Raw genomic sequence first — 55,738 nt, 5'->3', positions numbered from 1 at the left:
CGGCCAGCCGCCCTTCTCCGCCTATTGGCAAAAAGATGGCCCTGGCGCTGAGCGCCAGGGCCATCTCAATCCATCACCGTGCAGGCTGGTCGTCAGCTCCCGGAGTCCGGGTACAGGTACAGGTCGAAGTACAACTTCTGGTGGTCAAGCTCGAACTGCTGGCTGCTGCCATAGAGGCTGGGCGGGCCAGCGTAGGTGCCGACGAGGTTGTACAGGCCCGGGTCGACAGCGAACCGGAAGACACCATCAGGGCCAGTCAGAACCTCGATCCCAGCTGGCTCCAGTCGAATTGTCGCCCCCTCCAACGGCAGCCAGGTGGTCATGTCGAGCGCCTGACCCTCAAGGTTCCAGGTGGCGGACACCGTAAAGCTTCCCTGCGTCATGGGACTCAGCCGGCCGCGGCGGTCGACCGCCACCGCGTATATCGGCCGCTCGCCCATCACGCTGCCGACGTCGATCGTCACACTGGCCGTACCGTCCGAAGCCGCGCGGACCGCGCTGCCCAGGTGCGTGTTGTCGACGCTGTACCGGAACTTGGTCACCCTGGTGTCGCCGTTCGCATCGAACCTGACGACAATCTGGCCACCTTCGGCGACACCGTCCCCGTCCGGGAAGCTGATTGCTGGCTGAAGAGCCGCCTTCGTCCCAGACGGTCCTCGGACGGCCGCCGATGCAGGCGGTGCCACCAGCATCGAACCGGCGGCCAGCGCCAGCGACGCGACCAGCGCGGCAGCACCACGGCGAGTGAGACGGGTGCGCGCACCCAAGGTTGATCCGACGAACATTCCAGCCCCCGTCATCAGGACATCACAGGGCGCCTAACCTAGCCAGCAAAATGATCTCGGTCAACGTCTTTCGATGCGGCGCGGATGGGACTGTGACTTGGCGGTATCGGCCGAACTTTGGGGCTCGAAACCTGAACCCCTCGGCAGCGCCCCATCGTCGACGGCTGGCAGGTCGAGATAGACCAGTAGTCGTAGGTCACCGGCGAGGTGTTGCAGGTTCGACTGGCACGGTCGCTGTACATCGCTGCTGTACTGGTGGCAGGGCTTGGTCGGCCTCCCTGGTCCATCCGAGGAAGCGGCGGTGCAGCACGCCAGCCGGTATCCAGAGCATGTCCTCAACCATCCGGACGTACGTCGCTTCCTCGACTTCGACCGGCCGATCGGGCTGTTGCTCTTCGCGATCCTGCACCACCTCGGCGACGACGAGGACCCGAAGGCAGTGGCAGCGGCGTTGATCGACCAGCTGCCCTCCGGCAGCTACGTGGCGATCTCGCACTTCCGCGACCCGGCTGAGCGAGACCCCGAGGGCTCCCGCAAGGCCCGCGAGGTCGAGCGGATCTTCAACGAGTCGCTGGGCACCGGCCGCTGGCGTACCGACGAGGAGATCCTCTCGTTCACCGAAGGGCTGACGCTGCTGGAGCCGGGGCTGGTGCCGCTGGCCGAGTGGCGCCCGGAGCCGGACGCACCGGCCACTGTGCAGACCGACACCTATCACACATTCGTCGGGCTCCTCGCCCGCAAACCGTAGGCGCCGTCATGCGGTGAGGTCCGTCGACGGGAGCGCCCGTCGACGGACCCACTCGTCAGTACGCGGTCCTGCCGGACGCCTCCCGCCGGCTGACTCCTTACGACGCAGGTTCCAGTACGACGACTGGGATCTGGCGGGTGGTCTTCCGCTCGTAGTCGGCGAAACCTGGATACGCGGCCTTCTGCGCGCTCCAGATCCTTTCCCGTTCGTCGCCGGCGGCAACTCTGGCGACCAGCTCGACCTTGTCCGTGCCGATCTCCGCCTGGGCCTGTGGGTTGGCGAGCAGGTTGTGGTACCAGTCGGGATTGGTGGGCGCACCGGCCTTGGACGCGAACACGGCGTAGCCGCCATCCACCTTCTGGTACATCATCGGGTTCACGCGGGGCTGGCCGCTCTTGGCCCCGACCGTGTGCAACAGCAGCAGCGGCGCGCCAGCGAACTGACCGCCGACCTGCCCACCGTTGGCGCGAAACTCAGCGATTATCTTGTCGTTCCAGTCACTCATGCCTTCTCCTCGCCCCGCGCACCGGCTCCGTCAACACGATTCTGACAGTCTCGGGCGCCCACTGCTTGCTTGGGAAGGCAGCAGCCGCTCACTTGGGTTCGATCTCCCTCGCCGCTTGAGGAACGCTAGCGGCGGTCAGCTGTGCCGGATGCTTGCCGGTGGATCATGGGCGCGGCTGGCTCCGCATTCGTTTGCTCGATCGGGCCGAGTTGCTCGGCGTCGTCGTACTCCTGCGCACGGAGGGCCTCGTCACGCCCTGGCGGCGATCGGCCGAACTGCGCGCTTCCGCCTCTGGGGCGAGTTCGGCAGCGCGTTCTGGGTAGCGGAATGGGGCTAAGAATGCGGTTGTGGGGATTGCTCCTCTTCAACCCGCGGCGAGGGGGATGGGGAGGAGGACTGGCCCGGAACCGCAGACGCTACGCCGTCTCCTTTCTGCCAGAGCTTCCCCATAGGGGCAGCTGGTCAACAGCGAGTGCAGGGGGAGTCTTTTCTGACCCTCCAGCTGAAGGTGGTACTGCCCTGTCCGCCTCCATCGGCCGTGACCGTGACGGTGTAGCTGCCTATGGTGCTGAGTGTGCCGCTGATCCGGCCGGTCGAGGGGTTGATGGCCAGCCCAGGAGGCAAGCCGGTCGCCGACCAGGTGTACGACCCGCTCCCGCCGGTGGCCTGCATCTGCAGCGCCACGGTGTCCGGCTTGAGCGAGCTCTGGGTGCCCGGGTTGGTGACCGTCACCGCCCCGCTCGGCGGGGGTACGGGGATATCCGGTGGCGGGCACGTCAGCGACACCGGCTGAGACTCCGCTGTTCTGGTGATGAACTCCGGAGTCCCCGAAAGGAATTGGACGGTGGCGGTCGCTCGACCCGAGTAGTAGCCCGACTCGCAGAGCGTGCCCGGGCTGTTGACGCCAAGACCGAACAGGGTTCCGTTGGTGTTCTGCCAAACCTCTGTACGGCCGTTCACTGTTTGGCCAGGGCCGGGGACCAGCCCGTGGTAGAGCAACTCCACGGTGAGGTCGACGCGTCGCACTGGACCGTCGCACAGGACAGATGCGGAGAAGTTGATGATCTTGGGATTTTCAGTCTTGCCCGGTGGGCTGTCCGGCGAGATCCAACCACAGTAGTGACCGTCGGAAGCCGCGGCGGACGCCGGTGCGGCGAAACCCAGGGATGCGATGACGATGACAGTCGCTGCCATGGTCATCAGTAGGCGGGATCTGTTGCGACGCAAGAGTTTTACATCCATCGATGGATGGTCGCATGGAGGCGTCGGCGTCAGCAATGGCCGAGCCATCGGGGCTCGACCGGCGCCGCTCCCTCGGCGAGGACCAACGTGGCCGTGCGGCGCTTCGTCGGCCCGGACCGGGTACGCGGGGCGGCGCCGGTGCCCGTCCCGGCTCAGCCCCGCCTGCCGGGAAAGTTGACTGTGAACGGCGAGGTGCCCACCCGGATGGCGGACGCGTCGACCTGCCGGACGTAGTCCGGGTGGCAGCGGTCGGCGTGCAGGCAGAAGCGGACCCGCTGGCCAGGCAGGAGCCGGGCGTCGTACCGGCCGTCCTCGACGTTCTCGTCGACCGCGACGATGTCGCCGGTGTCGGCGTTGTAGACGTAGACGGGGTAGCTGTAGCCGTACACCGGAAGGCCGTTGGCTTGGCCGGAGACGGGGGTACCGGCGCGCATCCGCTCGTTCGCCACGGTGGTGCCGCCGGCGACGACCTTGATCCGGGTCGATTTGACGCTGTTCGGCGCCCCACCGGACCACTGGGTGGCGTAGACGCTGTTGGCGCCGCCGTTGCCCGGTGGGATGAACGCCAGCGACCACTCGTACGGGCCGAGCCCGTTGAAGGTGTACGAGCCGTTGCCGGAAACCTTCCAGGTGGTCTCGTACCAGAACGGGTCGTAGGTCGTCAGCGCGACGGTCACCGACACCGGCTGGCCGGTGACCGCGTCGGTGATCGACCCGGTGATCGACCCCGCCCGGTCCAGCAGGATGTCGGGCAGCGTGGTGATCCCGGCCCCCGGCTCGACCACCACTGCCTTGGCCCGGTCGCCGGTGCCACCGTTCGGGCCGACCCACTGCGCGCCGTGCCCGTTGGCCGAGCCGCCGGCCCAGATGTTGTACCGGTCCGGGTAGAGGCTCCGGAACCGCACCACCCCGTTCTCGTCGGAGATCTCGTTGGCGTCATAGATGTCGGGGAACCGCTTGTCCACCGAGATGGCGATGATTCCCGTGTTGGGCACCGGCGCGCCGGTCGCCCGGTCCCGCAGCGTCACACGCAGTTCGTTGCCGGGCGGCTGGACCGGCAGCGTCGCGTGGGTCACCCGCCCGGCGACCGCGGTCGCCTCGACCATCCCGCCCTCGTGTACGCCGTCGTTCGCGTTGCCGGTGAACCGGTAGCGGCCGGGCGGCACCTCCAGGTCGAGGTACCCGTTCGGGAAGATTCCGGCGGCGTTGGTGCAGATGAAGCCGAGCTCCAGCGGGTCCTGCACACAGAAGTCCCGCACCTCGGCGCCGGTGGCCGCGTCGGCCGCGACGAACCGGATCCGGCCGGCCGGAGGTAGCACGTCGTTGACGACGAGCCGCCCACGGGCCGGGACGGTGACAGCTCCCCAGGGGAACCCGAGCCGACTCGGGTAGTAGCGGGGCCGGAACACGCCGGGCAACTGGTTGGTGATCCGGTAGCGCCCAGCCGACACCCCGGACACCCGCCACCGGCCGGCCCGGTCGGTGGTGGTCGAGTAGGTCGGATGCTCGGCTCCGGAGTCCGGCGCGAGGGTGACCCTGACCTGGCCGGCCGGTCGGCCGGACCGTTCGGTCAGGGTGCCGCTGACGGTCGCGGCGGCGCCACCGGCCCGGACCGGCGCGACCGGACCCAGCACCGCGTCGACCCCGAGCAGCAACAGCGCGCTCAGCGCCGCCAACAGGAGAGTTCCGGTAGATCTGGTGGGACGTGCTACTCGACTGTCCATCGTGGTGGCACCTCCGGAATCGGCAAGCCCGGCTCGCTCGCGCACGTCAGGGCAGCCTAGCCACGATTTCCACCACTACAAGTCAGGTGATAAACACGGACAGTGTCGATTTTGGGGACAACTGCGGGCCGCTCCGGACGGTCCGGGTGTAACCACGAACAGCATGATCCACAGTGGGCCTTCCGGCGTTGACTCGGAGCCACGAACGCGCAACGCTGTGGAAGCGCTCCCATTGACGGGCTCCTATCCGAAAGGAATGCTCGTGCGTCCCACCACAGCTCTACTCCCGGTCGTGCTCGCCACGGCCCTCGGCGGTCTGGCCCTGCCGGAGCCCGCCCTGGCTGCGGCCGGCCCGGCGCTGGCCGTGGACACCACCGCCGCCCGCCACCAGATCAGCCCGTACGTCTACGGCATGAACTTCGCCGACCAGGCCCTCGCCCGCGACCTGCGGCTGCCGGTGCACCGCTACGGCGGCAACGCCACCACCCGCTACAACTTCCGTGCCGACACCACCAACCGCGCGTCGGACTGGTTCTTCGAGAACATCCCCAACGACAACCCGAGTCCGGAGGACCTCCCGGAGGGCTCGGAGACCGACCGGTTCGTGCAGCAGAACAAGGCCACCGGCGCCGCCACGGTCATGACGATTCCGATGCTCGGCTGGATCGCCAAGGACCGGTCGCGGGCGTGTGGCTTCAGTGTCGCCAAGTACGGCCCGCAGCAGTCCACCGACACCTGGGCACCGGACTGCGGCAACGGCATAAAGCCGGACGGGTCACCGGTCACCGGCAACGATCCGGAGGACACCAGCGTCGCCGTCGGTCCGGAGTACGCCACCGACTTCGTCAATCACCTCAAGGGGCAGTTCGGCGCCGCCGCCGACGGTGGGGTCCAGTTCTACAACCTGGACAACGAGCCGGACCTGTGGCACGCCACCCACCGCGACGTCCGTCCGACCGGGTTGGGCTACGACGAGCTACGCGACCGCACCTACGAGTACGCCGCCGCGATCAAGGCTGCCGACCCCGGCGCGAAGACGCTCGGACCCGTCGGCTGGGGCCTGAACTCGATCATCTATTCGGGTCTCGACCAGGACACCTGCTCGCGCACCGGCTGCTGGTCGAACCCACCGGACAAGGCCGCGCACGGCGGCCAGGACCTCGGCCCGTGGTACCTGGACCGGATGCGCGAGTACGAGCAGCAGCACGGCACACGCATCCTCGACTACTTCGACGTCCACCTCTACCCGCAGCAGTCCGGCGTGTTGGGCGAGGCCGCTGGCGACGCCAACACCCAGGCGCTGCGACTGCGCTCGACCCGCCAGCTCTGGGACCCGACCTACGTGGACGAGAGCTGGATCAACAGTCCGGTCCGGTACATCCCGCGCCTGCGCGAGCTGGTCGACCAGCACTACCCGGGCACGAAGATCGCGATGACCGAGTACAACTGGGGCGGCCACGGGTCGCTCAACGGCGCGCTCGCCCAGGCTGACGTCCTCGGCATCTTCGGCCGCGAAGGGCTCGACCTGGCCACCCTCTGGACCGCACCCACGGCCGACCAGCCGGTGGCAAACGCCTTCCGCGTCTACCGCAACTACGACGGCAAGGGCGGCGCGTTCGGCGAGACCTCCGTCCAGGCGACCAGCGCCGACCAGGGCCGGCTGGCCGTGTACGCCGCCGAGCGGAGCGCCGACAAGGCACTCACAGTGGTCGTGGTCAACAAGACCGGCGACGATCTGACCAGCCCGGTCGCCCTCACCGGCGCCTCCGCCAGCACCGCTCAGGTCTACCGGTACAGCGGGGCGGACCTGGCCGGTGTGGCCCGGGAGGCCGACCTGCCGGTGACCTCCGGCGGCCTCACGGCCACCTTCCCGGCCAACTCGATCACCCACCTGGTGCTGCCGCGCGACACCACGCCCGGCGACACCCAGGCCCCGACCGCCCCGGGCAAGCCGACCGCCGGCACGATCACCGGCGACAGCGTCGCGCTGGCCTGGACGCCGTCCACCGACGACACCGCCGTCACCGGCTACGACGTGCACCGGATCGACACCACCGGCACCGTGAAGGTGGGCAACGCCACCGGCACCACGTACACCGTGACCGGCCTGACACCGGACACTCCGTACACCTTCGTGGTGACCGCCCGCGACGCGGCGGGCAACGTCTCGGCGGCCTCGCCCGGCCTGACCGTGCGGACCGCGCCCACCGCCCCGACCGTCGGCTGCACGGTCGGCTACACGGCGAACAGTTGGCCGGGCGGCTTCACCGCGTCCGTGACGATCAAGAACACCGGCACCACCGCGATCGACGGCTGGAAACTCGCCTTCGACTTCCCCACCACCGGCCAGAAGGTCGGCCAAGGATGGTCGGCCACCTGGAAACAGAACGGAACGAGCGTCACCGCGGACAGCATGAGTTGGAACGGCAGACTCGCCCCCGGCGCGTCCACCAGCACCGGCTTCAACGGCACGTGGAGCGGCACCAACCCGGCACCGACCGCCTTCAAACTCAACGGCCAACGCTGCGGGTGATCTGAGAGACCCCTGCTCCGTGCCACACCGGCGGAGCAGGGCGGAGGGGTCCGGGGCGCAACGGCACCCCGGCCCCCTCGCTCTCGAACGGCCAGGTCCCGCACGTCAGCTGGCCGAGACTCCGGAGGGGGTCTTGTCCCCCGTGCGAGCTACCCGCAAGTGTCCACTGCACGGTGACGATTACGGCGGCGGAAAACCATAGGTTTCTTCGTGTCCGCGGCGCTCTGGTCGCGGTCTGCGAAGGAGTCATCATGCGATTCGTCAAACAGCTTCTCGCCGTCGCCGCCGTCGCCTTCGTCGGCGGGCAGGGCGTCGCCGTCGTCGAGGGCAGCTTCTTCCTCACCTTGGTGATCGGCGCTGCGACGGCGGTGCTGGGCGCGGTCGTCTACCGGTGGGTCGTGCGGCGCACCGAGCGCCGTGAGCCGACCGAGCTCGGCCTGGACGGCTGGGGCGCAAGGCTGGGCCGCGGGACGCTGCTCGGCTTCGCCATGTTCGCGGTCGTCATCGCCAACATCGCTTTCCTCGGCGGTTACCACGTCGAGGGCTGGGGTTCGCCGACGGGAGCGCTGGGTCTGCTCGGCTTCATGGCGGCCGCCGCGGTCACCGAGGAGCTGCTGTTCCGGGGGGTGCTGTTCCGCATCATCGAGGAGCGTACGGGCACCTGGATCGCTCTCGCCCTGACCGGCGTGGTGTTCGGCGCCATCCACCTGGCGAACCCGGACGCCACCGTGTGGGGGGCGACAGCGATCGCCATCGAGGCCGGGTTCATGCTGGCCGCCTGCTACGCCGCCACCCGGAACCTGTGGGTCCCCATCGGCCTGCACTTCGGCTGGAACCTCGCCGCCGGCGGCATCTTCAGCGTGGTGGTCTCGGGCAACGGCGAGTCGAAGGGGCTGCTCGATGCGTCGACGTCGGGGCCGGTCGCCCTGAGCGGTGGCGACTTCGGGCCGGAGGGCAGCCTGTACGCGGTGCTGGCCGGCGTGGTGCTGACCGTGGTGTTCCTGTGGCTGGCCAAGCGCCGCGGGCACATCATCCCGCGCCGCCGTCGCACAGCGCAGGCTCCGGCGACCGCTACAGTCACCCAGTGATCAAGCTCCGGAGGCTCCCGGATCTGTGGCGGCAGTGGCCGATCACGCTCCGGGATCTCCCGTTCGCCCTGGCCCTGGCCCTCGCGGCGGTGGTCCCCGCCCTGGAGCGGCAGGGTACGCAGCTCGGCAACCTCCCGGACCGCCCGTACGACGCGCTGACCATCGGTGTCGTCGCCCTGGAGTGCCTGCCGCTGGCCGTACGGCGTCGGTGGCCGGCCGCCTGCCTTGCGCTGGTTTCGCTCGGCTTCGTGATCGACCAGCTCCGCGGCTACCACACCATCGCGGGTACGGGACTGGCCATCGCGCTCATCAGCGCCGGCGCCCACCTGGAACGGCGCCGGTGGGCCGTCGCGGGTCTCGCCTCGGCGGCGTACGTGCCCCTGGCGATCTCCCTCGACCGGCTCGGATCGAGTGAGGGCGTCGCGGGGTTCACCACCTTCTACCTGATGCTGGCGCTCGCCTGGGGCATCGGGGCGTGGCTGCGCCAGAACCGGGCCGCCGAGGCGGAACACCGCCGCCATGTCGAGGAGGTCACCCGTACTGCGGAGCGCACACGCATCGCCCGGGAGCTGCACGACGTCGTCACCCACCACGTGACGGCGATGGTCGTGCAGGCCGAGGCGGCGCGGTACCTGACGGGCGCCCCGGACAAGCTGGACCAGACCCTGACCGCGATCACCGGCACCGGCCGCAGGGCCGTCGGCGACCTGCGGCAACTGCTCGACCTACTCAACCCCGATCACAGCACAGGCGATCCGCGTACGCCCTCCGTCGGCGACCTGGACGCCCTCGTCGACCATTCCCGGCAGGCCGGGCAGCCTGTCGAGTTCGTCCGGGAGGGCACGCCGGCGGCGGCCACCGGCAGCGCCGAGGTGGTGGCGTACCGGGTGGTGCAGGAGGCGTTGACGAACGCGCTGAAGTACGCGCACGGCAGCCGGACCAGGGTTCGCGTACACCATGGGGAAGGGGAGACGACCGTGGAGATCAGCACCGACGGCTCCGGATCTGACAGCGCGTCCCCGGGCGGCAGTGGGCGCGGCCTCGCCGGGCTCCGCGAGCGGGTCACCGCCCTCGGTGGCGACTTCAGCGCGGGCGCGCAGGCTGGCGACGGCTTCCTCGTGCGGGCCCGGATCCCGGCGGGAAACCCGTCGTGACCGCGCCGGTCCGGGTGCTGGTCTGCGACGATCAGGAGCTGATCCGCACCGGATTCGCGACGATCATCGACGCCCAGCCCGACATGACGATCGTCGGCGAGTGCGGCGACGGGCGCGCGGCGGTCGACCTGGCCGTTCGGCTCCGGCCGGACGTGGTGGTGATGGACATCCGGATGCCGGTGCTCGACGGCATCGAGGCGACCCGCCTGCTGGCCGGCGCTGCGGTCCCCGTGCCGGTGAAGATCCTCGTGGTGACGACGTTCAACCTCGACGAGTACGTCTACGAGGCGCTGCGCGCGGGCGCCAGCGGCTTCCTGCTCAAGGACGCCCCACCGGCGCAGCTGCTCCACGGCATCCGCACGGTAGCGACAGGCGCCGCGCTGCTGGCCCCGGAGGTGACCCGGCAGCTGGTGGGCAGGTACGCGGCCCGCATCCGCCCGGCCGAGGGTGGCCCGGACGGCGGCGCGTTGACCCGGCGCGAGCTGGAGGTGCTCCGGCTCATCGCGGAGGGCCTCTCCAACAGCGAGATCGCCGCGGCCCTGGTGATCAGCCAGGAGACGGTCAAGACGTACGTGTCCCGCATCCTCACCAAGCTCGACCTGCGCGACCGGGTGCAGGCCGTGGTGTACGCGTACCGCCGGGGCCTGGTGACCTGAGCGGCCCGCTACCTCCTCAGTATGCTTTTGTCCCTATCGTTCATCGCGAACGAGGCGGAGCGTGTCCGCCGTGATGATTGTGGCCTGGCCGGGGAACCGCCGGGTGGCGACGATGATGCCGACGATCTCGTCGAGGTCGTTGCGCACCGGCCGCCCGGTGAACGATCCGTCGATGCCGTCGAGGCTGGCCTGGATCGTGGCGGGGCGTTCGCCGGTCGTCGACGTGAACTGCTCGACGAGCGCGGGCGTCCAGACGTACCGGCCGGCCGCCGTGACCGGTACCTCGACCGAGTCGCCGACCCGGACCAGCGCGCTGTATCCGAGCCGTGGAGCCGGGACCGGCAGCGGCGTGCTCACCCGGACGACGAGCAGCTGATCGCTGCTGGGGGCTGGGCTGGCGTGGCCGGCGACCGTGAGACTGCCGGCAACTGACACCGTGACCGGACCGCCGGCGGGAAGCCACTCGCGACTGGTCACCACGCGGTCGCTGCCCAGCAGCAGCCCGCCGACCGTCGTGGATCCGATGGGAGTCGAGGAGGACACGGTGACGGCCGGCGCGAAATCGCTGGCGCGGCCGAGCTGCGGGTCCGCCGCGCGGAGCTCGGCCACCGCGGCACTGTACGCGGTCAGGTCTCGGACCTCGGCCAGGGCGTGCCGGCGGCGTTCCTGGTCGGCCGGCTCCACGATGTCGAATCGCTGGGCGGCGGTGAGGGCGCCGCGGTAGTCGCCGTTGGCATAGCGCTCGCGGAAGACATGCACCGGTTCCTGGGCGACGTCGACCTGGGTCAGGAGAACAAACCACGTGGTCAGCCGCTCCTTGAGAGATGTCATATGGGTGGCCGCCGCTCGCAGCGCCCGCTCGCGCCGTTTCAGCTCGGCCACCTCGGCGTCCAGGTTGGGTCCAGGCATCCGGTCGGCCGCGCGGCGGCCGTGCGCCCGAGCTTCGACCAGCCGATCCGACGCGGTCCGGACCGACGTGGCGGTCTCCGCGGCGGCGATGCGTACGTCCCGCAGTGCCCGAGCCGTCTCGGCGTCGAGCCGTGCGTCGGCGGCCAGGTCGAGGCTGTCCAGCCGCCGTTGCAGCTGGGCCCGGAGCTGGTCGACACTGAGGCCGTCGGTGTCGACCAGCAGGTCGACCAGTCGCCGGTGCGCCTCCCGCAGCTCGTTCGTCTGCTCCCGTTGCCTGGCGCTCAATTCGAGTCGCTTGCGCATCCGCTCGGTGTCGCCGGGTGACAGCAGGGTCGTGTCGGTGATGCGGATGCCCTGCTGTCTTCCGTTGTCGATGTTCCTGGCGGTCACTGTCAGCACGCAGCTCTGGTCAATTTCGAAGGCGACTTCGATCTGGGGTCGCCCGCGTGGAGCCGGCGGGATGCCGTCGAGGTGGAACTGCCCGAGCAGGAAGTCCCGGTGCAACTGTCCGTTGTAGACCTCTACCCGGACACTCTCCTGCCGGTCGTGATGGGTGGTGAAAGTGTTGGTGCGCTTGAGCGGGATGGTCGTGTTGGCCGCGACGAGTTCGGTGTACTGGTGCTGGTCGTCGGCATCGGTGGTCTTGATGCCCAGGGAGAACGGCGTCACGTCAAGCAGTAGCGTGTCCTTGAGCATGCCGGCGAGAACCGCGGCCTGCAGTGCCGCCCCCTGCGCGACAGCGGTGCGCGGCTCGGCGACCGGGGTCGGGCGCAGTCCACCGAAAGCGTCCTGGATGCGGGCCCGCACCAGTGGCGAATGCGCGGGACCACCGATCAGTACGAGGTGGTCGACCTTTCCCGTCGGCCGGGCCCGAACGCACACCTGCCGCAGCTGCTGCAGTAACTCGGAGATGACCGACTCCATCTCGTGCACGGTCAACCGCACTGTGACATCGTGGCCGTTGAACGCGTACAGGGTGAGGTCCGCCTCGGTGCGCGTGGAGAGCTGCTTCTTGAGGTCCTCGGCGGCAACCTCGAGCCGGTGCCGGGCTTCGGGCGTCGCCGGTACGGTCTCGCCGGACCGCCGGAGCTGCGTGGCCAGCGCCGCGGCGATCTTCACGTCGAAGTCGCGGCTGCCCAGCTTTGTTTCGCCCGACAGGCTCTGTACGTCGTAGAAGCGGTCCTCCACCTCGAGCAGGCTGATGTCGAGGGTGCCCGCGCCGAAGTCCACGATCACCACGCGGCCGCTGAGCTGACGCCGCTCGAACGTGGCCGCGATGCAGGCGGCCGTGGGCTCGTGGATGAGCTGGACCAGCTCGACACCAGCGATGACGCACGCGTCGCGGGTGGCGTTCTTCGCCATCATCGGGTAATACGCCGGGATCGTCACGAGGACCTTCGACCGCTCGACCCGGACCGGATGCTCCCGCAGCGCGACGTCGAGCCATTCCTCCTCGACACCGCCCAGGGCGTCCCGGGCGTAGGTGGCGAGCTGCTCGCGCACCTCACCGGCCAGCATCGCCTCGACGATCATTCGGCCGTGTCGGATCAGGCGAGCGGCGACCTCCTCGGGCCGATAGCTCTCCGACGGGCCGACGGCGTACTGCTTCGCCGTACCCATGTCGCGTTTGGTGTTGCTGAGAATCGCCCGCAACCGGTTGACGGTGAGTTCGTCGCCCCGCAGGCCGACCAGCTCGCGCCCCTCATGATCGATGCAGAGCGTGGACGGGAAGCCGGCGTCGTGGCGCCACCGGCACAGTACGGGTATGCCGCGATCGCTGTCGTAGATAGCCACCATGCAGGTGCTGGTGCCCAGGTCGAGCCCCCAGGTCGGGGCGAACCGCCTGTTGACCGCGTCTACCGCCTCGGCCGTCCACGCCTGTGCCCGTTCCTCGAATGCCACCCGGTTGCGGTCGGTGACCCGCCGGATGGCCTCGTCGACCTCGTATCGCAGGGCGACGCTGACGTTTCCCTCGCTGCGGGAGCGCCTTCAGGCAGAACCGCACCAGCCCGTCGACGCCGAGCTCGCGCATCGCCGCGACGAACGACGGCTCCTCGATCGCGCGGTCCTGATGCACCTCCAGAAGACACGAAACGGCCTGCTTGTAGTCCTTCGCCGTGAGGTAGTTCTCGGCCGCGGCCGGCCAGTTCCCGGCCCGGCGGTAGTCCTCCGCCGCGGCGAAGTGGTCACCGCCGGCGGCACGGGCCTCGGCACGCTGGTTCAGGCTTTCGCGGCTGTCGTCGTTACGCAGGACGCGCACCGCCTCGCCGTACATCCCGGCGCGCTGGAAGAGGCGGTTCGCGCTGAGAAGATGTCCGCCGTCCTCCGCCCGGCAGGCGGCGGCCGTGAAGTTGCCGGCGGCCTCCTCGAACCGGTACCAGTCGCGGTAGACGCCGGGTCGGTCCAGCTCGGCGGTCCGGCGTACCCGATCACCGAAGCTCTGCCTTGCCTCGACCACCAGCGCCTCGCGGACCCGGGCCACGTCGTTGCGCGCCTCGCCCAGGTGGTCGGCGCCGGCCAGGCGCTCCCCCACCAACTCGACCAGCTCGGCCGCGGCGCCGTACTCGTGGCGATCGGCCCGCGCCTGAACGCCGGCGAGACACGGCCGCACCAGCGCCGCCAGCATCTCGTCCGCGCCGGCCGGGCAGGCCCGCAACGCGGCCACATACCGGTCCAGGGCGTCGTCGCGACGATCGTCCATCTCCAGCAGCTGGCCGGCGTGCCTCTGTAGGCGACAGAGCCCAGCACCATCATGGAACCGTTTCGCCACGGCGACGCCCGCATCGACGACCTCGATGTCCGTGCTCGTCTGGCAGCCGGCGACCACCGCTTCACCCTGAGCCGGAGTTCTCGCCAGGAGCGCCGCCCTACCCAGCAGCCCGCGGAACATCGCAATCTCGAACGAACCGAACTCGCGCTCGGGCGGCAACCGGTCGAAGAACATCCGCCACCACTCGGAATGGCAGCGCAACTCGCGGGCGACATCGTCGTCCGGCAACCGGTCAAGCAGATCGGCGAGGCCGCTACCAGCCTTTCTCTCGAGCGTGTCGTCACCGAGTCGACCGGCCAGCTCGACGAGGCTCACCAGGACGCCGACGTCGGAACGGACCAGATCGTGCAGGCGCCGGGCACGCGCCCCGAACGCCCTCCGCAGGTCGTCGTCGGATGGTCGAAGAGGCTCGTCCGTCACCCAGCCGCGGGCCGCGGCGGGGTCGTGCCGCAGCGCCAGGAGCACCGCCCTCCTGAACTGCTTAGCCCGCTTGGCCCGGGACCTGTCCGACGCCGACACGGCAACCTGCTGTCCGACACCGGACTGGTCGGGCACACGGTGCAACGCGCTCGCAGCCCGCCGGAGCCGGCGTGGGCCGCCGACAAGCCAGTCCAGAAAGGCGTCGGTGAACGATTGGTTCGCGGCACGAAAGACTATGTTGTCGCGACGAGCCTGCACCCGGTCCGCGACCATCAGGATCGTCGCCAAGGCGAACGCGCCCACGCTGGACACCCGGTCGAGGGTGCCGAGGACATCGCCCCCGATCGCCACGGCACCAAGGACGACGGACAGCAGCAGCACGACGATGATCAGAAGTCGTCGCCCTGAAGTCTGCACCATCCGGACATCATCGCGAAAAGCAACCGAGCCGTCACTCGCCCAACCGGTCGCGACCCTCCCAGTGCCGACCTATGGCTGCCGCAGGCAGGGGTGTGTGCAGTTGAGCGCCGATCGATGCCGTTGGACGCAGTTCGACAGATCTATGCCGGCTCGCGCACACCGCCTGCGTTGCCACCGTCGTCTGGCATCGGTTCGGCCGGGGCTTCGGGCAGTTCGTCCGGCGTGCCGGGCAGAAGGACGCCCGCGTCGTCGGGCACCGGTTCACGCGGGTCGATGGGCGGATACTGTTCGGGGTCGAGATCCGGTCCAGTCATCAGGCGAGTATCCGTCGTCTTCCGGACCGCCGCTCGTCGGGCCTGCGAGCCGGGCAGCCTTCCCCTCGCCTTAGCTACCGCTCGGATGCGGATTCCTCAGCACAGTTGCGCTCGTCATTGTTCGTCCAGACGATCAGCGACGCGATCAGCAGGAGGATCGAGCCCACCAGGAAGGCATGGGTGAATCCTTCGGTGAAGGTCGCCTGCAACAGTGCCCGCCCCACGGCCTCGGGGTCGCCAGGAAGCGCTGTGGTGATCGGGCCGATCACCTGCTCGGTGCGCTGCCCGGCGAAGTGCAGGGACACGCTGCTGAGTACGGCGAGGCCGACTGATCCACCGAGTTGCTGGGCGGCGTTGAACAGGCCGGAGCCGACGCCGGTGTCCTGCGGTGCCAACCGGTAGAGCGAGGCCGGGGTGAGGCCGGCCAGCACCATTCCCATGCCCACGGCCATGGTGATCAGGTACGGGAACACCTGGCCCCAGTAGCTGACATTCCCGCCGACCGTGGTGCCGCCGGTGGCGGCCAGCGCCGCGGCGGCCGGGCTGTCGTCCACCGAAAGCCGTGAGAACATCGCCATCGAAAAGGCGGCCAGCAGGGTGCCGGCGCCGGCGATGATCCGCGGCTGGATCCGCGTCATCGCCCTGCCCGCCACGGTCGCCGTCACCACGATCCCGAGCGCGAACGGCAAGAAGGCAATGCCGGTCCGCAGCGGCGAGTAGCCGAGGATCTGCTGAACGAACAGGGTCAGGAAGTAGAACATGGCGAACATCGAAGCCATGGCCAGCGCCAGGGCCAGGTAGCCACCGGCCCGGACCCGGTTGCCGAAGATCCGCAGAGGCAGCAACGGATGGGCTGCGCGCCGCTCGATCAGCACGAAGATGACGAGCATGGCCACTCCGTCCGGTCAGGCGCGACGGGGCGACCCTGCTCCCGCTCACACGCCGACCGGGTGGCATCCAGGCGTTCAAGATCGTGCTTGAGGCGGGCGGATCGGACACGCCGGACCTCCGCACGCATGAGGGTTACGAGTGGCTCTACGTCCTCAACGGGCGCTTACGCCTCATGCTGGGCGGTCACGACCTCGTCCTCCGTCCCGGCGAGGCCGCCGAGTTCGACACCCGTACCCCCCACTGGTTCGGGACGCTCGACGGTGAAGGGGCCGAATTCCTCAGCCTGTTCGGCCAGCAGGGCGAGCAGGTCCACTTCCGTGCGAGACCGAAGACGCCACGACGCCAGGACAGCGCCGAATAACCCTCGGCGCGTCCATGGCCTGCGACCCGAGCAGACACAGGACACAAGCCGCGGCGCCGACTATGTCAACAGTTGGTCCAGCGTGCGGGGCGCCGTTGGGAGCCGTTGATGGAGCCTACGACGAGGCCGTTGTCGGCGATTCCCCAGCCGAAGGGGTCTCGGACACCGGGGATGGCGCCGCCTAGGGCGACGAGCCGGTCGCCGTGGTCGACGGCTCGGTCGCCGAGCACTGTGCCTCGACTGTTGACGTCCTGCGTTGATACCAGCGCCGGGTGCACGGCGGACGCCACGCCAGTCCGCAGGTCCCAGCGCACCAGGGTGCTGTCCCCGCCCTCACTGCCGGTGCCGACGCTACCGACCGCCCAGGCCCCCCGGGCCGCGGTGATCCCCGACCACCGGGCCCCGGGGGCGGTGAGCCGGTCGGTCCTTGCGTCGGGATGGCGTACCCAGCCGAAGCTGCCGGCGGTGCCGATGATGGTGCCGTCGTCGAGGATCTCCCTCGCGCTAGCGTAAAACGGGGCGTCGATCACCTCGACGGTGCCCGGCCGGTCGGCGGGCCAGAGCAGCGGCAGGGTCGACTCGGTCTGCTCAACGGCGCCCAGGCCAACTATGTCGCCGCGTGAGTTGATCCCCAGCGCAAAGGTGTTGGAGACCGTCGGCAGGACGGGTAACCACTCCAGGCGCCCGTTGCGGTAGCGCCAGGGGCGGTAGACGTCGCCGACGAAGGCAGAACCGACGGCAACGCCGTACCGATTGATGTCCTCGACTTGCTGCGGCGCTCCAATGGTGACGACGGTGAGGCGGGGTTCGTCCCACACCCCCGGCCCGGGTCGGCGCGGCGTTCCGGCCCAGAGCAGCAGTAGCGGCTGCGAATCGGCGTCATCGGTTCGGTAGCCGATACCGGCGATGAACCGACCAGACGGGTCGACCGTCAGAGCTCGACCATTCATGTCCGCTGGTAAGGGCAGTGGTCGTAGCGCGCAGACCGGGACGGGCCGGTGCTTCGGCTCGGCCGTGGCAACGCCGGGCAGGCCCAGCGTTGCGGCGAGGGCGCCAGCGGTCAGACTGACCAAGAAGCCGAAGCGCTGCCTACGGCTAGGCGGCGCTGATTCCCGACACCACACAACCGCGATGTTGCGGAAGTCGTCGTTACATCGGGCTGTTGAGGTGGTGAGTCCCGCAGCACGCCGCACACCTGGCGAAGGTCTTTAACCTTCAGAACGTCCATCATGTTCACTGCCCTCCCGGCAGCGCCACACACAGACCCGACGACCCCGGTTGCTGCACGTAGCTTCTGCACAGGCAGCAAAAGGCCACCCCCAATGAATGGGGATGACCTTTGACCTGCGTGAACGGAGAGTGGGCGATGCTGGTATCGAACCAGCGACCTCTTCGGTGTGAAACAGGACGCCGCACCGACTCTGACCTGCGGCAACGTGGAGCCGCAGGCAGGGGTGGGTGCAGTTGAGCGCCGTTCGATGCCGTTGGCCGCAGTTCAAGGCTGTTCAGGGCACCCCGCTGCTCCCAACCTGCCCCCCCCCCCCCCAAAAACTGGGGCTGGCACCGGGCCGCCCACCGACCGTGAGCTGCCAGCCTGGTGCCCTGGTTTGGCACCAGCGCTGACTCCCGTAGTCGCATCGGTCGACCGGGGAGCACGCCCACCGTCGCCGCACCTTGTCAGCGGCAGATCCGGATACTCACTGGGCTTGAGCCGGGCCGAGTGCTGCACGGTCAGGTGTTCCTGGCCCGCGGCTGTCTCATCCCCGGGCCTCGAGGTGAAGCAGCCGGGCGGCGTCGACCCTGGCGGCGCGCAGGGCACCGGCTGAGCAACGCCGTGCGTAGGGGTACCCGCGCCATCCGGAACACCGACGCAACCGGACCGCGACGACGGCGCACTCGTACACATGTGCGATGTGCGGCTTCCGGGATTTCAACCTAGCCTGCGTGGTGACCGCCGCCGCGCCATTGGCCGTGGATTCGCGGCGGCGGTCTATTGCCCCACTCCAGGTATTCGAGAAGGAGCAACGTGACAATCCTAGTAACCGGAGCGACCGGAAACGTGGGTCGCCAGGTGGTGGCCCAACTGGTCCGGGCCGGGCAACCGGTGCGGGCGATGACCCGCCAGCCGCACCCGGGTCGGCTGCCGGATGGGGCCGAGGTGGTCCAGGGAGACTTCGAACGTCCAGAGACCTGGCGAGCGGCGCTGGACGGAGTGCAGTCGGTGTACCTGTTCCCCTTTGTGTACACCGCGCCCGACCATGGGTTCGTCGATGAGGCGGTCAAGGCCGGCGTCACCCGGTTCGTCGTGCACTCCGCGGCGGCGGCCGGGTTCCCACCCGGAACCGGAGGCGACGGCGCCCTCGGGCGGCACCTGACCGAGGAGCGGGAAGCGCACCGCGGGTTGGAACTGCTGGTGGAGGCCTCCGGCGCTGAGTGGACCCATGTGCGGCCGGGCCTGTTGGCCACCAACGCGCTGCGGTGGGCCGATCAGATCCGGGCCGGACGGGTGGTGCGCGGGCCGTACGCGGCCGCTGGCTATCCGGTGGTCCACGAGGCCGACGTCGCTGACATGGCGGTCGCGGCGTTGCTGACGGACGACCATGTCGGTGCTGCGTACACCGTCACCGGCCCGGTGAAGGTCTCGCAGGCGGAGCAGGTCACCGCGATCGGCGCCGCCATCGGCGTGCAGGTGCGATTCGAGGAGCTCGATCCGGCCGAGGCCCGCAGGCAATGGCTGCGCGACGGCTTCGATGAGGTGACCGTCGACTGGATGATCGCGCTGCTCGCCGACGCGGTCGACGGGACGGGAGCGTTGCCGCCGACGGACACCTATCTGCGGGTGACGGAGCGACCACCGCGCACGTTCGCCCGGTGGGCCAACGATCACGCCGCCGACTTCCGGGTAGAGGTGACACGATGACGATTCTGGTCACGGGTGCCACCGGCATGGTGGGCCGACACGTCGTCGCCGAACTGGTGAGGACCGGTCATCGGGTCCGCGCACTCACGCGGACGCCGTCGGCGGCGAATCTTCCGGACGGAGTGGAGGTCGTCGGCGGCGATCTGACGGACCCGCCGTCCCTGGAGCCGTCGTTGAACGGTGTGGAGCGGATGTACCTGTTCTCGGTTGGACGGACGGCGCGTGATGTTGTTGCTGCTGCGAAGCGGGCCAGCGTGCGGCGCATCGTCGTGCTGTCCGGGGCGCTGGCCGACACCGATGACAGTGAGGACGGATACCTGGCGGTCGAGCGTGCGGTCGAGGATTCCGGTCTGGAGTGGACGCATGTGCGGCCTGGGGAGTTCGCCGCGAACTGGCTGGACTGGGCCCCGACCATCAAGGAAGGTCGTGTGGTCCGCCGTCCGTACGGGGCTGCGGTGACCCAGCCCACCCATGAGGCGGACGTCGCCGCGGTCGCTGCGAGGGTGCTCGTCGAGGACGGCCACACCGGCCGGATCTACACCTTCGCCGGCCCCGAGGCGCTCACCACCGTCTCGCAGGTCGACGCGATCGGCACGGCGATCGGCGCCACGGTGCGGTTCGACGAACTCGATCCGGCCCAGGCCCGAGCCGAGTGGATCAGCAACGGCTATCCGGAGGCGTTCGTCGACTGGATCTTCACCATGTGGGCGGAATCCGCGCGTGCCCCCGCCCCGACGAACCAGGAGTGGGCCGACATCGTCCCGCGCCTGACCGGCCGACCCGCGCGGACATTCGCGCAATGGGCCACCGACCACGCGACCGACTTCCGGTAGACCCTTCATCGTGGGGCATGGGCCGGCTACTACCCGGTCGTCCGCTCGGCCTCAGGCTGACCTCACGCAGGTGCGGGGCGCCGCCCGAATGTGGGGCCTCCCGCACCTGCCGTCTGTCGTATCCTGCCGTCTGAGCCGCCGTCGTGGCGCGCACGACCGGGGCAAGACACCTCGAGGACGGACCGTTGGGTCGATGACGGATGACGTGTCACATCAGGCAGCGGGCAATGCGGGCGAGGACGACACCGCGACCCGGCCTGACCCGGCGCCGGTCGTCGACTTCCCGTCACCGCTCCATCGTCGGCACTGGAGTTCCTGGGAGGCCATCGGCGCGATCACGGGGGTCGTGAGTCTCCTCGTGGCCGTGGTGATCGGCGTCGTGCAAGTCGCAGACCCGCAAACTCCGTCCGGCCGGGAACGGCAGTGGCGAACCGGCTGTCCTGACCGGCGTGAAGGTCGTCGTGCACGACACCTACAAGTTGGTCACCTGTGGCCTTCCCGAGGGTGGTGGAGAAGAGCCCACCTACAACTACAACTTCACCTTCCCCGACGACACGTCATCGGCGTGGACGGACGTCGGTAGCCGTAACTTCTCCGTCGCGCCGCACTCCGTCGAGGCTCTGTCGGTGACCATCGGGCCAGACAAGTCCGGCAACCTGCTGCTGTGGGCTTCTCCCTCTACGGCAGCTTCAAGGGTGGCCGCGAGGTCCACTGGGGCGACGGTGTCGGGATCGAGGGGTTCGACGTCCCGGTCGCGCAGTACGACAGATATGCGGCAGGTTTCGGGCCCATGGGCACCCCGGAGGACATGCGACGTTGCGGCGCGGAGACCGCAGACCGCATTCGCGCCTTCGCCGAGCCGAGCGCAACATCGCCGCAGCTCGTCAATCCGCTGGTGCAACGGCTGATCGCCGGGTACGAGGCGTTGGCACAGGATTAGCGCTGGAGTCCGATTCACCTTGACCGGTCCGACGCGGAGGACCGCGACCGCTGTCCCCGCTGCCTCGGCGTGATCATTCAGAACGGCCGTTCGCCTACTCAATCGCGGGCCGGTGACGGTGGCTGCGGACCGCGGTCGGCTTAGAGGTCCTAACGAAATGATGTTGGGCGTATCCCTGGGACGTGAGGGTCGTTCTGTCTGAACGTGAGGAGGGTTGAGCCACCGCCGTGGATCGTCTCGGACGACCTCTGGGCCGAGGTCGAACCGCTGCTGCCACCTCGACCGCCTCGCCGGCACCGGTTCCCGGGCCGCAAGCCCCTCGACGACCGCAAGGTGCTGTGCGCGATCCTGTTCGTGCTCTACACCGCGATCCCGTGGGCACCTGGGGCAGCCCGGCGAGCAGGCTGTCTACTCCGGATGGACGAACGTTCTCAGTCGCAGACGCTTTGGCGAACCGCCTGCTGCCGCACTGGCGGGCTCGGCCGGAACCATCCCGCCAAGTGGCGCTAGCTCTGGGCTTCCGGCAGCTTGGCGCTCAGCTGAGCATCCGGGATCGCTGTTTTGATGTCCATTCGGGCGGTCAGTCCATCGCGGATCTGGAAGAGGTGGACGAAGCGCGCCGTCGACAACGGCGACCCGTCCGGCGTGCGGACCGTCTGGTCGACACGGACCGCGATACGCCCACCACCCAGCTCGACCGGCTCGCTGGGCTCGTCGTGGGTGTGGACCCGGGTCCACTGCTCAAGCCAGTAGCGGCGGAGCGCATCCTTGCCGTGCAGCCTGGCATCGCCGTCCGGCCAGTCGACGTCGTTGGTCAGCAGGGCGAGCAGGCCGTCGGCGTCCCGGCGGTTGTAGGCGGCGTACATGCGCCGCACCAGCTCCGGCGGCGTGGTCATGAGAGCCCGGTCAGGATGTCGGCGACGGCCTGCGGGTCGGACAGGAACGGATGGTGGCCCGTGGGCAGTTCGACGACCTTGCCGGCGCGGCGGGAGAACTCGCGCTGCCGCGATGCTGGAGTGCCGCGATCGTCGGCGCACACCACATACGTTGTCGGCAGGTCGCGCCACGCCACCTGCCGCACCGGCTGCTGGGTGACGGCAATCGTCTGCCGGATCAGGCGAGCCGCACCCTCGCAGACGATGTCCGGCAGGCAGTCCTGCATGAAAGTCTCGGCGAACAACTGCGGTACCGCGCCGAACGTGCCGCCCTCAGGGTCGAAGTCGAGAAACGGCGGCGGTTCCGGAGCGCCGAAGGTCGACAGCGACTCGCCCGGCTCGGGCAGATAGCTCGACACAAAGACCATGTGCCGCACCGATGCGACGCCCACTGCGGCCTCGGCCGCGACGATCCCGCCATAGCTGTGTCCCACGACCACCGTCGGCTCATCGCCCGCAGCCAGCACCGCCCGCACCGCCGCGACGTCCTCCGGCAGGCCGGGACCGTTCGAACCGGCGGGCCGGTCGCCCTCACCGCAGCTCGGCAACGCCGGCGCGACGCTGCTGATGCCCCGCTCGCGCAGTGCTTCGGCGGTCGGGTGCCACCACCAAGCGCCGTCCCGGACACACGCACCGTGCACGAATACCACTCGCATCGCTGACTCCTTCTTCGGCTGGGATCAACGTTAGACGTACCGCTAGTTACATGAAAAAGTATGGCGGTGGGACGTCACAAACAACCTGAGATCCGCGACCGCATCCTCGACGCCTGCGTCGATCACGCGCTCGCCCACGGCCTGCCCGACCGTCTCGAACCGTTGGTGAAGGCGACGGGCTGCTCGACCCGCATGCTGATCTACCACTTCGGTACGCGCGACGCGCTGCTGCGCGAGACCCTGCGCCGGGCGCGGCAGCTTCAACGCGAGTTCTACGGCGACCTGTTGTCCCCCAAGCCGGGCGAGCCCTACCTGAGCACGCTGCGGCGCACGTGGCAGGCCATGACCGGCCCCGAGGGCCGCCCCTACCTCAGCATGTTCGGTAAGCTCCGCCAGGACGCTGAACAGCAGTTGTGGCCGAATTTCCGGCGCGAGGCCACCACCGACTGGCTGCAGCCCCTCGAGGACGGCATGCGTACCGTCGGCCGCCCCGAACTCGCCACCCTAGTGCTGGCCGTCATCCGCGGCCTCATCATGGACGTCGAGGCCACCGGCAACACGCCACGAGCCGATCGCGCCTTCGACGATTTCCTGGACGCGCTCGTCCTCCTGACGACCGCCGGCAAAGCGACATACGCGAACGACTGAGTCGCTCACACTCGGCCTAATACTCCAGCCGCAGTTGCCTGATACGAAGTTTCGGCAGCTCGCGGGCATGATGGATGTCGGAGTTGAGTCGGCCACGTAGCTGCGGATGTCGATGCTATTCGGTGCGCTCGTTCTGTGCGCCCACGCCTACCTCGCCGCCACCGCCGCCCACGCCAAAAAGGGGGCGCCGAATCCGAGGACGGCCTCATTCCGCTCACCCTCGGCGAGGTCCGCCGTCTCCTGGCACACCTGATCACCACCGTTCGCCCCTTCGACCACATTCATCGATGGTCGCGATGGCGGCGTCGACACCAGTTCCGCGCCAAAACAGCCCACTACCAGCGAAGACTCCAACTCCACCAGGTGCGGCTGGAGTACTAGCCGCACTGAAGCACTTCAGGAGACACCGGCTCCCGGCGAGACGTGGTTCACCCCGGCAACCCGGCTCGGATTCACGCACCCGGCGATGGACGGCGGGACACTCATCCATTCGGACCTCAACCCAGCGAACCTGATCGTGACACCACTCGGCCTACGCATCGTGGACTGGGCGTGGGCAACCAAGGCCGCCGCATGGGTCGAACTCGCGTTACTCGTCCCATGGCTGATCGGCAGCGGCCACAACGCCGAACAGGCAGAACAGTGGCTCACCCAGCTGCCCGCCTGGACCGCGACTGACGGTCTGGTCCTGGACGACTTCGCTTCAAGGAACGCAACGAAGTGGGCCGCCAAGGCCCGGCGAAGCACGGAGACCTGGGTACACGACCTCGCAATGTGGACTGGCGAGTGGGCGGACCACCGGACCGACGGCCCAGTCAGCCCGTGAGCCACAGCGCGGGGGCACCCTCCCGTGATGTGGGCGCCGGTAGCGGTAGGACCAGCTTCTCAACTAGCCAGCAGTCCCCACTCGGGGCTGGAAATCAGGTCACGCAGCCGGGCGGGTCCATGCCGGTTCGAACCAGAGCCAGCCGCGCTGCTCCCAATCTGCTCCCAATGTAAGCCACACATACCGCAAAGCCCGTTACCGATGACTCCGGTAACGGGCTTCTGACCTGCAAAAACTGAGAGTGGGCGATGCTGGTATCGAACCAGCGACCTCTTCGGTGTGAACGAAGCGCTCTCCCACTGAGCTAATCGCCCTCAGCGCCACTGACTCTACCCGATCGTGGAACCGGACCGGAAATCCGGGGTCAGTGCGTCGCGAGGTAGTGCATGGCCTCGGCGACCACGTCGATACCGAGGCTGTACTTGAGGGAAAGCCAGACCACCGTGGCCACGAAGACCAGGCCGACGGACCCGAGCACGATTCGCACCAGCAGCGACTGCCTCGTCACCCAGCGTGTCCATCCGTGGACGTGGCGGCGGGTGAAGCCGAGCAGCCGGCGGGCCCAGTGGTATTCGACGGCCCAGATGCCCAAGCCGGCGATCACCAGCAGCCAGCCCGGCCCGGGGAGCGGGATGAGGGCGATGCCGATGGTCACCACGATCGCACCGGCGATCGCGATGAAGATCTTGAGTGCGATCCGGCCGGTGGGGTTGGCGCGGATGAGGTCGAGGGTCAGCGAGATCCGCTCACGCCAGCGGGGCCGGCGCGGCGGGTCCTGCACGGCGATTCCACCACCACGACCAGCACCGGCATCGCCGCCGCGACCAGCACCGCTGCCGCCGCCACCACCGGTGCCATCGCCGCCGGGACGACCGGCGTCGGACGCCGGCCGACCGGCCCGTTCGGGCTGCTCCATCGGCACTCCGTACCCCCGCTTTTCGGCTGCTCGGGCCGCGACTTTCGGCGGACCGGGCGCCGCAGCCGCATCCACTGAGGATTGCTTCGTCACCATTTCACCCCCCAGTGTCGCGCGGGCCCGTCACTGCAACGGCCGACTGGACGTTACCGGAGTAAGTCGACGACTGAGCCACCCGATACCGGGCGGGATCACGCACTGGGCAGAACCGGAAATCCTACATGAATGCTCACATTCACGCGGCCTTTCCGTCCCCCTTCCCACCACTGGGTGAAGTCAGCGTATGGCGGAGCGTAGCCAGGAGTAGCACCTGAGTATGGGAAAAGCGGGACACGCGCGTTCCGCAGCGGTGCCGGGGGGAGAACGTCCATGAGTGTCATCCGACCGACGACCGTAGAGGTCGAGACGTCGCTAAGGCTCGTCGCACCTGACGCCACCGCCTTGCCGGTGCGTGCCAGTCTGCGTTACGACCCTGCTGACCCGTATGCGGTCCATGTCCTGTTCCATGCCGAATCGGCAGGGGGCGAGGCGGTGAGTTGGTCGTTCGCTCGCGAACTTCTGGTCACCGGCCTGGACGAGCCGGCCGGCATTGGGGATGTGCGGGTCTGGCCCTGGGCCACACCGCGCGGCGACTTCGTCGCGCTGGCCCTCTCGTCACCGGACGGCAACGCCCTCTTCGAGGTGCCGCGCAGCGTCCTGGTGCGTTTCCTTCGACGGACCTACGTCGTCGTCCCGCGCGGCCGTGAGGCCGAGCACCTGGACGTCGACACGGCGGTGAACCGGCTGCTCGCCGGTCGTTGACCGCCCGAACCTGTAACACCGGCCACACCGGGGCCGCGCGGATCTGCCGAGTCCGCGCGGCCCCGGCACACACCCAGGGCACACCCAGGGAGTACGCGGACAGCGCTCCCCGGGTCGACCGGTGCTCAGCCGTGCGTGGTGATGCCGCCGTCGACGGGAATGACCACTCCGGTGAGATATGCGCCGGCGCGTGACGAGAGGTAGATGGCCGTGCCGGCCATGTCCTCGGGGCGCCCGATGCGGCCCAGCGGCACCTGCTGCTCGATGGCCGCCCGGCTGGTCGGGTCGTCGAGCGCGAACGCCATCATCTTGCTCTCGAACGGGCCGGGCGCGATCGCGTTGACGGTGATCTGTTCACCGGCGAGTTGGTGGGCGAGGCTGCGGGTGAGCATGTGCACGGCCGCCTTGGTGGCCGAGTACGCGTACACCTCCATGAGCGGCACCCGGATGCCGTCGATCGACCCGATGTTGATCACGCGGGCCGGGTCGTCGGCGCTGGCGGCGGCGCGTAGCGCCGGCAGCAGCGCGGTAGTGAGTCGGAAGACGGCCTTGACGTTGACCGCCCAGAGCTTGTCGAACGCGGCCTCGGGGTAGTCCTCCAGTGGCGCGCCCCAGGTCGCGCCGGCGTTGTTGACCAGCACGTCGAGGCGGTCGAAGCGCTCGCGTACGGCGGCGGCCAGTGTCTCGGCGCCGGCGTCGTCGCTGAGGTCGGCGGGGATTGCCTCGCAGTGGCCCTCGGCGGACAGGGTGGTGGCGACCGCCTCGCAGACATCCGCCTTGCGGGACGAGATGATCACGTGTGCGCCGGCCCGGACGAAGCCCTGGGCGATCATCAGCCCGATCCCCCGCGAGCCGCCGGTCACCAGGACCGTCTTACCTTCGACCGAGAACAGCTGCGTCATGCCCATCCCATCGCGAGTCGGCGGGGGCCGCCGGTCGGTCGGGTGGCCGGCGGATGCCGGGTGGACCGCGGACCGACGGCGCTACCGTCGGGTAACGTAGCCCGGCCCCCGGGATCCCGACAAGCCCGTGGCGCACCGCGGATTCCGCTTCGAACGCCGATCGGGATGCGGTGACCTGCGGTTCGGGCTACGGTCGCAGGCGATGGTCTCCACCGATCCCTCCCCCGCGCCATCGATCGGAACGGCGTCTTCCGTAACCGACGAGATAGCCACGTTCGCGCTGGCCGATCTTGCCGGTGACCCGGGTTGGCGTCGGCCGGTGATCGTCGAGCGGGAGCTGTTGATTCTCACCACGCGCGGGCACGGCGACGCGGAACTCGACTTTCATCTGCTGCCGTGTCGGCCCGGCACGCTGCTGCGGGTCGGCCCCGGCCAGGTGCTGCGCTGCGCCGGCCCCCAGTTCGACGCCACAGTGGTCGCCTGGGATCCCGAGGCGCTGCGCGGCTTCGACGTCGACCTGGCCACTACCGCGACCTGGCGGCAGTTGGCCGGTGAGGACGAGGACGCGGTGATCAGTGAGGTGAGCCAGTTGGCGGTGGACTGTCGGCGGCACCCCGACGGCCCCGCCGCCCGCGCGCTGCTCCGGCATCAGCTGGCCGTGTTGCTGCTGCGGCTGGCCGTGGCCCACGCCGATCGGTCACCGGCCCGGCCCGAGGACGAGACGTTCCACCGGTTCCGCCGCGAGGTGGAGCACGGCTATCCGCACACCCGGCGGGTGGAGGACTACGCGGGCGAGCTCGGCTGCTCGGTGCGGACGCTGACCCGGGCCTGTCTGGCCGTCACCGGTCGCAGCGCCAAACAGGTCATCGACGAGCGGGTCGCGTTGCAGGCCGGTCGGCTGCTCGCCGCGACGGATCAGCCGATCGCCCAGATCGGCAGAGGGCTCGGCTTCTCCGAACCCACGAACTTTGGCCGCTTCTTCACCCGCGAGGTAGGGGTCAGCCCCGGCGCGTTCCGGGCCGCACGCGACCAACCGGCCGCCGGCCGGGTGGTCCGACCCCGACCGCCGGCCGACTCGACGGGCGCCAACGGCTGCCGATTCCGAGCCGGCATCCCCGGCGAATCAGCCAACGGCGGGCACGCCACGAAACCCGGGCCGACCGCCGGAGGGCCGGGCGGCACCGGCCGGGCATGATGGCAGGGTGCAGATCTCCGCGCGCGGCGACTACGCGGTACGGGCGGCGTTGAGCCTCGCCACCGCGTACCCCTCGCTGCTGTCCACCCAGGCCATCGCCGCGGAGCAGGACATGCCCCGCAAGTTCCTGGAGGCGGTCCTGGCGGATCTGCGCCGGGCCGGCATCGTCCGCGCCCAGCGCGGCGCCGAGGGCGGCTACACGCTGGCCCGCCCGCCCCGCGAGGTGACCGTCGGCGCGGTGCTGCGCGCCGTGGAGGGCCCACTGGCCGGGGTACGCGGGCTGCGCCCCGAGGAAACCCGGTACGAGGGCTCGGCGGAGAACCTGCCCGGCCTGTGGGTGGCGGTCCGCGCCGCCGTGCGGCGGGTCGTCGACGAGGTGAGCCTCGCCGAGATCGTCAGCGGTCGACTGCCCGCGCACGTCCGCAAGCTCACCGCGCTGCCCGACGCGTGGGAGCCCCGCTGATCCGGTGCCGGCTCACAACACCTGTCTGCTGGATAGAGATTCCGGCACCCGATGGGCGACCGTCCAGGGCGGACAGCGAGAGGGTTTCAAAAGTTGTCGCTTCGGGCATGTTCGATCTCGACACGGCAGGGAACGGTGACGAGGGGAGACCTCCGATGGGCCTCATGTTTCGCAAGCGCAAGAAGTACGGTCCGATCATCCTGAACTTCACCGAGAACGGCTTCTCCTCGTGGAGCATCAAGATCGGTCGCTGGTCCTGGAACTCGAAGGCGCGTGCGCACCGGGTCGACCTGCCGGGTCCACTGTCGTGGAAGCAGGACAAGTCCCGGTCGTAAGCATCCCGGGAGTCGCGCGGGGCGCCGGTGATTCACCGGCGCCCCGCTCGGCGTCTGTGGGGTGGGGCGCTCAGCGCGCCAGGGTGATGATCTCGTCGCCGGCCAGCCGCCCGGCCTCACGTTCTCGCCGCACGTCACCGGCATCGAGCAGGTCGGCGAGCGCCTGGTTGGCGTCGGCAGCCCGATAGACGGTCGCGGTGAGGGTGTGCCGGCGCAGCTCGGTGACCGGCCGTGACCCGCCCGCACGCAACTCGGCCAGCAGCTCGTGGGCCAACGGTTCGAGGTCGGGGTCGCCGACCACGTCGACAGTCGTGCCGGTCGGGTCGAGCGGGTCGCGGTAGCGCACGTCGAGGTCCGCGCCGACCGCCCAGAGCGCGTCGCGGACCGCCTCCAGACTCCGGTCGGAGCGACTGCCGAACGCGATCACACCGGCAGCCTCGCCGCCGGGCAGCACCGGCGCCACCTCGGCGACCAGGGGGAAGCCGGCGGAGACGAGCACGTATCGGGCGCTGTCGCCGGTGTGCAGCAGCAGCTCTCCGGTCCGGCCGTTGGTCGCGGCGGTGAGCAGCTTCGGCGTCACCGCGCCGGGCAGGTCCACGAAGGAGAACAGCGGCGCGCCGGCCGCGCCGGCGGCCTTCACCGCGACCGGTAGCCGGTACGGGTCGCCGGGCAGCAGGTGCACGGTGACCTCGGCGGGCAGTTCCGCCTCGATCGGGCCGAGTCGGGCCGGCAGGTCGGCGGCGGCGGCCAGCACCAGCACCGTCACCTGCCGGCCGCGCACCTGGTCGCCGTGCGCGGCGACCAGGCGCAGCGCCGCCTCCGCGCTGGCCGCGTCGACACCCGCGAGGGCGACGGTGGCCCGCCGGGAGCGGTGCAGGGCCGCGGGCAGCCAGGTCGTCAACTGGCGGACCAGCAGCTCGCGGAGGAAATCGGTGGTCCGGTCGGTCGGCATCGGTCCGTTCTACCGTACGGGCGGTCAGGCCGGGACAGAGATCCCCACCCCGCCCCGGGTCTGCCCGCCGAAGCGCTGCCGCTCGGCGTCCAGGTCGAGCCGACCGATCTGCTTGCGGGCGGCCAGCGCGGTGTCGTCGAGCAGGTCGGCCGGGATCAACCAGACCACCTCGAACTCCAGACCGTCCGGGTCCTTGCCGTAGAGGCTCTTGGTCGTGCCGTGGTCGGAGGTGCCGACCAGCGCGCCCGCGGCGACGAGTCGCTCGGCGGTGGCGGCCAGTTCGTCGAGCGTGTCCACCTCCCAGGCGAGGTGGTAGAGGCCGACGGTGGACCGACCGGCGGTCGACCGGCCGGCGCCCGCGCCGATCTCGAAGAGGCCGAGGTCGTGGTCGTTTGTGGAGTCGGGGGCCTGGAGGAAGGTGGCGCCCCGGAAGCCGTCCGGGGTCATCGCCACCGGGCGGAAGCCCAGCACGTCGCTGTAGAACGCGACGCTGCGGGCGAGGTCACTGACGTAGAGGACCGCGTGGTTGAGCCGGTGGATACCCATGACCCGAGGCTAGCCCAGTTTAGTTGAACATTCAACCATCGGGAGTATGATGGCGGTCATGACCCGCTGGCTGGACCCCGACGAGCAACGCACGTGGCGCGCGTATCTCGCCGCCTCTCGGGTGCTGATGGACACTCTCGACCGCGAGCTGCAACGCGACGCGGGCATGCCGCACGCGTACTACGAGATCCTGGTCCAGCTCTCCGAGGCCCCCGGTCGCCAACTGCGCATGAGCCAGCTGGCCCAGGCCGCGGGGTCGTCCCGCAGCCGGCTCTCGCACGCCGTGGCCCGGCTGGAGGCCGCCGGCTGGGTACGCCGCGAGGACTGCCCCACCGACCGGCGCGGGCAGATCGCGCTGCTCACCGACGAGGGTTTCGCCACCCTCGCGGCCGCCGCGCCCGGCCACGTCGATGGGGTACGCCGACACCTGTTCGACGCGTTGAGCCCCGCCCAGGTCGACCAGCTGCGCCGAATCAGCGAGACCCTGGCCGAGCACCTGACCGGATCCTGACCAATCGACACCGGCGCGGGTCTTGTACTTACCGTCGTCGGATGAGCACGATGGGGCGTGTCTTCCGGCTTCGGTGAACTGACTGATCAGGCGCACCACCTCGTGTCCTCCGGCGATCTTGCCGGCGCACAGCAGTTGCTGTCCGACGCGCTCACCGACGCCGACCCCCGACCGGCCAACGCCACCCCCGAGCTGGCCGAGGCGGCCAGCCTCCAGGCGCGGGTGCTGATCGCCCTCGGTGAGCCGCACTCGGCCCGCGGGTGGGCCGCCTTCGCGTACGCGGCCACCACCCGCCTGCACGGTCGCGCCGACCCGCGCACGGTGGCCGCCGCGGCGACCCTGGCCGCGGTGCTGCACCGGGTCGGCAGCCACTCCCGGGCGGCGCGGCTCTACCAGGAAGTCATCATCGAGCTGACCGCTCAGGACGGCCCGGAGTCACTGCGGGTGCTCGCCGCGCACGCCGACCTGGCCACCGTCGAGTACGCGCGCGGCCAGTGCACGGTGGCCCGCGACCGCCTCCAGGACGCCTGGGAGCTGCACCGCGAGGTGTACGGCGACGGGCACCCCAGCGGCATCAAGATGCTGGCGCGGCTCGGAGCGATGCAGCGCGACTGCGGGCAGTTCACCGAGGGACACGACAACCTGGCGCTGGCCCGCGAGCTGTGCCGACAGCACCTGCCCGCCGACGACCCGCTGGCCACCCAGGTGGCGGCCCTCGCCCGGGCGGCAGCGAGTCCCGATCACGCCTGCGCCGACAACCCGCCCACGGCCCGGGACACGCCTGTCGTGCCGGCCGCCCGCGTCCCACCGCACGGCGACGGGCCGGCCGAATCCGGCTACCACCCGCCGGCAACCGCGACCCACCACGCCGGGGCGGTGCCGAACCCCCGGCTGCCCTCCGACGAAGCGATCGGATCGGCGGGCGACAGATGGCCGACCGAACCGGTGGACGGGCCCCCGCCCCACCCCGCCGACCCTCCGGTGCCGCCGTCGGTGGTCGGGCTGGCCGGCGGCACGGAGGAGCAGCCCGGGGTGTACCGGCTGCACCGGCCGGCCGCCCCCACCGACCCGTACGCGTCGCCGGACCCGCACCCGCCCTCCGACCCGTACGCGCGGCCGGACCCGTACGGGGCAGTTGAGCCCTACACGCCGTCGCGGCTGCTACCGGTGCCCGTGCACCGCGCGCCGCCTGAGCAGCGCAACCGGCTGGTGCCGGTGCTGGTGGCCGGCGTGGTCGTGGTGCTCCTCGGCGCGGCAGCGGTGATCGCCGGGGTGGCCGGGGTCGACGGCGACGAGGAGCCGTCGCCGCCGCCGGCCAGCGCCTCCCCCACCGCCGGCGCGCCGGCCAGCACCGCACCCGCCGCGGCGCCGCCCGGGACCCCACCCAGCGCGGTGACCCTGCGAGACACCCGGGACAGCATCGCGCTGAACTGGACCTACCCGGCCGGCAGCGAGGGCCCGGTGGTCATCGCGGGCGGCCGCACCGGCCAGACCCACAACATCTTCGCGACGCTGCCCGCCGGCACCACCAGCTTCGTCATCTACGCGCTCAACCGCACCAACGACTTCTGCTTCACCGTCGCTGTCGCCTGGTCCACCGACACCGTGGCCCGGTCCAAGCAGGTCTGCACCCGCCGCCGCTGACTCGCCGGCCACGCCCCCGCGCGGCACCAAGAGGCCACCCGGGTGGCTAAGCAACCGCCGGCCTCACTCAGCGTGACTTACCTGTTGACGAATCGACCGTGACCCCCCGTGACGCCCGACCCACCCCACCACACGTCCCACCCAGCCTTTGCTCTGCAGCCCCCGATGCGCCACCCCGGCTGAACAGCTGAAATGTCGCGCCAGCCGCTTCGACAGGCTTCGGCGAGCATCACCTCACGTAGCTGTCGCACCCGCGGGTGCAGAGCAAAGGCTCGTCGGGGGGGGGTGGGTGGGGGCACGTCGCCGTCACTGGCCGTCAGCCTCTGGCCCCCGGCCATCCTCGGCCGACAACGCCGGCAGCAGCAGGCACACCCGTAGTCCTCGCTGCACCGGAGCGTCCGTGACGGTGATGCTGCCGCCGGCGCGTCGGACCAGTTCCCGGACGATGGCCAGCCCCAGGCCGGCGCCCCCGTCGTCGCGGGCCCGTCCGTCATCCAGCCGGGTGAACCGGTCGAAGACCCGCTCCCGATCCGCCACCGGAATCCCCGGGCCGTCGTCGGTCACCGTCACCAGGTGGTACGCCCCGACGCCAGGCCCTACCGTCGCCCCCACCTTGGTCGCCCCCACCTTGGTCGTCCCGGCCGCCGTCGTCCCGGCCGCCGTCGTCCCGGCCGCCGTCGTCCCGGCCGCCGTCGTCCCGGCCGCCGTCGTCCCGGCCGCCGTCGCCGTTGTTCCCGACGTTGTCGCCTCGGCCGCGAGCACGACAATGCCGGAGGCGTGCCGTACCGCGTTGTCGACCAGGTTGGCCAGCACGCGACGCAGCTCCTCGACGGTCCCGATCGTCCAGAGCGGGCCGGCCGGCAGCGTCACCCGCACCGGCGGCGACGGGTAGCGGGCGGCGACCTCGGTGAGTAACGCGCCCAGCTCCACCGGGCCGGTTCCCCGGGCCGGCGGGGTCTCGTCCAGACGGGCCAGCAGCAGGAGATCGTCGACCAGGCGGCTCAGCCGGTCGGTGTCGGCGAGCAGGTTGGCGGTGACCGCTGTCCAGTCGGTCCGGTCGGCGAGGCGCTGGGCCACCTCCAGTTCCGTCCGGATGTTGGTCAGCGGGCTGCGCAGCTCGTGTGCGGCGTCGGAGACGAAGGCCCGCTGCCGGACGCGGGCGGACTCCAGCCGCTCCAGCATGCCGTTGAGGGTGACCGCCAGGCGGTGGATCTCGTCGGCCGACGCCGGCACCGGCAGCCGGCCGGTGCCGGCCCTCCCGGTGATCTCCTCGGCACCTCGACGCAACGCCTCGACCGGCCGCAAGGTCGCGCCCACCACCCGCCACGCCACCCCGGCCAGCACGGCCACCAGCAGCGGGAACGCCACCAGCAGGATGGTCCGGACCACATGGGTGCTGTGCCGCACGTCGGCCATCGAACGGGCGACCAGCACGGTGAGTGGGTCGTCCGCGGTGCCGGCGGGTACGGCGACCACCCGGACCGGGCCGACGAGCCCGACTCGCTCGGCCGGCACCTCCAACCGCTGACGACCGTCGCGGTCCAGCCGCTCCGGGCGGACCATCGGCACCAGGCGGTCGGCGTCGATCGAGGCGGCCCGAATCCGCCCCTGCGCGTCGACGACCTGCACGCGGACCTGCCCGCCGGCCACCGGCAGTGGGTCGGGCAGCGCGTCCTCGGCGGCGAGCAGGGCGACCGCGTCAGCGGTGCGGAACGCCTCGGTGTCGACAGTGCGCTGAAGCACGAAGCCGAGCGCGCCGAGCAGCACCACCCCGCCCACGGCCAGTCCGATGGTGAGGCCGACAACGCCGATCGCCATGAGCCGCCCGCGCAGCCCGAGGACGGGCATCCGGCCGAGCCTGGCCCGACGGGTGGGTGCCGGGCCTGCGGCGGTCACGTCGCCAACCGGTAGCCGGCGCCCCGGACCGTCTCCAGCCGGTCCCGGCCGAGCTTGCGGCGCAGGTAGCCGACGTACACCTCGACGGCGTTCGGCGCGGTCTCCAGGCTCGCGTCCCAGACGTGGTCCAACAACTCGATCTTGGAGATGACCTGGCCCGGCCGGCGCATCAGGTAGTCCAGCAGCGCGAACTCCCGCGCGGTCAGCGCCACCTCGGTGTCCGCCCGGGTCACCCGTCGGCGGGCTGGGTCCAGCCGCAGGTCACCGACCGCCAGCACGGTCGGGCGCTCCGGCGCGCCCCGGCGCAACAGCGCCCGCAACCGGGCCAGCAGCACCACGTACGAGAAGGGTTTGGTGAGGTAGTCGTCGGCGCCGCAGTCGAGGCCGTCGGCCTGGTCGTACTCGCCGTCCTTCGCGGAGAGCATCAGCACCGGCAACCAGTGCTGCTCCGCGCGCAGCCGCCGGACCAGCTCGTACCCGGAGAGGCCGGGCAGCATCACGTCGAGGATCATCGCGTCGTACCCGCCGTGCCGGGCCGCGTCCAGGCCGGCCGGGCCGGTTGCCGCCACGTCCACCGCGAACCCCTCCGCCTGGAGACCGCGTTGCAGGGCAGCCGCCAACCGGGCCTCGTCCTCCACCACCAGCACCCGCACAGCTCAAGGGTGCCACCCGGGTCAATCGGCGCGGTTCGGTGTCCTCAGCACGTTCACAGCACCTAGGGGGCAGGATGGCCGCAGGAGGTGCCACCATGTCCGTTCTGAGAAGCCGTCCCGTCCTTCGTTGGCTGGTCCCGGCCACGGCGGCCGTCGCCGTCATCGGCGGGGGTGCGGCGATCGGCACGTTCGCCGCCGAGGCCGAGCCGAGCCTGCCGCCCCGAACCGCCGCTCAGCTCCTGGTCGACCTGCAAACATCCCGGCTGGAAGGGTTGTCCGGGACCGTGGTGCAACGCGCCGATCTCGGTCTGCCACCCCTCGTCGGGCTGGTTCCCGGCAACGAGCTGACCACCCTGCTGACCGGCACGCACACACTGCGGGTCTGGTACTCCGGGCCGGATCAGCAGCGGGTCGCGCTGATGGACACCCTCGGCGAGCAGGACATCATCCGCAACGGCCGGGACCTGTGGACGTGGCAGAGCCGCAGCAACACCGCCACCCACCGGACGCTCGGCGGCGACGCCGGGGCCTGGAAGCCCGCCCCCGAACCGGCGGCGAGCCTGCCGGCCACCCCGCAGCAGGCCGCCGACCTGGCGTTGGGCGCGATCGACCCGAGCACCGAGGTCAGCGTCGGCCGGTCGGCGACCGTCGCCGGCCAGGACGCGTACGAGTTGGTGCTCCAGCCGCGCGACGATGACTCACTGGTGCACCAGCTGCGGATCGCCATCGACGCCAAGCAGCACGTGCCGCTGCGCTTCGAGGTGCTCGCGAAGGGCAGCGACCGGCCGGCGTTCGAGGTGGCCTTCACCCAGGTCGACTACCGCCGACCCGACGCCGACCAGTTCCGCTTCAACCCGCCGCCGGGCGTGACGGTCAACGAGGAGAAGGCCGAGCGTCCGACGGGCAAGCCCGGTCACGTCGAGCCGGCGGGCGACCCGCAGGTGCGCGCGGTGGGCGACGGTTGGACGACAGTGCTCATCGGCCGCCTCGACGGGGCCGACGTCGGCCGGAAGCCCGCCGCGAAGCCGGCTACTCCCCCGGCCGGATCCGCACCGGACATGGACATGTCGAAGCTGCTCGGCGGGCTGCCGGCGGTCAGTGGCGACTGGGGCAGCGGCCGGCTCCTCACCAGCAAACTGTTCAGCGTGCTGCTCACCGACGACGGCCGGGTGCTCGCCGGAGCCGTCACTCCGGAGCGGCTCTACCAGGCCGCACGCGGCTGATCTCCGCGGTGTGAGCGCCGGGTCGACCTGACGGTCGGCCCGGCGCTTCGCTGTCTGACAGGCCCTGGGTCAGGAGACGCCGAGGGCGCTGAGGTACGCGTCGGCGAGGACAGCGTGGCCGGGCAGGTACGGATGGACCCGGTCGTCGGCCCAACGCGTCGCCGGACTCACGGCCAGCACCCGGTCGAACGCCGCCTGATTGGCCACGTGCACCGCGTCGAACTCGGCGGCCAGCCCCGCCACGACCGCCGCGTACCGGTCGGTGTCGGCGCGTTGCGGGACGCCGCGGTCGGCCTCGATGAAGAACGGGTCGCCCAGGATCAGTCGGCAGCCGGTGGCGGAAACCGCTCGCCGCAGCAGGTCACGCAGGGTGCGCTCGTACTCCTCGATGCCGACGGCCTCATCCGGCCGGTCGCCGTAGTGTCGCCAGATGTCGTTGATGCCGATCATCACCGCGAGCCAGTCGGGGCGCTCGGCGATGGCGTCGTCGTCCCAGCGGGCGGCGAGGTCCCGCACCGTGTCGCCGCCCACACCCCGGTTGACCCAGGACAGCTCCAGCTCGGGGTGCCGTGCGCCGACCAGGGCGCGCACGAGACTCACATATCCGCTGCCGTAGGGCGCGGCGACGTCGCGTCGACCACAATCGGTGATGCTGTCCCCGATGAAGACCACCCGTTGCCCGGTCCGCAGGATCATCCGCCGCCACCTCGCGATCACCGGCGCGCCGGCCCGCCCGGCTTGGTGAGAACCGGCGCAACGCGCTATCTTCAACAGTTCGAAGGGCACAAAAAAGAACGGCTAAAAGCCGTTCCTGCAAAGGATTCTAATCTTTAGGGAGACGGCTTGTCAAGGCACTCCGGCGGTTCCGGCGAATTGCCGCTCGACGACGAGATCGGTCGCGAGCAGGAGTACGTCTCGATGCTCTACAACCGGCTGGACGAGCTGCGTGACCAGGCCGCCCACCGGCTCACCGCCGAGCTGCACAACACCGGCGGCACCCTCCAGGACCGCTCGCAGCGCGACAGCTCGGTAGCGATGTACGCCGATCAGGTCGAACAGTTCTCCGCCGTGGAGAACGGGCTCTGCTTCGGCCGTCTCGACGGCGACGACGACTCCCGCCGCTACATCGGCCGGATCGGCATCTTCGACACCACTGGTGACTACGACCCGCTGCTGATGGACTGGCGGGCCCCCGCCGCCCGCCCGTTCTACCTCGCCACCGCCGCCAACCCGCAGGGCGTACGCCGTCGCCGGCACCTGCGCACCCGGCAGCGCAAGGTGACCGGGCTCAACGACGAGGTGCTCGACATCGACACCGCCTCCCCCGGCGCCCACGAGGAGCTGACCGGTGAGGCGTCGCTGCTCGCCGCGCTCAACGCGGGGCGTACCGGCCGGATGCGCGACATCGTCGAGACGATCCAGGCCGAACAGGACGAGGTCATCCGCGCGGAACTCCCGGGCGTCATGGTGGTCCAGGGCGGCCCCGGCACCGGCAAGACCGCTGTCGCGCTGCACCGGGCGGCATACCTGCTCTACACGCACCGTCGCGAACTCTCCAGCCGTGGCGTGCTGCTGGTCGGCCCGAACGCGACCTTCCTGCGCTACATCTCCCAGGTGCTGCCGACACTCGCCGAAACCGGCGTACTGCTGCGTACCCAGGGTGATCTTTTTCCCGGGGTGAGCGCCCAACGGGCCGAGCCGGCCGAGACCGCGGCGCTCAAGGGCCGGGCGGTGCTGGCCGAGGTGTTGGCGCTGGCCGTACGGGACCGGCAGTGGGTGCCGGACGAACCGCTGGAGATCGAGGTCGAGCGGGAGACGCTGACCCTCGACCCGGAGATCGTGCGCGTCGCCCGGGACCGGGTCCGCCGCGCCGACCGACCGCACAACCTGGCTCGCGCGCTGTTCGACGTGGAGATCGTGCACGCGCTCGCCGACCAGGTGGCCGAACGCATCGGCGCCGACCCGCTCGGCGGGGACAACCTCCTCGACGAGGCGGACCGGGCCGAGATCCGCCGGGAGCTGCGCGAGGAGTCGGAGATCCAAACGGCCCTCGACCGCTTGTGGCCGGTGCTCACCCCGCAGCGGCTGCTCGCCGACCTGTACGCCGACCCGGACCGGATCGCCGCCGCCACGCCGATGCTCAGCGAGGACGAACGGGCGCTGCTGCGAGGCGGGCGCGGTGGCTGGACGCCGGCCGACGTTCCCCTGCTGGACGAGGCCGCCGAGCTGCTCGGCGAGGACGAACGTGCCGCCGCCGCCCGGCGGGACCGCATCCGCACGATGGAACGGGAGTACGCCGAGGGCGTGCTGGAGATCGCCAGGGGTTCCCGCTCGATCGACGTCGAGGACGAGGCCGAGGGCGGTGAGATCCTCGGTGTGACCGACCTGATCGACGCGGATCGGCTGCTGGAACGGCAGGAGGAGGCCGACCGGCTGACCACCGCGCAGCGAGCCGCCGCCGACCGCACCTGGGCGTTCGGCCACGTCATCGTGGACGAGGCGCAGGAGCTGTCACCGATGGCCTGGCGGCTGCTGATGCGCCGCTGCCCGAGCCGGTCGATGACGATCGTCGGGGATGTCGCACAGACCGGCGCGCTCAGCGGCACGCCCTCCTGGGCGGACGCCCTCGCCCCGTACGTCGAGCAGCGGTGGCGGCTCACCGAGCTGACCGTCAGCTACCGCACTCCCGCCGAGATCATGGCGGTCGCCGCCGACGTGCTGGCCGAGATCGACCCGGCGCTGCGGCCGCCGCGCTCGGTGCGGGAGAGCGGCGTACCCCCGTGGGACCGGACGGTGCCCGACGGGCGGTTGGCGGCGGAACTGGTCGGCGAGGCCACCCGGGAGGCGGCCGGGCTGACCGAGGGCCGGCTCGGGGTGCTCGTGCCGGCCGGCCTGGTGGGCGAGTTGGGCGCTGCGGTGACCGCCGCCCTGCCCGAGGCCGCCGTCGGCGAGCATCCGGAGCTGGAGAGCCGGGTGGTGGTGTTGACCGTCGCGCAGGCCAAGGGGTTGGAGTTCGACTCGGTGCTGGTTGTCGACCCGGACCGGATGGTCGCCGAGTCGCCGCGCGGGCGCAGCGACCTGTACGTGGCGCTAACCCGCGCGACCCAACGCCTCGGCGTCCTCCGCCCCGCGAGCTGACCACGAAGCCCGCCGTCCCCACCGAGTTGTCGCTCGGCGGGGACGGCGGGGTGGGGTTAGTCGTTGGACTTGTCCCTGATGGACTTCGCTGGGCCGGTTGCCGACGTGGACTGGTCGCTGGTGCCACCGCCCATCGGGGTGCTGAGGCCGCCGGTGGTGGCATCGCCGGTCGTGGTCGGTGCGACAGTGCCCGGGTGCCGCTCCGGCTGTCGGGCCACCCGGCGTACGCTCGCCGGCCCGGCTGTGCCACCGGTGGTGGTCACCGCGCCCTGCCCGCCCACCGGGCCGCCGTCGCGCAGCACCTGTGGGTCGATCCGTTCCTTCGCGGGATCGAACGGGTCCTCGCGCTGGATCTGGCTCTCCACATCGGTGCGGGGCACCCTCACCTCGTCGAGGGCGCCCTTGCCGTACACACCGCCGGCGATCCGATCCTCGGCCTCGCGGGCGGCGTCCTGCCGCCTTTCGTCCTCACGCACGTCCATCACCTCGCAGAAGCTGTGGAACTGACTGCGTGCCCGACCACCGGCCGACCAAACCCGGCGGGACCGGGAGGTCGTCCACGGCGGTTCACCGTCACGCCGCCCGCTGGCCGCCTGCCCGCAGCCCGAGATGTCCATGCTGTCCGGCGACCGGTGGGAAATGCCCGCCGGCAGGAGGGGATGACAGCGTGCGCACAGTACGCCGTACCGCCGTCGCGGCCCTGGTGGCCGCGACGGTGACGACCGGGCTCGCGGTGCCCGTCCAGGCGAAGCCGCTACCGGACCGGACATTCGACGTGCAGGCCCACCGGGGCGGCCTCGGGCTGCGGGTGGAGAACACCCTCGCCTCCTTCGGCAACGCCCTCCAGCTCGGGGTGACCACCCTCGAACTGGACGTGCAGATCACCGAGGACGGCCAGGCCGTCGTCACCCACGATCGGAAGGTGACCGGCACCAAGTGCGTCGACACCACAGCGGTGACGCCCGGTGACCCGGAGTTCCCGTACGTCGGGAAGTACATCAACACGCTCAGCCTGGCCCAGGTGCGCTCGCTCGACTGCGGCTCCAAGACGCTGTCGGACAAGCCCGGCCAGCTCGCCGTCCCGGGTGCCCGGATGCCGCTGCTGCGTGAGGTCTTCGCGCTTGTCAACCGCTACCGGGCGAAGGACGTGAAGCTCAACGTCGAGACGAAGGTCGAGGCGGGCGCGCCGACCGAGACCGCCCCCCGCGAGCAGTTCGTCCGGGTCACCGCGGGCGAGATCCGCGCCGCCGGGCTGCTCAAGCAGGTCACCATCCAGAGCTTCGACTGGGGCGCGCTGATGCGCATGCGTCAGGTCGAGCCGAAGCTGCCACTGGTCGCCCTGACCAACTACGACTTCCTGCAGACCGGCCAGCCGGGTAAGTCGCCGTGGCTGGGCGGGCTGGACGTCGACGACTTCGGTGGCGACCCGATCAAGGCGATCCGCAGCTTCGGCGCCAGCGCCTTCTCGCCGGTGCACGGGATGCCGCAGAACGGCATGGTCACCGACCCCGGCTACAAGCCGTACGTCACGAAGGAGATGGTCGCCCAGGCGCACCGCTACGGCATCAAGGTGATCCCGTGGACTGTCGACGACGTGCCGACCATGGCCAAGCTGATCGACGACGGTGTGGACGGCATGATCACCGACTATCCGGACCGGTTGCGCGGCCTGCTGGCGCAGCGCGGTTACCGGCTGCCGAAGGCGTACACCGCGCCGTTCGACATCCAGGCGCACCGGGGCGGTCGGGCCACCCGGCCGGAGAACACGTTGCCGGCGTTCGCGAACGCGCTGTCCAACCGGGCCATCTCCACCCTGGAGCTGGACACCAATGTGACGGCCGACGGCAAGCTCGTGGTGCTGCACGACCGCAGCGTCAACGGGTCACACTGCGTCGACACCGCCCCGGTGCGCCCGGGAGACCGGAAGTTCCCGTACGTGGGCAAGCCGGTGCACGAGCTGACCCTGGCGCAGCTCAAGACCGTCGACTGCGGCACGAAGACGCTGCCCGAGTTGCCCGCCCAGGTGCCCGCGCCGGGTGCCCGGATCCCGACCCTGGACGAGGTCTTCGCCCTGGTGAAGGCCAGTGGCCGCACCGACATCGGAATGAACATCGAGACGAAGATCAGCCCGGTGGTGAACGACACCGAGCCGTACCGCAGCTTCACCCGCAAGCTCGTCGACGCGATCCAGCGGGCCGGCTTCACCAGCCGGGCCACCATCCAGTCGTTCGACTGGCGCACCATCAGGTACGCCCGGCAGCTCGACCGGCGGATCGGCACGGTCGGCCTGGTGTGGCAGTACGGTCCGGCCGAGTGCACCACCCTCGCCGACGAGTGCTCGCTGGAGGCGGTCTACGGCAACCCGTCGGTGAAGAGCCCGTGGACCGGTGGACTGGACTGGTGGAAGTACCAGGATCTCGGCAAGCTGACCCGGGCCGCGGGTGCCGGCACGGTGTCCGCCAACTGGCAGGTGCACGACCCGAAGCAGGGCACTGTCGCCTCGACCGACTGGTACCTGCGGGAGAACCCGGCATACTTCCACGGACCGGACGTTCGGACCCTGCAGACGCGGTACGACCTGAAGGTGATCCCGTACACCGTCGATGACGCGGCGGTGATGCAGCGGGTCATCGACCTCGGTGTCGACGGCATCATCACCGACGACCCGGACCTTCTGGTGAGCGTGGCGAGGCGCAACGGGCTGCGCTGACCCGTCGACCACCCGATCGCCGGCCGGATTTTTCCGGCCGGCGATCGGCGTTACCTGCTCCGGGGCCTCGGGTAGTCGGGGGGTGTCCCCGCCGTGAAAGCGAACCGTGCCGTGGCCGACACGCGGTAGCGGGGCGAGGGAATGCAGGTACGACTCATCGCATCCTGAGGAGGACCAGATGAGCACGCAGGCTGCTTCCACCCGGCCGATGAACCGGCCCATGAACGACCCGCAGAATCCCGCGTCGATGCGGGACATGCAGACCCAGCAGATGCCGTCCATGCGGGACGGACATCGAGACCCGATGCCGTCGCCGGGTACGGAGACCAAGCAGGCGTTCCTGACGACGGAATTCTGGGTCTACGCCGCCGCGGTCGCGCTCGTGGTGATCGCCGCGTTCTGGAAGGGCACCACGGCCAACGGGTTGAACATCAACAACCCGAACCAGGCGTGGCTGTTCCTGACCATCCTGACCGGTGGTTACCTGGTCAGCCGTGGTCTGTCGAAGGCCGGCTCCGCGCGCCGGTCCGGCAGGGAACGCAACAAGCACTGACGCGTCACGCGTAGGACAGTGGCCTCCGGGAGGACTCCCGGAGGCCACTGTCGTCGTTGGGGGACCGGCTACTCTTCGCCGCCGAAGTCGCCGAAGTCGCCCTCGAACGCGTCTTCGATCATTTCGCCGGCGACCATGCCGCCCGCGACGCCGAGCGCCGCCCCGGCCACCATGCCGCCCATGCCGTGCCCGCGGCTGTGCCCGTGACCATGGCTCGCGCCGTACTGCGAGCGCAGGCTGCCGTAGCGGGTCGTGGTCTCACGCAGCCAGCCGTCGACGACCTGCGCCCAGTCCACCCGGTCAACGTCGGTGTGCGACACCTGGAAGCGACCGAACGCGTCGTGCCCGGCGCTGAGGAACCCGCCGCGCTTGTCGCACTCCAGGATGACCTCCACACCACGCTGGCTGGTCACGAAGGTCAGCTCGACCTCCCGGATCGTGCTGGCGTACTGCGGGGAGGCAAAGAACTCGATCTCCTGGTAGAACGGCAGCGTCTGCTGCACGCCACGGATGTGACCACGCTCCAGGTCGGCGTGCTTGAACCGGAAGCCGAGTCGCTGGAACGCCTCCAGGATCCGCTCGTGCACCGGCAGCGGGTGCACCGCCACCTGGTCCAGGTCGCTCTTGTCGACCGCGCGGGCGATCGCCAACTCGGTGCGCAGACCCATCGTCATGCCGTGCAGGCGCTGGCCGTACACGTCGGTGATCGGGGTCTCCCAGGGCACCGGCAGTTGGAACGGGATCGAGAGCTGCTGCTTCGGGGCGAGCTGGAGCGGACCGCTGACCACCATGCGGTGGAACTCCATCGTGCCCGCGTACTCGGTGTCGTGTCCCTCGACCTCGACCCGGGTGACCAGGCCGATCACCACCTGCTCGATGGCTGCCTCAGCGTCGCCGCCGACGAGGTTGACCTGCCCGTCGAGGGTCAGGCCGGGGCGGGTGTTGGGGTTGGTCAGCACGGTGTCCACGCTGGGACCGCCCACACCGAACGCGCTCAACATCTTCTTGAAGACCATCGGAACTCCTGTGCGACGCCGACCGCTCCAGGTTGGAGTCGGACGTTGACTCGAACGGCACCCTATCCAGCACCCCTGTGAGGTGGCTGTGAAGCGCCGAGCGACCGGCGTGTGTCGCTGGCGGCGCTTGATCCACTTGGCCGCCGATGCCGCCGCCCGTTGGCCGTCAGCGAGGGGCGGATGCCAGTCGGTGAGCCTTTGGAGCTGATGTCGCAAACGAATCAGGCGTTCGACCTTCGCCATGCAGCGCGCCTTACGCTGTGCAGCACACCCGGACCGGCGACTGGTCAGATCGTCGACGGCGGCACGGGCGTCGAGCGCGGCCAAGGCCGAGCTTCCGCGCTGCTGCATGCCGAAAGGTGGCACCAGCGGAGGTGATCAGGGCGCGAAATCGCCGTCCTTCACCCCGTTGACGAAGGCCATCCAGCCGCCCGCCGGGCAGACGAGGGTCGCCGCCGCGCGATCCTTGCTGTCGCGCACCGCCACTCGGCCGGAACCATCCAGGACCGGCCCCGCCTCGACACAGCTACCACCGTTGCTGTCGCTCTTGGTGCTGATGTGCCAGGCGACATCGGGCACGCTCTCGCTCATGACGGTTCCTCCGCGATGCTCGTGATCAACTTCGTTGACTCGCTCTCGCTGAGCGCAGAGTCCAGCAGACGACCATAGGCACGAACAAAGCGCTCAGCCTTCGGCGACTCCAGGTAGAGGCGCCCTCCCAAAGACTCCACGTAGGCCACCGCAGGATACGGCTCTGGCAGACGAAATATCCAGAACGTGCCGTCGAGCCCCTGATGCAGGGCCACGCCGAACGGCATGACTCTGATTGCCACGTTGCTCATTCGCTGCGCCTGCACCAAGTGGTGTAGTTGTCGCCCCCGCACCTCCGGCCCACCGACCATTCGACGCAGCGCAGCTTCGTCGATCACCGCAGAAATCATGAGTGGGCGGTGTCGCCTCAGGACCTCCTGACGGGTCATCCGAAGCTCGACCCAGCGCTTGATCGTGCCCTCGGTAACTCCCGGTTCTGCCGCGTTACGAATCACGGCCTCGGCGTACTCCCGGGTCTGAAGCAACCCCGGGACCAGGGTGAGGTGGAGGCAGCAGACCTGCTCCGCGCGACCTTCCAGCCAGGGATATTCGATGAAGGAGGCGTCCACGACGTCGCCGTAGTCCTCGTCCCACCGGTCGGTGCGCCACACCTCCTCGGCAAGCGCCAGGAGGCGGGCCCGCTCGGCAGCGTGGTGAAATCCGTAGAGATCCAGCAGCGAGATCACATCACCCTTGCGAATCGGCCAGTCCGCGCGTTCGTACCGACCAAGCGCGGACATGTCTCGTTGCAGATGCTCTGCGACCAACTTCAACGTCATCCCCCGCTCCTCCCGCAGGGTCCGCAATTGCTGACCCAGCCATTGCGCGCGCAGGGTCCGGATGAACGGCTTGTGCGGCATGGTCCACCTCTCAATATGTTGGCGACGCCCGCGTAGGAACCATTGCTCCAGCTCAGAGTCACTGGAAACGTGGCCTTCGGGTGAGGTGATCGCCGGCCCCCGGGGACGCCCGGTGCAAACACGGCAACCGCGGCTGTGCCAACAGCCGAGAAGGTGACGAGAGACGGCCTCGCGAGTGGCAGGCCCATACCGGCTCTCGTCGGGTCTCAACTAGAGCGTCGGGATGTGCGAATCCCGGCTCCGAACCGACTTGGACGAATACCTACCACGAAGATGGGCGCCCTGGCGACCCTGACTCACCCATCGAGCGACGACGAGAGGTGACCGATGCCCAGAGGCACGCTCTACGACGGCGGAGGCGGGCTGCATCCGCGGCACGTCCGCGACCGGCAGTTCGCCACCGTCGGCTTCGGCCGACGGGGCCTGAACCCCGCAGAGGTACGACGCTTTCTGCACCGCGTCGCGCTCGACCTGACCGCGCTGCACCACGACCTGGCGCAGCTCAGTGAGGAGAACGCCCGGATGAAGCGGGCGCTGCGTGCCCGGCAGAGTGCCTGGTCCGAGAGGCGTCGGCCGTGATCCCGCCGTACGAGCCGCTCGGCGGGATCTTCGTGCCGCTGCCTCGGGAAGCCGTGCTGGCGTTCACCGAGTCGACCGAACCGCCGCCCCGACACGTGATCCACCTGCCGGTGGCGGTGCCCGACCTGGCCGGGGCGCTGGATCTGGCCCGTACGCTCGCCCGGTCGCTGGCCTCGACGCCGCAGGTCGACGTCGCCAGCACAACGGTGTCGGCCGAGGACGCGCAGCACGTACGACATTGGGTCTTCTGCGACCGGATCATGCCCGATCGTCGCCGGTGCAGGCGGAATGCCGACCACGGGGATGCCTGCCTCCCCAACGACGATCCCTAGAGCGGCCGGACTGCCACCTCCCGCGATCTTGCACATTCTGTCGCGACTTACAGGACATTGCACGCGTATCGACGACACAAAGTGCAAGATCGGCGCGGGGCAGAGCGCGGGGCAGAGCGCGGGGCAGAGCGCGGGGCAGAGCGCGGCGGCAGAGCGCGGGGCAGAGCGCGGCGGCAGAGCTCAGTCAGGTTCCACGATGACCAGCTCGCCTACCTGTTCGGCGATCGTGGTGCGGGCTTCGGGCGGCAGCCCGACGTCGGTTATCAGCACGTCGGCGGCCTCCAGCGGGGCGATGGTGGCGATGCCGATCGTCTCCCACTTGGTGTGATCGGCGAGCACCACGAGCCGGCGGGCCGCGCCGATGAGGCAGCGGTTGACCCCGGCCTCCAGCAGGTTGGGCGTGGTGAAGCCGGTCCGTGGGCTGAGGCCGTGCACACCGAGGAACAGCAGGTCGACGTTGAGCGCGCTGATCGCCGCCTCGGCCACCGGCCCGGTCAACGCGTCCGACGGGGTGCGGATACCGCCGGTCAACACGACGGTCTGGTCGGCGCGCGGGTTCTGGTAGAGCGCGTCGGCCACCGGGATCGAATTGGTCACCACGGTCAGCCCGCGTACGTCGGAGAGGAGCGTGGCCAGCGCGGCGGTGGTGGTGCCGGCGGAGAGCGCGATGGCCATCCCCGGCTCCACCATCGTCGCCGCCCGCTCGGCGATGGCCCGCTTCTCCGCCTGCTGGCGGATCGACTTCGCCGCGAAGCCGGGTTCCTCGGCCGAGCCGGGCCCGGCGAGGGTCGCGCCGCCGTGCACCTTGTCGACCAGGCCGCGCTCGGCCAATACCTCCAGGTCGCGTCGGATCGTCATGTCGGACACACCGAACCGGCTGACCAGGTGACTCACCCGCACCCCGCCACGTTGGCGGATCAGATCGAGGATGGCGGTCTGCCGCTGCTGGGCGAGCATGTGGGGAACCTCCTTCGCGCCGTGACTGTCGTGCGGATCAGGTCCGATCCTCACGGACCACCGCCACCTCACCGGCCGGCACCGTCAGCTCACCGGCACACCGCGCCCCGGTCAACAACTCGACGCCGGCCGCCGGAAGTCGCACCTCCGCCTCGGTGTGGTTGATGATGAACAGCCAGGTCCGCTCGCCGTCGCGCCGGCGTACCACCTCCACACCGGACGGCGCCGGCGCCGCCGGACGGACGCCGGCCTCGTCGACGAGCCGGGCGACCAGCCGGTCGGTGGCCGGCTCGTCCAGCCGGGTGCCGACGTACCAGGCGGCGCCCGTGCCGACCGGGTGCCGGGTCAGCGCCGGCACACCCGGCAAGGGCCCATCGGTGTACGACGCCAGCACCTCGGCGCCGTCGGGGTGCAGCCACTCGGTCCACACGTCGGCGGTGCCGCCGTCGTCGAGGTGGACCTGCTCGCCCTCGCGGAGCGGGAAGAACTCCTCGGTCCGGACGCCGAGCAACTCCCGGAACGCGCCGGGGTAGCCGCCGAGGCGGATGTGGTCGTTCTCGTCGACGATGCCGCTGAAGTAGGTGACGGCCGCCGTGCCGCCGTCCTCGACGTGGCGGTGCAGTGCCGCGACGTCGGCGTCCCGAACCAGGTAGAGGGTCGGCACCAGGACCAGCCGGTAGCCGCTGAGGTCTGCCGAGGGGTGGATGACGTCGGCGGTCACGCCGGCCCGCCAGAGGGCCCGGTAGAGGGCGTTCAATCGGTCGCCGTACCGGACGTCGGCGCTGGGGTGCGAATCCAACTCGACGCCCCACCAGGCTTCCCAGTCGAACAGGATGGCCACCTCGGCGTCCACCCGACTGCCGCGCACCTCCGCGAGGGCCTTGAGGTCCGCGCCGAGTTGGCAGACCTCGCGGAACACCTTGGTGTCCGGCCCGGCGTGCGGCACCAGCGCGGAGTGGAACTTCTCCGCACCGGCCCGGGAGGCACGCCACTGGAAGAACAGCACGCCGTCGGCACCGCGGGCGACGTGCGCGAGGCTGTTGCGACGCAGTTGACCGGGCAGCTTGGCCACGTTGCGCGGCTGCCATTGGACGGCGCTTGTGGAGTGCTCCATCAACAGCCACGGATCGCCGCCGGCGACGCCCCGGGTGTGGTCGGCGGCGAGCGCCAGCCCGAGGTGCGCCTGCGGGTCAGCGGCGGTCAGGTAGTGGTCGTTGGAGACCAGGTCCACGTCGGACGCCCAGGAGTGGTAGTCCATGTGCTTGACGCCCATGCCGATCATGAAGTTGGTAGTGATCGGCTGGCGCACCAGCGTCTTCAGCACTTCGCGCTCGGCGCGCAGTTGGGCGCGCAGCTCGTCCGAGGAGAAGCGCAGGAAGTCGAGCTGCTGGGTGGGGTTGGCGAAGGCCGTCACGGTGCGCGGCGGGTTGATCTCGGCCCAGTCGCCGTAGCGCTGACTCCAGAACGCGGTTCCCCAGGCGTCGTTGAGCCGGTCCAGGTCGCCGTAGCGCTCGCGCAGCCAGCCGCGGAACGCCTCGGCGCTGACGTCGCAGTAGCAGTGCGCATTGTGGCAGCCCAGTTCGTTGGAGACGTGCCACATCACCACGGCGGGGTGTTCGGCGTACCGGCCGGCGACCGCCCGCACCAACTCCAGTGATCGTTCGCGGAAGATGGGCGAGCTGGGGCAGTACGCCTGCCGGCCGCCCGGCCAGAGGATCACGCCGTCGTCGCGGCGGGGCAACGTCTCCGGGTGTGCCCTGGCCAGCCATGGTGGCGGGCTGGCCGTGGCGGTGGCCAGGTCGACCTGGATCCCGCCGTCGTGCAGGAGGTCGAGCACCCGGTCCAGCCAACCGAACTCGAACCGGCCCGGGGTGGGCTCCAGCAGGGCCCAGGAGAAGATGCCGACCGAGACCAGGTTGACCCCGGCCCGGCGCATCAGCTCGACGTCCTCGGACCAGGTTTCCTCGGGCCACTGCTCGGGGTTGTAGTCGCCGCCGAAATAGATGCTGTCACCCTGCCATCGCCACATGACAGCTGAGCGTGCACCCGCTGGTCCACTGAAGTCAACAGGTTCCAACATCGACGTTTCTTTGCAACGCATTCCAGGTAACAGCCGTGTCACGACTGGGTTATCAGAGGCGAACTGCCCTCTTGACAGAGCCCGACGGCAGAGTAGCTTGAGGCCCCAATGGCCGTTCGTGTTCGCCAATGTGGATTCTCGGTGGATCTCACTGTGTGATCACCACGCCGGACCTGCCTTCACCACCCTGATGGCCCTTGGGCGTAGCTCCTTCTCATCCGCAGGAGGCACAGATGTCCCGTCCCCAATCCCAAGCCGAGTACCTGGCTCGGCTCGTACCGCCCTCAGTCGCCGGCATCAACCGACGGTCGTTGCTGGCCGGCGCCGCCGGCACGGGCGCGCTGCTCGGCACCGGACTGCTCGCCGGCTGCGGCGACGACTCCGGCTCCGGCGGGTCCAGCAAGGACGTGTCGCTCGGCTCGAACCAGTCCGACCCGAAGCCGAAGGACGTCCTGGTCAAGGTCACCGACGGCTTCAAGACCTCGTCCGGCGTGCAGGTCGCGGTCAATACGGTCGACCACAACACGTTCCAGGAGAACATCAACAATTACCTACAGGGCAAGCCGGACGACGTGTTCACCTGGTTCGCCGGCTACCGGATGCGCTTCTTCGCGCAGAAGGGCCTGGCCAGCGACATCAGCGACGTGTGGAGCAAGCTTTCCGGCTACTCCGACGCCTTCAAGAAGGCATCCACCGGCGACGACGGCAAACAGTACTTCGTACCGGCGACCTACTACCCGTGGGCGGTCTTCTACCGCAAGTCGGTGTGGCAGCAGCACGGCTACCAGGTGCCCACCACCATGGACCAGTTCACCGCGCTCGGCGCGCAGATGAAGAGGGACGGCCTCATCCCCATCGCCTTCGCCGACAAGGACGGCTGGCCGGCGATGGGCACCTTCGACATCCTCAACCTGCGCATCAACGGCTACCAGTTCCACGTCGACCTGATGGCCGGCAAGGAGGCATGGACCTCCGACAAGGTCAAGAAGGTCTTCGACACCTGGGCCGGCCTGCTCCCCCTGCACCAGCCGGACAGCCTCGGTCGCACCTGGCAGGAGGCCGCGCAGTCGTTGCAGCAGAAGAAGAGCGGCATGTACCTGCTGGGCCTCTTCGTCGGTCAGCAGTTCAGCAACGAGGAGCAGGACGATCTCGACTTCTTCACCTTCCCCGAGATCGACCCGACCATCGGCGCCAAGGCGCTGGACGCCCCGATCGACGGCTACATGATGGCCCGCAAGCCCAAGAACGAGGACAACGCGCGCAAGCTGCTGGAGTACTTCGGTGGCAAGGCCGCCGCGGACATCAACCTCAAGAACGACCCGGCCGTCCTCGTCGCCAACAATGGCGCGGATGTCGGCGGCTACACAGCGCTGCAGAAGAAGGCGGCCGAACTGGTCGGGTCGGCCACCGAGATCGCCCAGTTCCTCGACCGGGACACCCGGCCGGACTTCGCCTCGACGGTGATCATCCCGGCGCTCCAGCAGTTCATCAAGGACCCCAAGGACATCGGCGGGCTCACCTCGTCCATCGAGAACCAGAAAAAGTCGATCTTCACTGACTGACGGCGGAAGGGGGAGGACATCGTGTCCGACCTGCCCCTGATCCAAGCGGATCGCGCCGTGCCGCCGCCGGCCGCGACCACCTCAACGGGTGGTCGTCGCCGGCGGCTACGGCTCCTGTCCCGCACCGACCGCGTGGTCATCACGCTGATGGTGCTCGTCCCGCTGCTGCTCGTCACCGGATTCGTCTGGTTGCCGGCGGCGGCCACCGTGCTGCTCTCCGGCACCAACTGGGACGGCATCGGCCCCCTCAACGAGATCGAGTTCGTCGGCGCACGTAACTACAGCGACGTGGTGAACATCTACCCGCCGTTCGTGCCGGCGATCCAGCACAACCTGCTCTGGCTGGCGGCGCTGTTCGTGGTCGCCACCCCGTTCGGCATGTTCCTGGCCGTGCTGTTGGACAAGGAGCTGCGCGGCAGCCGCTTCTACCAGACCGCGCTCTACCTGCCGGTGGTGCTCTCGCTGGCGCTCATCGGCTTCGTCTGGCAGCTGCTCTACTCCCGCGACCAGGGGCTGATCAACGCCGTCTTCGGCAGCAGCATCGACTGGTACGGCGACTCGAGCGTCAACATCTGGGCGGTGATGATCGCCTCCGGGTGGCGGCACGTCGGGTACATCATGCTGCTCTACCTGGCCGGTCTGAAGGGCGTCGATCCATCGTTGCGCGAGGCTGCGGCGGTCGACGGCGCCTCGGAGAGCCGGGCGTTCTTCCGGGTCGTGTTCCCGGTCATGCGGCCCATCAACATCATCGTGTTGGTGGTGACCGTGATCGAGTCGCTGCGCGCGTTCGACCTGGTCTGGGTGGTCAACAAGGGCCGCAACGGGCTGGAGCTGATCTCCGCGCTGGTCACCCAGAACGTGGTGGGTGAGGCGAGCCGTATCGGCTTCGGCTCGGCACTGGCAACGATCATGCTGGTCGTCTCGCTGGTCTTCATCACCATCTACCTGGCGACCGTGATGAGGGAGAACCGGGAATGAGCGTGGACACTCCGGTTCGTCGGCGCAGGCTGACCCCGTTACGGATGCTGCTGCACGGCTTCCTCATCGTCGTCTCGCTGGCCTGGCTCTTCCCGATCGCCTGGGCGGTGCTGACCTCACTGCGGTCGTACGACTACACCGCCGCGAACGGCTACGTCTCGTTCGGCGGCTGGACCCTCGACAACTACGTCACCGCCTGGCGGACGGCGGAGTTCGGGCAGCACTTCCTCAACTCGGTGTACATCACCGTGCCGGCGGTGCTACTCACCCTCTTCCTCGCCTCCTGCGTGGCGTTCGTCATCGCCCGGTTCAGTTGGAAGCTCAACCTCGTCCTGCTGGGGATCTTCACGGCCGCCAACCTGCTGCCCCAGCAGGCACTGCTCATCCCGCTGTTCCGGCTGTTCACCGAGGTGCCGCTGCCGGAGTTCATGAGCGACTCGGAGTTGCTCTACGACAGCTACTGGGGCCTGATTCTGATCAACGTGGCCTTCCAGTGCGGCTTCTGCGTCTTCGTGCTCAGCAACTACATGAAGGCGCTGCCCCGTGACCTGTACGAGGCGGCGATGGTCGACGGGGCGAGCATCTGGCGGCAGTACTGGCAGGTCACCATGCCGCTGTGCCGGCCGGCCCTGGCCGCGCTGGCGACGCTGGAGGTTACCTGGATCTACAACGAGTTCTTCTGGGCGACCGTCCTCATGCGCACCGGCGACAAGTTTCCGGTGACCAGCTCACTCAACAACCTGCGCGGCGAGTTCTTCACCGACAACAACCTCGTCTCGGCGGGCAGCGTGCTCGTCGCGATCCCCACCCTGGTGATCTTCTTTATGCTCCAGCGGCACTTCGTTCGGGGCCTGACCTTGGGAGCCTCGAAGGGATGACGATCCTGCACCTGCGCCGCGCGCGGACCAGCCTGGTGCTCGACGCGCGCGGCCCGGGGCTGCCCCGGGTCGTGCACTGGGGCGGCGACGTCGGCGACCTCGACGACGACGGCCTGCGCCAGCTCGCCGACGCGACAGTACCGCCGGTGGTGCCCAGCAGCTTCGACGAGCCGACAGTGCTGTCAGTGCTGCCGGAGGCGAGCGCTGGCTGGAGCGGGCGGCCCGCCCTGGCCGGGCACCGCGACGGACGAGACTGGTCCACCGCGTTCCGGTTGGACGGTCTCGACGTCGACCAGCCCGCCGACGGACCGGCGCGAGTGGCCGTCCGGGCGTCGGACCCGGCCGCCGGGCTGACAGTGACCATCGAGATCACGCTCGACCCGTACGGCCTGCTGACCGTTCGGCACCGGCTGCGCAACGACGGCGACGGCGCGTACGAGTTGCGGGAGCTGACGCCGGTGCTGCCGGTGCCGGCGGTCGCCACCGAACTGCTCGACCTGACCGGCCGCTGGTGTCGGGAACGGTCCCCGCAGCGGCACCCGTGGCAGCACGGCGTCTGGGTCCGTGAAGGCCGGCACGGCCGTACCGGGCATGACGCCACGCTGCTGCTGGTGGCCGGCACCACCGGGTTCGGCTTCGGCCACGGCGAGGTCTGGGCGGTGCACACCGCGTGGAGCGGCGACCACGTCACGTTCGCCGAGCGTCGGCCCACCGGCGAGTCGACCCTCGGCGGCGGCGAGTTGCTGGCCCCCGGGGAGGTCCGGCTCGGCCCCGGCGAGTCGTACGAGACTCCCCTGCTCTACGCCGTCTGGTCGGACGCCGGGCTGGACGGGCTCAGCGACGTACTCCACTCGCACCTCCGGGCCCGCCCCGGGCACCCGCGCTCCCCCCGCCCGGTCACCCTCAACGTCTGGGAGGCGGTCTACTTCGACCACGACCTGGACCGCCTGCGGGCGCTCGCCGACCGGGCCGCCCAGATCGGCGTGGAGCGCTTCGTGCTCGACGACGGCTGGTTCCGTGGTCGGCGCGACGACACCGCCGGGCTCGGCGACTGGTACGTCGACGAGGGCGTCTGGCCGGGCGGCCTGCAACCGCTGATCGACCACGTGACCGGCCGGGGCCTCCAGTTCGGCCTCTGGGTCGAGCCGGAGATGGTCAACCCCGACTCGGACCTGTTCCGCGCGCACCCCGACTGGGTGCTCGCCGTGCCGGGGCGGCTGCCGCCGGCCTGGCGTCACCAGCAGGTGCTCGACCTGGGTCGTCTCGAGGCGTACGACCATGTGCTGGAACGCCTCGACGCGCTGCTCACCGACCACCCCGGCATCCGGTACCTCAAGTGGGACCAGAACCGGGACCTCACCGAGGCAGGTCATCATGGCCGTCCCGGGGTGCACGGGCAGACCCTGGCGGTCTACCGGCTCCTCGACGAGTTGCGCGGGCGGCACCCGGGCGTGGAGGTCGAGAGCTGCTCGTCCGGCGGGGCCCGGGTGGACCTGGCCATCCTGGCCCGCACCGACCGGGTCTGGGCCAGCGACTGCAACGACGCCCTGGAGCGGCTCAGCATCCAGCGCTGGACGGGGCTGCTGCTGCCACCGGAACTGATCGGCACCCACATCGGCCCGGAACGATCGCACACCACCCACCGCGTACACGACCTGGGTTTCCGGGCGGCGACAGCGCTCTTCGGCCACCACGGCATCGAGTGGGACATCGCGTCGATCAGCGCCGCCGAGCAGACCGAGCTGGCCGCCTGGGTGGCGCTGCACAAACGGTTGCGCCCGCTGCTGCACGCCGGCCGGGTGGTCCGGGTCGACCACCCGGACCCGGCCGTCTGGGCACACGGCGTGGTCGATCACGACAACACCCGAGCGGTGTACGCGGTGGCACGGCTGGCCACCTCGGTGCCGCAGGTGCCCGGCGCGGTACGGCTGCCCGGCCTCGACCCGGGCCGGCGGTACCGGGTACGACAGGTGTCGGGCGTACCGGGCCCGGCGACCATCGACCTGGCCGCGCCCACCTGGCTGGCGGGTGGTCTCACCCTCAGCGGGGCGGCGCTGGCCCGGGTGGGTGTGCAACTGCCCGCCCTGCACCCGGAGCAGAGTCTGGTGCTGGAGGTCGACGCCGTCGACGAGGGGTGCGCAGGTGTGAGGAGCCAACCGTGAAGTACATGCTGTTGATGCAGTTCAGCGCCGCCGGGACCGACTTCCCGAGCATCGACACCTGGACCCAGGACGAGGTCCGGGCGCACATCGCGTTCATGGGCGAGGTCAACGACAAGCTCACCGCCGCCGGCGAGTGGGTCGACGGTCAGGGCCTCGGCGGCCCGCAGCAGGCCCGGATCGTCCGGGCTGGTGAGGGTGGGACGCCGGTGGTCACCGAGGGGCCGTTCGCCGAGACGAAGGAGTTCCTGGCCGGCTTCTGGGTTGTCGACTGCGAGAGCCCGCAGCGGGCCGTGGAGCTGGCCGCGTACATCTCCACGGCGCCCGGCCCCGGCGGCCGGCCGCTGAACATGCCGATCGAGGTGCACCCGGTCATGTCCGCCCCACCACAGGAGCTGTGAGGGCTGAACACCGATCCCCGCATCGAGGACCTGCTGCGCGAGTTGGCGCCGCAGGTCCTCGGCGTGCTGACCCGCCGCTTCGGTGACTTCGCCACCGCGGAGGACGCCGTGCAGGAGGCGCTGCTGGCCGCCGCCACCCAGTGGCCGACCGAGGGAATGCCGACGAACCCCCGGGGCTGGCTGATCCAGGTCGGTTACCGCCGGATGATCGAGCTGGTCCGCGGTGAGCAGGCCCGCCGCCGCCGGGAGGACCTGGTCGCCCGCCGGGATCCGGACGACCAGCGGTACGCCCCAGCCCCGGACGAGGAGTTGACCACCGAGCGGGACGACACGCTGGTCCTGCTCTTCCTCTGCTGCCACCCGGCGCTCGCCCCGACGTCGGCGGTGGCGCTGACCCTGCGCGCCGTCGGCGGGTTGAGCACCGCCGAGATCGCCCGCGCGTTCCTGGTGCCCGAGGCGACGATGGCGCAGCGGATCAGCCGGGCCAAGCAGCGCATCCGGGCATCCGGGCTGCCGTTCCGGATGCCCGATCCGGCGGAGCGGGCGGACCGTCTGATCTCCGTTCGGCAGGTGCTCTACCTGGTCTTCACCGAGGGGCACACCAGCACCACCGGCCCGCACCTGCGGCG

The 55,738-nt window shown here is 70.0% G+C and carries 53 protein-coding genes, 1 tRNA gene and 1 pseudogene (1 of these 55 cut by a window edge); 30 read left to right on the top strand and 25 right to left on the bottom strand.

Annotated elements, in window-relative coordinates:
* Positions 1 to 92: 92 nt before the first annotated feature.
* The gene (locus KBX71_RS01800) at positions 93 to 800 is read right to left on the bottom strand and encodes a hypothetical protein (RefSeq protein ID WP_210816171.1); all 708 of its coding nucleotides are present in this window, start codon (positions 798 to 800) and stop codon (positions 93 to 95) included.
* 286 nt (positions 801 to 1,086) lie between these two features.
* Between KBX71_RS01800 and KBX71_RS01795 the strand changes: the two genes are divergently transcribed.
* Positions 1,087 to 1,533, top strand: a complete 447-nt coding sequence (locus KBX71_RS01795) for an SAM-dependent methyltransferase (RefSeq protein ID WP_307846913.1) — start codon at positions 1,087 to 1,089, stop codon at positions 1,531 to 1,533.
* Positions 1,534 to 1,630: 97 nt separating this feature from the next.
* Here KBX71_RS01795 and KBX71_RS01790 read toward each other — a convergent pair whose 3' ends face one another.
* From KBX71_RS01790 to KBX71_RS01780, 3 genes are all read right to left on the bottom strand, one after another.
* Entirely contained in the window at positions 1,631 to 2,038 is a 408-nt protein-coding gene (locus KBX71_RS01790) for a nitroreductase family deazaflavin-dependent oxidoreductase (protein ID WP_210816170.1), read from the bottom strand.
* A 462-nt stretch (positions 2,039 to 2,500) separates the two neighbouring features.
* A complete protein-coding gene (locus KBX71_RS01785; protein WP_247682720.1) occupies positions 2,501 to 3,280 on the bottom strand; it encodes an Ig domain-containing protein in 780 nt (259 codons plus the stop codon).
* A 152-nt stretch (positions 3,281 to 3,432) separates the two neighbouring features.
* Positions 3,433 to 5,004 (bottom strand): carboxypeptidase-like regulatory domain-containing protein, encoded by a 1,572-nt coding sequence (locus KBX71_RS01780; RefSeq protein ID WP_210816168.1) that lies wholly within the window; start codon positions 5,002 to 5,004, stop codon positions 3,433 to 3,435.
* 262 nt (positions 5,005 to 5,266) lie between these two features.
* On the opposite strand from KBX71_RS01780, the gene KBX71_RS01775 reads away from it, so the two are divergent.
* The 4 genes from KBX71_RS01775 to KBX71_RS01760 all read left to right on the top strand — a co-directional run bounded on the left by KBX71_RS01775 (position 5,267) and on the right by KBX71_RS01760 (position 10,435).
* Positions 5,267 to 7,537, top strand: coding sequence for a glycoside hydrolase family 44 protein (locus tag KBX71_RS01775; RefSeq protein ID WP_210816167.1), 2,271 nt, complete (start codon positions 5,267 to 5,269; stop codon positions 7,535 to 7,537).
* Between the two features lie 251 nt (positions 7,538 to 7,788).
* Positions 7,789 to 8,625: a CPBP family intramembrane glutamic endopeptidase gene (locus KBX71_RS01770; protein WP_210816166.1), complete on the top strand. Its 837-nt coding sequence runs from the start codon at positions 7,789 to 7,791 to the stop codon at positions 8,623 to 8,625.
* A complete protein-coding gene (locus KBX71_RS01765) occupies positions 8,622 to 9,779 on the top strand; it encodes a sensor histidine kinase (RefSeq protein ID WP_210816165.1) in 1,158 nt (385 codons plus the stop codon). Before KBX71_RS01770 ends, KBX71_RS01765 begins: the two co-directional genes overlap by 4 nt.
* The gene (locus KBX71_RS01760) at positions 9,776 to 10,435 is read left to right on the top strand and encodes a response regulator transcription factor (RefSeq protein ID WP_210816164.1); all 660 of its coding nucleotides are present in this window, start codon (positions 9,776 to 9,778) and stop codon (positions 10,433 to 10,435) included. Before KBX71_RS01765 ends, KBX71_RS01760 begins: the two co-directional genes overlap by 4 nt.
* Positions 10,436 to 10,468: 33 nt before the next feature.
* Here KBX71_RS01760 and KBX71_RS01755 read toward each other — a convergent pair whose 3' ends face one another.
* The 4 genes from KBX71_RS01755 to KBX71_RS01745 form a co-directional block, all read right to left on the bottom strand.
* Positions 10,469 to 13,141 (bottom strand): Hsp70 family protein, encoded by a 2,673-nt coding sequence (locus KBX71_RS01755; RefSeq protein WP_247682808.1) that lies wholly within the window; start codon positions 13,139 to 13,141, stop codon positions 10,469 to 10,471.
* Positions 13,047 to 14,954: a hypothetical protein gene (locus KBX71_RS33445; protein WP_247682719.1), complete on the bottom strand. Its 1,908-nt coding sequence runs from the start codon at positions 14,952 to 14,954 to the stop codon at positions 13,047 to 13,049. The genes KBX71_RS01755 and KBX71_RS33445 overlap by 95 nt, the downstream gene beginning before the upstream one ends.
* A 140-nt stretch (positions 14,955 to 15,094) precedes the next feature.
* Positions 15,095 to 15,268, bottom strand: coding sequence for a hypothetical protein (locus KBX71_RS01750; protein ID WP_210816162.1), 174 nt, complete (start codon positions 15,266 to 15,268; stop codon positions 15,095 to 15,097).
* A 74-nt stretch (positions 15,269 to 15,342) separates the two neighbouring features.
* On the bottom strand, positions 15,343 to 16,158 hold the full coding sequence (locus tag KBX71_RS01745) for an MFS transporter (protein WP_210816161.1): 816 nt from the start codon (positions 16,156 to 16,158) through the stop codon (positions 15,343 to 15,345).
* A gap of 5 nt (positions 16,159 to 16,163) precedes the next feature.
* On the opposite strand from KBX71_RS01745, the pseudogene KBX71_RS01740 reads away from it, so the two are divergent.
* A pseudogene (locus tag KBX71_RS01740) lies at positions 16,164 to 16,520 on the top strand (cupin domain-containing protein); the annotation flags it as partial.
* Positions 16,521 to 16,585: 65 nt separating this feature from the next.
* Here the strand turns inward: KBX71_RS01740 and KBX71_RS01735 are convergent.
* Positions 16,586 to 17,470 (bottom strand): hypothetical protein, encoded by an 885-nt coding sequence (locus KBX71_RS01735; protein WP_210816160.1) that lies wholly within the window; start codon positions 17,468 to 17,470, stop codon positions 16,586 to 16,588.
* A 1,076-nt stretch (positions 17,471 to 18,546) separates the two neighbouring features.
* Here KBX71_RS01735 and KBX71_RS01730 point away from each other — a divergent pair.
* The 4 genes from KBX71_RS01730 (at position 18,547) to KBX71_RS34700 (ending at position 21,723) form a co-directional block, all read left to right on the top strand.
* A complete protein-coding gene (locus KBX71_RS01730; protein WP_210816159.1) occupies positions 18,547 to 19,440 on the top strand; it encodes an NAD(P)H-binding protein in 894 nt (297 codons plus the stop codon).
* Entirely contained in the window at positions 19,437 to 20,273 is an 837-nt protein-coding gene (locus KBX71_RS01725) for an NAD(P)H-binding protein (protein ID WP_210816158.1), read from the top strand. The genes KBX71_RS01730 and KBX71_RS01725 overlap by 4 nt, the downstream gene beginning before the upstream one ends.
* Before the next feature lie 664 nt (positions 20,274 to 20,937).
* Positions 20,938 to 21,213, top strand: a complete 276-nt coding sequence (locus tag KBX71_RS01720) for a hypothetical protein (RefSeq protein ID WP_210816157.1) — start codon at positions 20,938 to 20,940, stop codon at positions 21,211 to 21,213.
* A 204-nt stretch (positions 21,214 to 21,417) separates the two neighbouring features.
* Positions 21,418 to 21,723, top strand: a complete 306-nt coding sequence (locus KBX71_RS34700; protein ID WP_210816156.1) for a transposase — start codon at positions 21,418 to 21,420, stop codon at positions 21,721 to 21,723.
* Here KBX71_RS34700 and KBX71_RS01710 read toward each other — a convergent pair.
* Both KBX71_RS01710 and KBX71_RS01705 read right to left on the bottom strand, forming a co-directional pair.
* The gene (locus KBX71_RS01710) at positions 21,720 to 22,109 is read right to left on the bottom strand and encodes a nuclear transport factor 2 family protein (RefSeq protein ID WP_210816155.1); all 390 of its coding nucleotides are present in this window, start codon (positions 22,107 to 22,109) and stop codon (positions 21,720 to 21,722) included. The two genes, KBX71_RS34700 and KBX71_RS01710, sit on opposite strands and share 4 nt — an antisense overlap.
* Positions 22,106 to 22,804 carry an alpha/beta hydrolase gene (locus tag KBX71_RS01705; RefSeq protein ID WP_210816154.1) on the bottom strand — a complete coding sequence of 233 codons (699 nt, stop codon included), beginning with the start codon at positions 22,802 to 22,804 and terminating at the stop codon, positions 22,106 to 22,108. The genes KBX71_RS01710 and KBX71_RS01705 overlap by 4 nt, the downstream gene beginning before the upstream one ends.
* 66 nt (positions 22,805 to 22,870) lie before the next feature.
* Between KBX71_RS01705 and KBX71_RS01700 the strand changes: the two genes are divergently transcribed.
* Both KBX71_RS01700 and KBX71_RS01695 read left to right on the top strand, forming a co-directional pair.
* Positions 22,871 to 23,452, top strand: a complete 582-nt coding sequence (locus KBX71_RS01700) for a TetR/AcrR family transcriptional regulator (protein WP_247682718.1) — start codon at positions 22,871 to 22,873, stop codon at positions 23,450 to 23,452.
* Between the two features lie 466 nt (positions 23,453 to 23,918).
* Positions 23,919 to 24,278: a phosphotransferase gene (locus tag KBX71_RS01695; RefSeq protein ID WP_307846911.1), complete on the top strand. Its 360-nt coding sequence runs from the start codon at positions 23,919 to 23,921 to the stop codon at positions 24,276 to 24,278.
* 242 nt (positions 24,279 to 24,520) lie between these two features.
* On the opposite strand, the gene KBX71_RS01690 is transcribed toward KBX71_RS01695, so the two are convergent.
* Both KBX71_RS01690 and KBX71_RS01685 read right to left on the bottom strand, forming a co-directional pair.
* A tRNA-Val gene (locus KBX71_RS01690) sits at positions 24,521 to 24,592 on the bottom strand.
* Positions 24,593 to 24,642: 50 nt separating this feature from the next.
* Positions 24,643 to 25,269 (bottom strand): TIGR02611 family protein, encoded by a 627-nt coding sequence (locus KBX71_RS01685; RefSeq protein ID WP_374102566.1) that lies wholly within the window; start codon positions 25,267 to 25,269, stop codon positions 24,643 to 24,645.
* Between the two features lie 294 nt (positions 25,270 to 25,563).
* On the opposite strand from KBX71_RS01685, the gene KBX71_RS01680 reads away from it, so the two are divergent.
* Positions 25,564 to 25,995 carry an SsgA family sporulation/cell division regulator gene (locus tag KBX71_RS01680; protein ID WP_007457244.1) on the top strand — a complete coding sequence of 144 codons (432 nt, stop codon included), beginning with the start codon at positions 25,564 to 25,566 and terminating at the stop codon, positions 25,993 to 25,995.
* Positions 25,996 to 26,120: 125 nt separating this feature from the next.
* Here the strand turns inward: KBX71_RS01680 and KBX71_RS01675 are convergent, their stop codons facing one another.
* Positions 26,121 to 26,897: a glucose 1-dehydrogenase gene (locus KBX71_RS01675; RefSeq protein ID WP_210816151.1), complete on the bottom strand. Its 777-nt coding sequence runs from the start codon at positions 26,895 to 26,897 to the stop codon at positions 26,121 to 26,123.
* Positions 26,898 to 27,099: 202 nt separating this feature from the next.
* Here KBX71_RS01675 and KBX71_RS01670 point away from each other — a divergent pair, with 202 nt between their 5' ends.
* The 3 genes from KBX71_RS01670 (at position 27,100) to KBX71_RS01660 (ending at position 28,890) form a co-directional block, all read left to right on the top strand.
* Positions 27,100 to 28,092 carry an AraC family transcriptional regulator gene (locus KBX71_RS01670; protein ID WP_210816150.1) on the top strand — a complete coding sequence of 331 codons (993 nt, stop codon included), beginning with the start codon at positions 27,100 to 27,102 and terminating at the stop codon, positions 28,090 to 28,092.
* Positions 28,093 to 28,099: 7 nt separating this feature from the next.
* Positions 28,100 to 28,555, top strand: a complete 456-nt coding sequence (locus tag KBX71_RS01665) for an Rrf2 family transcriptional regulator (protein ID WP_030333674.1) — start codon at positions 28,100 to 28,102, stop codon at positions 28,553 to 28,555.
* Positions 28,556 to 28,710: 155 nt separating this feature from the next.
* Positions 28,711 to 28,890 carry a DUF4236 domain-containing protein gene (locus KBX71_RS01660; protein WP_030333600.1) on the top strand — a complete coding sequence of 60 codons (180 nt, stop codon included), beginning with the start codon at positions 28,711 to 28,713 and terminating at the stop codon, positions 28,888 to 28,890.
* A 70-nt stretch (positions 28,891 to 28,960) separates the two neighbouring features.
* On the opposite strand, the gene KBX71_RS01655 is transcribed toward KBX71_RS01660, so the two are convergent.
* The gene (locus tag KBX71_RS01655) at positions 28,961 to 29,842 is read right to left on the bottom strand and encodes a hypothetical protein (protein ID WP_210816149.1); all 882 of its coding nucleotides are present in this window, start codon (positions 29,840 to 29,842) and stop codon (positions 28,961 to 28,963) included.
* Positions 29,843 to 29,866: 24 nt separating this feature from the next.
* A complete protein-coding gene (locus KBX71_RS01650) occupies positions 29,867 to 30,388 on the bottom strand; it encodes a VOC family protein (RefSeq protein ID WP_210816148.1) in 522 nt (173 codons plus the stop codon).
* A gap of 49 nt (positions 30,389 to 30,437) precedes the next feature.
* Here KBX71_RS01650 and KBX71_RS01645 point away from each other — a divergent pair, with 49 nt between their 5' ends.
* Complete coding sequence (locus KBX71_RS01645; RefSeq protein ID WP_124816568.1) at positions 30,438 to 30,899, top strand: MarR family winged helix-turn-helix transcriptional regulator; 462 nt, start codon at positions 30,438 to 30,440, stop codon at positions 30,897 to 30,899.
* 57 nt (positions 30,900 to 30,956) lie between these two features.
* Positions 30,957 to 32,543: a tetratricopeptide repeat protein gene (locus tag KBX71_RS01640; RefSeq protein WP_210816147.1), complete on the top strand. Its 1,587-nt coding sequence runs from the start codon at positions 30,957 to 30,959 to the stop codon at positions 32,541 to 32,543.
* Positions 32,544 to 32,849: 306 nt separating this feature from the next.
* Here KBX71_RS01640 and KBX71_RS01635 read toward each other — a convergent pair whose 3' ends face one another.
* Together KBX71_RS01635 and KBX71_RS01630 are read right to left on the bottom strand one after the other, a co-directional pair.
* Complete coding sequence (locus tag KBX71_RS01635) at positions 32,850 to 34,391, bottom strand: ATP-binding protein (protein WP_307846909.1); 1,542 nt, start codon at positions 34,389 to 34,391, stop codon at positions 32,850 to 32,852.
* 44 nt (positions 34,392 to 34,435) lie between these two features.
* Entirely contained in the window at positions 34,436 to 35,092 is a 657-nt protein-coding gene (locus KBX71_RS01630) for a response regulator transcription factor (protein ID WP_196927724.1), read from the bottom strand.
* Between the two features lie 95 nt (positions 35,093 to 35,187).
* Between KBX71_RS01630 and KBX71_RS01625 the strand changes: the two genes are divergently transcribed.
* Positions 35,188 to 36,315, top strand: a complete 1,128-nt coding sequence (locus KBX71_RS01625) for a sigma-E factor regulatory protein RseB domain-containing protein (RefSeq protein ID WP_210816146.1) — start codon at positions 35,188 to 35,190, stop codon at positions 36,313 to 36,315.
* Between the two features lie 69 nt (positions 36,316 to 36,384).
* On the opposite strand, the gene KBX71_RS01620 is transcribed toward KBX71_RS01625, so the two are convergent.
* Positions 36,385 to 37,011, bottom strand: coding sequence for an SGNH/GDSL hydrolase family protein (locus KBX71_RS01620; RefSeq protein WP_210816145.1), 627 nt, complete (start codon positions 37,009 to 37,011; stop codon positions 36,385 to 36,387).
* A gap of 147 nt (positions 37,012 to 37,158) precedes the next feature.
* Here KBX71_RS01620 and KBX71_RS01615 point away from each other — a divergent pair, with 147 nt between their 5' ends.
* The gene (locus KBX71_RS01615) at positions 37,159 to 39,453 is read left to right on the top strand and encodes an ATP-binding domain-containing protein (protein WP_210816144.1); all 2,295 of its coding nucleotides are present in this window, start codon (positions 37,159 to 37,161) and stop codon (positions 39,451 to 39,453) included.
* Between the two features lie 56 nt (positions 39,454 to 39,509).
* On the opposite strand, the gene KBX71_RS01610 is transcribed toward KBX71_RS01615, so the two are convergent.
* Entirely contained in the window at positions 39,510 to 39,929 is a 420-nt protein-coding gene (locus KBX71_RS01610) for a hypothetical protein (RefSeq protein ID WP_210816143.1), read from the bottom strand.
* Between the two features lie 191 nt (positions 39,930 to 40,120).
* Here KBX71_RS01610 and KBX71_RS33435 point away from each other — a divergent pair, with 191 nt between their 5' ends.
* Both KBX71_RS33435 and KBX71_RS01600 read left to right on the top strand, forming a co-directional pair.
* A complete protein-coding gene (locus KBX71_RS33435; protein WP_307846908.1) occupies positions 40,121 to 42,163 on the top strand; it encodes a glycerophosphodiester phosphodiesterase family protein in 2,043 nt (680 codons plus the stop codon).
* A gap of 178 nt (positions 42,164 to 42,341) precedes the next feature.
* Positions 42,342 to 42,716 carry a hypothetical protein gene (locus tag KBX71_RS01600; protein ID WP_124816025.1) on the top strand — a complete coding sequence of 125 codons (375 nt, stop codon included), beginning with the start codon at positions 42,342 to 42,344 and terminating at the stop codon, positions 42,714 to 42,716.
* 68 nt (positions 42,717 to 42,784) lie between these two features.
* Here KBX71_RS01600 and KBX71_RS01595 read toward each other — a convergent pair whose 3' ends face one another.
* The 3 genes from KBX71_RS01595 to KBX71_RS01585 all read right to left on the bottom strand — a co-directional run bounded on the left by KBX71_RS01595 (position 42,785) and on the right by KBX71_RS01585 (position 45,183).
* Positions 42,785 to 43,732 carry a sporulation protein gene (locus tag KBX71_RS01595; protein ID WP_124816023.1) on the bottom strand — a complete coding sequence of 316 codons (948 nt, stop codon included), beginning with the start codon at positions 43,730 to 43,732 and terminating at the stop codon, positions 42,785 to 42,787.
* A 378-nt stretch (positions 43,733 to 44,110) separates the two neighbouring features.
* A complete protein-coding gene (locus KBX71_RS01590; protein WP_210816142.1) occupies positions 44,111 to 44,323 on the bottom strand; it encodes a DUF397 domain-containing protein in 213 nt (70 codons plus the stop codon).
* The gene (locus KBX71_RS01585; RefSeq protein ID WP_210816141.1) at positions 44,320 to 45,183 is read right to left on the bottom strand and encodes a helix-turn-helix transcriptional regulator; all 864 of its coding nucleotides are present in this window, start codon (positions 45,181 to 45,183) and stop codon (positions 44,320 to 44,322) included. The genes KBX71_RS01590 and KBX71_RS01585 overlap by 4 nt, the downstream gene beginning before the upstream one ends.
* A gap of 327 nt (positions 45,184 to 45,510) precedes the next feature.
* Between KBX71_RS01585 and KBX71_RS01580 the strand changes: the two genes are divergently transcribed.
* Both KBX71_RS01580 and KBX71_RS01575 read left to right on the top strand, forming a co-directional pair.
* Entirely contained in the window at positions 45,511 to 45,762 is a 252-nt protein-coding gene (locus KBX71_RS01580; RefSeq protein WP_210816140.1) for a DivIVA domain-containing protein, read from the top strand.
* Positions 45,763 to 45,857: 95 nt separating this feature from the next.
* A complete protein-coding gene (locus KBX71_RS01575; protein ID WP_210816256.1) occupies positions 45,858 to 46,094 on the top strand; it encodes a hypothetical protein in 237 nt (78 codons plus the stop codon).
* Between the two features lie 180 nt (positions 46,095 to 46,274).
* On the opposite strand, the gene KBX71_RS01570 is transcribed toward KBX71_RS01575, so the two are convergent.
* On the bottom strand, positions 46,275 to 47,051 hold the full coding sequence (locus tag KBX71_RS01570) for a DeoR/GlpR family DNA-binding transcription regulator (protein ID WP_196927733.1): 777 nt from the start codon (positions 47,049 to 47,051) through the stop codon (positions 46,275 to 46,277).
* 37 nt (positions 47,052 to 47,088) lie between these two features.
* Positions 47,089 to 49,080, bottom strand: coding sequence for a beta-galactosidase (locus KBX71_RS01565; protein ID WP_210816139.1), 1,992 nt, complete (start codon positions 49,078 to 49,080; stop codon positions 47,089 to 47,091).
* Positions 49,081 to 49,364: 284 nt separating this feature from the next.
* On the opposite strand from KBX71_RS01565, the gene KBX71_RS01560 reads away from it, so the two are divergent.
* The 6 genes in view from KBX71_RS01560 to KBX71_RS01535 are tightly spaced (at most 21 nt apart) and all read left to right on the top strand, a layout consistent with a single transcriptional unit that may run on beyond the window.
* Complete coding sequence (locus KBX71_RS01560) at positions 49,365 to 50,693, top strand: ABC transporter substrate-binding protein (protein WP_210816138.1); 1,329 nt, start codon at positions 49,365 to 49,367, stop codon at positions 50,691 to 50,693.
* Between the two features lie 21 nt (positions 50,694 to 50,714).
* Positions 50,715 to 51,671, top strand: coding sequence for a carbohydrate ABC transporter permease (locus KBX71_RS01555; protein ID WP_210816137.1), 957 nt, complete (start codon positions 50,715 to 50,717; stop codon positions 51,669 to 51,671).
* Positions 51,668 to 52,549 (top strand): carbohydrate ABC transporter permease, encoded by an 882-nt coding sequence (locus tag KBX71_RS01550; RefSeq protein ID WP_210816136.1) that lies wholly within the window; start codon positions 51,668 to 51,670, stop codon positions 52,547 to 52,549. Before KBX71_RS01555 ends, KBX71_RS01550 begins: the two co-directional genes overlap by 4 nt.
* Positions 52,546 to 54,711: an alpha-galactosidase gene (locus KBX71_RS01545; protein WP_210816135.1), complete on the top strand. Its 2,166-nt coding sequence runs from the start codon at positions 52,546 to 52,548 to the stop codon at positions 54,709 to 54,711. The genes KBX71_RS01550 and KBX71_RS01545 overlap by 4 nt, the downstream gene beginning before the upstream one ends.
* Positions 54,712 to 54,716: 5 nt before the next feature.
* Positions 54,717 to 55,109, top strand: coding sequence for a YciI family protein (locus tag KBX71_RS01540; protein WP_210816255.1), 393 nt, complete (start codon positions 54,717 to 54,719; stop codon positions 55,107 to 55,109).
* A gap of 3 nt (positions 55,110 to 55,112) precedes the next feature.
* On the top strand, positions 55,113 to 55,738 hold the 5' portion of the coding sequence (locus KBX71_RS01535; RefSeq protein ID WP_210816254.1) for an RNA polymerase sigma factor. Its footprint extends 637 nt past the window's final position; the window shows 626 of its 1,263 coding nt (coding positions 1–626); it begins with the start codon at positions 55,113 to 55,115; its stop codon lies beyond the right edge, outside the window.

This window comes from Micromonospora sp. D93 (genome assembly GCF_018070365.1).
In the GTDB taxonomy this organism is placed as follows: Bacteria; Actinomycetota; Actinomycetes; order Mycobacteriales; family Micromonosporaceae; genus Micromonospora; species Micromonospora ureilytica.
The sequence above is the reverse complement of the archived record's forward strand: the minus strand, read 5'-3'. Positions and strand labels throughout refer to the sequence as shown.

What these genes read in the sequence shown, in the direction of transcription:
- KBX71_RS01800 (WP_210816171.1), bottom strand. Translation starts at nt 800, where the DNA reads ATGACGGGGGCTGGAATGTTCGTCGGATCAACCTTGGGTGCGCGCACC.
- KBX71_RS01790 (WP_210816170.1), bottom strand. Translation starts at nt 2,038, where the DNA reads ATGAGTGACTGGAACGACAAGATAATCGCTGAGTTTCGCGCCAACGGT.
- KBX71_RS01785 (WP_247682720.1), bottom strand. Translation starts at nt 3,280, where the DNA reads ATGGATGTAAAACTCTTGCGTCGCAACAGATCCCGCCTACTGATGACC.
- KBX71_RS01780 (WP_210816168.1), bottom strand. Translation starts at nt 5,004, where the DNA reads ATGGACAGTCGAGTAGCACGTCCCACCAGATCTACCGGAACTCTCCTG.
- KBX71_RS01770 (WP_210816166.1), top strand. Translation starts at nt 7,789, where the DNA reads ATGCGATTCGTCAAACAGCTTCTCGCCGTCGCCGCCGTCGCCTTCGTC.
- KBX71_RS01755 (WP_247682808.1), bottom strand. Translation starts at nt 13,141, where the DNA reads ATGGTGGCTATCTACGACAGCGATCGCGGCATACCCGTACTGTGCCGG.
- KBX71_RS33445 (WP_247682719.1), bottom strand. Translation starts at nt 14,954, where the DNA reads ATGGTGCAGACTTCAGGGCGACGACTTCTGATCATCGTCGTGCTGCTG.
- KBX71_RS01750 (WP_210816162.1), bottom strand. Translation starts at nt 15,268, where the DNA reads ATGACTGGACCGGATCTCGACCCCGAACAGTATCCGCCCATCGACCCG.
- KBX71_RS01745 (WP_210816161.1), bottom strand. Translation starts at nt 16,158, where the DNA reads ATGCTCGTCATCTTCGTGCTGATCGAGCGGCGCGCAGCCCATCCGTTG.
- KBX71_RS01735 (WP_210816160.1), bottom strand. Translation starts at nt 17,470, where the DNA reads ATGAATGGTCGAGCTCTGACGGTCGACCCGTCTGGTCGGTTCATCGCC.
- KBX71_RS01725 (WP_210816158.1), top strand. Translation starts at nt 19,437, where the DNA reads ATGACGATTCTGGTCACGGGTGCCACCGGCATGGTGGGCCGACACGTC.
- KBX71_RS01710 (WP_210816155.1), bottom strand. Translation starts at nt 22,109, where the DNA reads ATGACCACGCCGCCGGAGCTGGTGCGGCGCATGTACGCCGCCTACAAC.
- KBX71_RS01705 (WP_210816154.1), bottom strand. Translation starts at nt 22,804, where the DNA reads ATGCGAGTGGTATTCGTGCACGGTGCGTGTGTCCGGGACGGCGCTTGG.
- KBX71_RS01695 (WP_307846911.1), top strand. Translation starts at nt 23,919, where the DNA reads ATGGACGGCGGGACACTCATCCATTCGGACCTCAACCCAGCGAACCTG.
- KBX71_RS01680 (WP_007457244.1), top strand. Translation starts at nt 25,564, where the DNA reads ATGAGTGTCATCCGACCGACGACCGTAGAGGTCGAGACGTCGCTAAGG.
- KBX71_RS01675 (WP_210816151.1), bottom strand. Translation starts at nt 26,897, where the DNA reads ATGACGCAGCTGTTCTCGGTCGAAGGTAAGACGGTCCTGGTGACCGGC.
- KBX71_RS01670 (WP_210816150.1), top strand. Translation starts at nt 27,100, where the DNA reads ATGGTCTCCACCGATCCCTCCCCCGCGCCATCGATCGGAACGGCGTCT.
- KBX71_RS01660 (WP_030333600.1), top strand. Translation starts at nt 28,711, where the DNA reads ATGGGCCTCATGTTTCGCAAGCGCAAGAAGTACGGTCCGATCATCCTG.
- KBX71_RS01655 (WP_210816149.1), bottom strand. Translation starts at nt 29,842, where the DNA reads ATGCCGACCGACCGGACCACCGATTTCCTCCGCGAGCTGCTGGTCCGC.
- KBX71_RS01650 (WP_210816148.1), bottom strand. Translation starts at nt 30,388, where the DNA reads ATGGGTATCCACCGGCTCAACCACGCGGTCCTCTACGTCAGTGACCTC.
- KBX71_RS01645 (WP_124816568.1), top strand. Translation starts at nt 30,438, where the DNA reads ATGGCGGTCATGACCCGCTGGCTGGACCCCGACGAGCAACGCACGTGG.
- KBX71_RS01635 (WP_307846909.1), bottom strand. Translation starts at nt 34,391, where the DNA reads ATGCCCGTCCTCGGGCTGCGCGGGCGGCTCATGGCGATCGGCGTTGTC.
- KBX71_RS01625 (WP_210816146.1), top strand. Translation starts at nt 35,188, where the DNA reads ATGTCCGTTCTGAGAAGCCGTCCCGTCCTTCGTTGGCTGGTCCCGGCC.
- KBX71_RS01620 (WP_210816145.1), bottom strand. Translation starts at nt 37,011, where the DNA reads ATGATCCTGCGGACCGGGCAACGGGTGGTCTTCATCGGGGACAGCATC.
- KBX71_RS01600 (WP_124816025.1), top strand. Translation starts at nt 42,342, where the DNA reads ATGAGCACGCAGGCTGCTTCCACCCGGCCGATGAACCGGCCCATGAAC.
- KBX71_RS01595 (WP_124816023.1), bottom strand. Translation starts at nt 43,732, where the DNA reads ATGGTCTTCAAGAAGATGTTGAGCGCGTTCGGTGTGGGCGGTCCCAGC.
- KBX71_RS01590 (WP_210816142.1), bottom strand. Translation starts at nt 44,323, where the DNA reads ATGAGCGAGAGCGTGCCCGATGTCGCCTGGCACATCAGCACCAAGAGC.
- KBX71_RS01585 (WP_210816141.1), bottom strand. Translation starts at nt 45,183, where the DNA reads ATGCCGCACAAGCCGTTCATCCGGACCCTGCGCGCGCAATGGCTGGGT.
- KBX71_RS01580 (WP_210816140.1), top strand. Translation starts at nt 45,511, where the DNA reads ATGCCCAGAGGCACGCTCTACGACGGCGGAGGCGGGCTGCATCCGCGG.
- KBX71_RS01570 (WP_196927733.1), bottom strand. Translation starts at nt 47,051, where the DNA reads ATGCTCGCCCAGCAGCGGCAGACCGCCATCCTCGATCTGATCCGCCAA.
- KBX71_RS01565 (WP_210816139.1), bottom strand. Translation starts at nt 49,080, where the DNA reads ATGTGGCGATGGCAGGGTGACAGCATCTATTTCGGCGGCGACTACAAC.
- KBX71_RS01560 (WP_210816138.1), top strand. Translation starts at nt 49,365, where the DNA reads ATGTCCCGTCCCCAATCCCAAGCCGAGTACCTGGCTCGGCTCGTACCG.
- KBX71_RS01550 (WP_210816136.1), top strand. Translation starts at nt 51,668, where the DNA reads ATGAGCGTGGACACTCCGGTTCGTCGGCGCAGGCTGACCCCGTTACGG.
- KBX71_RS01545 (WP_210816135.1), top strand. Translation starts at nt 52,546, where the DNA reads ATGACGATCCTGCACCTGCGCCGCGCGCGGACCAGCCTGGTGCTCGAC.
- KBX71_RS01540 (WP_210816255.1), top strand. Translation starts at nt 54,717, where the DNA reads ATGCTGTTGATGCAGTTCAGCGCCGCCGGGACCGACTTCCCGAGCATC.